Annotated in this window: 58 protein-coding genes and 1 tRNA gene (2 of these 59 only partly in view); 20 read left to right on the forward strand and 39 right to left on the reverse strand. The window is 63.0% G+C overall.

The features are described 5' to 3' along the window. The 6 genes in view from A3AU_RS0106485 to cpaB are tightly spaced (at most 36 nt apart) and all read right to left on the reverse strand, a layout consistent with a single transcriptional unit that may run on beyond the window. Positions 1-191, reverse strand: partial view of a type II secretion system F family protein gene (locus A3AU_RS0106485; RefSeq protein ID WP_027052069.1) — the 5' end (the start) only. The gene continues 775 nt to the left of window position 1, outside the view; only the first 191 of its 966 coding nucleotides appear in the window; the start codon lies at positions 189-191; the stop codon falls past the left edge of the window. Positions 192-196: 5 nt separating this feature from the next. Then, positions 197-1,618 (reverse strand): TadA family conjugal transfer-associated ATPase, encoded by a 1,422-nt coding sequence (locus A3AU_RS0106490; protein ID WP_027052070.1) that lies wholly within the window; start codon positions 1,616-1,618, stop codon positions 197-199. Then, positions 1,615-2,829: a CpaE/TadZ family protein gene (locus tag A3AU_RS0106495; RefSeq protein WP_027052071.1), complete on the reverse strand. Its 1,215-nt coding sequence runs from the start codon at positions 2,827-2,829 to the stop codon at positions 1,615-1,617. The genes A3AU_RS0106490 and A3AU_RS0106495 overlap by 4 nt, the downstream gene beginning before the upstream one ends. A gap of 36 nt (positions 2,830-2,865) precedes the next feature. Continuing rightward, the gene (locus tag A3AU_RS0106500) at positions 2,866-3,135 is read right to left on the reverse strand and encodes a hypothetical protein (RefSeq protein ID WP_027052072.1); all 270 of its coding nucleotides are present in this window, start codon (positions 3,133-3,135) and stop codon (positions 2,866-2,868) included. A gap of 4 nt (positions 3,136-3,139) precedes the next feature. Then, positions 3,140-4,585: a type II and III secretion system protein family protein gene (locus tag A3AU_RS0106505; protein WP_032916896.1), complete on the reverse strand. Its 1,446-nt coding sequence runs from the start codon at positions 4,583-4,585 to the stop codon at positions 3,140-3,142. Positions 4,586-4,614: 29 nt separating this feature from the next. Beyond that, entirely contained in the window at positions 4,615-5,541 is a 927-nt protein-coding gene (cpaB, locus tag A3AU_RS0106510; RefSeq protein WP_245235424.1) for a Flp pilus assembly protein CpaB, read from the reverse strand. 237 nt (positions 5,542-5,778) lie between these two features. On the opposite strand from cpaB, the gene parE reads away from it, so the two are divergent. After that, on the forward strand, positions 5,779-7,836 hold the full coding sequence (gene parE, locus A3AU_RS0106515; protein ID WP_027052075.1) for a DNA topoisomerase IV subunit B: 2,058 nt from the start codon (positions 5,779-5,781) through the stop codon (positions 7,834-7,836). Between the two features lie 45 nt (positions 7,837-7,881). After that, positions 7,882-9,948 (forward strand): FUSC family protein, encoded by a 2,067-nt coding sequence (locus tag A3AU_RS0106520; protein WP_027052076.1) that lies wholly within the window; start codon positions 7,882-7,884, stop codon positions 9,946-9,948. Positions 9,949-10,048: 100 nt separating this feature from the next. Here the strand turns inward: A3AU_RS0106520 and A3AU_RS0106525 are convergent, their stop codons facing one another. Further along, entirely contained in the window at positions 10,049-11,173 is a 1,125-nt protein-coding gene (locus A3AU_RS0106525; protein WP_027052077.1) for a DUF2336 domain-containing protein, read from the reverse strand. 111 nt (positions 11,174-11,284) lie between these two features. On the opposite strand from A3AU_RS0106525, the gene A3AU_RS0106530 reads away from it, so the two are divergent. Then, positions 11,285-11,779 (forward strand): MaoC family dehydratase, encoded by a 495-nt coding sequence (locus A3AU_RS0106530; RefSeq protein ID WP_470362013.1) that lies wholly within the window; start codon positions 11,285-11,287, stop codon positions 11,777-11,779. Then, complete coding sequence (locus A3AU_RS0106535; protein ID WP_027052079.1) at positions 11,779-12,660, forward strand: HpcH/HpaI aldolase/citrate lyase family protein; 882 nt, start codon at positions 11,779-11,781, stop codon at positions 12,658-12,660. Before A3AU_RS0106530 ends, A3AU_RS0106535 begins: the two co-directional genes overlap by 1 nt. A 289-nt stretch (positions 12,661-12,949) precedes the next feature. Here the strand turns inward: A3AU_RS0106535 and A3AU_RS0106540 are convergent, their stop codons facing one another. After that, positions 12,950-13,558 carry a flavin reductase family protein gene (locus tag A3AU_RS0106540; protein ID WP_027052080.1) on the reverse strand — a complete coding sequence of 203 codons (609 nt, stop codon included), beginning with the start codon at positions 13,556-13,558 and terminating at the stop codon, positions 12,950-12,952. Beyond that, complete coding sequence (locus tag A3AU_RS0106545) at positions 13,559-14,143, reverse strand: nitroreductase family protein (RefSeq protein WP_027052081.1); 585 nt, start codon at positions 14,141-14,143, stop codon at positions 13,559-13,561. A gap of 154 nt (positions 14,144-14,297) precedes the next feature. Between A3AU_RS0106545 and A3AU_RS0106550 the strand changes: the two genes are divergently transcribed. Next, on the forward strand, positions 14,298-15,260 hold the full coding sequence (locus A3AU_RS0106550; protein WP_027052082.1) for a hypothetical protein: 963 nt from the start codon (positions 14,298-14,300) through the stop codon (positions 15,258-15,260). A gap of 2 nt (positions 15,261-15,262) precedes the next feature. On the opposite strand, the gene A3AU_RS0106555 is transcribed toward A3AU_RS0106550, so the two are convergent. Next, positions 15,263-16,201, reverse strand: coding sequence for a lysophospholipid acyltransferase family protein (locus A3AU_RS0106555; RefSeq protein WP_027052083.1), 939 nt, complete (start codon positions 16,199-16,201; stop codon positions 15,263-15,265). An 83-nt stretch (positions 16,202-16,284) separates the two neighbouring features. Continuing rightward, positions 16,285-18,261: a threonine--tRNA ligase gene (gene thrS / locus A3AU_RS0106560; RefSeq protein ID WP_027052084.1), complete on the reverse strand. Its 1,977-nt coding sequence runs from the start codon at positions 18,259-18,261 to the stop codon at positions 16,285-16,287. A 204-nt stretch (positions 18,262-18,465) separates the two neighbouring features. On the opposite strand from thrS, the gene A3AU_RS0106565 reads away from it, so the two are divergent. Continuing rightward, complete coding sequence (locus A3AU_RS0106565; protein ID WP_027052085.1) at positions 18,466-19,302, forward strand: SAM-dependent methyltransferase; 837 nt, start codon at positions 18,466-18,468, stop codon at positions 19,300-19,302. 5 nt (positions 19,303-19,307) lie between these two features. Here A3AU_RS0106565 and blaOXA read toward each other — a convergent pair whose 3' ends face one another. The 3 genes from blaOXA to A3AU_RS1000000139740 form a co-directional block, all read right to left on the reverse strand. Next, entirely contained in the window at positions 19,308-20,135 is an 828-nt protein-coding gene (blaOXA, locus tag A3AU_RS0106570; protein ID WP_027052086.1) for a class D beta-lactamase, read from the reverse strand. Positions 20,136-20,286: 151 nt separating this feature from the next. After that, a complete protein-coding gene (gene yidD / locus A3AU_RS0106575) occupies positions 20,287-20,661 on the reverse strand; it encodes a membrane protein insertion efficiency factor YidD (RefSeq protein ID WP_027052087.1) in 375 nt (124 codons plus the stop codon). A gap of 84 nt (positions 20,662-20,745) precedes the next feature. Continuing rightward, on the reverse strand, positions 20,746-20,904 hold the full coding sequence (locus tag A3AU_RS1000000139740) for a hypothetical protein (protein WP_081293950.1): 159 nt from the start codon (positions 20,902-20,904) through the stop codon (positions 20,746-20,748). Between the two features lie 93 nt (positions 20,905-20,997). Between A3AU_RS1000000139740 and A3AU_RS0106585 the strand changes: the two genes are divergently transcribed. Beyond that, positions 20,998-21,915: a LysR substrate-binding domain-containing protein gene (locus tag A3AU_RS0106585; protein WP_027052089.1), complete on the forward strand. Its 918-nt coding sequence runs from the start codon at positions 20,998-21,000 to the stop codon at positions 21,913-21,915. Here A3AU_RS0106585 and A3AU_RS0106590 read toward each other — a convergent pair. Continuing rightward, positions 21,912-22,358, reverse strand: coding sequence for an iron-sulfur cluster assembly scaffold protein (locus A3AU_RS0106590; RefSeq protein WP_027052090.1), 447 nt, complete (start codon positions 22,356-22,358; stop codon positions 21,912-21,914). The two genes, A3AU_RS0106585 and A3AU_RS0106590, sit on opposite strands and share 4 nt — an antisense overlap. A gap of 240 nt (positions 22,359-22,598) precedes the next feature. Between A3AU_RS0106590 and folE the strand changes: the two genes are divergently transcribed. From folE to A3AU_RS0106605, 3 genes are all read left to right on the forward strand, one after another. Next, on the forward strand, positions 22,599-23,231 hold the full coding sequence (gene folE, locus A3AU_RS0106595) for a GTP cyclohydrolase I FolE (RefSeq protein ID WP_027052091.1): 633 nt from the start codon (positions 22,599-22,601) through the stop codon (positions 23,229-23,231). 42 nt (positions 23,232-23,273) lie between these two features. Continuing rightward, the gene (hisI, locus tag A3AU_RS0106600; RefSeq protein WP_027052092.1) at positions 23,274-23,732 is read left to right on the forward strand and encodes a phosphoribosyl-AMP cyclohydrolase; all 459 of its coding nucleotides are present in this window, start codon (positions 23,274-23,276) and stop codon (positions 23,730-23,732) included. An 81-nt stretch (positions 23,733-23,813) separates the two neighbouring features. After that, positions 23,814-24,788 carry a patatin family protein gene (locus A3AU_RS0106605; protein WP_418001062.1) on the forward strand — a complete coding sequence of 325 codons (975 nt, stop codon included), beginning with the start codon at positions 23,814-23,816 and terminating at the stop codon, positions 24,786-24,788. A gap of 7 nt (positions 24,789-24,795) precedes the next feature. Here A3AU_RS0106605 and recJ read toward each other — a convergent pair whose 3' ends face one another. The 8 genes from recJ to A3AU_RS01000000134985 all read right to left on the reverse strand — a co-directional run bounded on the left by recJ (position 24,796) and on the right by A3AU_RS01000000134985 (position 31,841). Continuing rightward, complete coding sequence (gene recJ / locus A3AU_RS0106610; RefSeq protein WP_027052094.1) at positions 24,796-26,577, reverse strand: single-stranded-DNA-specific exonuclease RecJ; 1,782 nt, start codon at positions 26,575-26,577, stop codon at positions 24,796-24,798. Between the two features lie 98 nt (positions 26,578-26,675). After that, positions 26,676-26,900: a DUF6434 domain-containing protein gene (locus A3AU_RS0106615; RefSeq protein ID WP_027052095.1), complete on the reverse strand. Its 225-nt coding sequence runs from the start codon at positions 26,898-26,900 to the stop codon at positions 26,676-26,678. A gap of 72 nt (positions 26,901-26,972) precedes the next feature. After that, entirely contained in the window at positions 26,973-27,956 is a 984-nt protein-coding gene (gene glpX, locus A3AU_RS0106620; protein ID WP_027052096.1) for a class II fructose-bisphosphatase, read from the reverse strand. 205 nt (positions 27,957-28,161) lie between these two features. Next, positions 28,162-28,329, reverse strand: a complete 168-nt coding sequence (locus A3AU_RS1000000139745; protein WP_081293949.1) for a Thivi_2564 family membrane protein — start codon at positions 28,327-28,329, stop codon at positions 28,162-28,164. A gap of 64 nt (positions 28,330-28,393) precedes the next feature. Beyond that, positions 28,394-28,753, reverse strand: a complete 360-nt coding sequence (locus tag A3AU_RS0106630; RefSeq protein WP_027052097.1) for a hypothetical protein — start codon at positions 28,751-28,753, stop codon at positions 28,394-28,396. 84 nt (positions 28,754-28,837) lie between these two features. Then, positions 28,838-30,151, reverse strand: coding sequence for a homoserine dehydrogenase (locus A3AU_RS0106635; protein ID WP_027052098.1), 1,314 nt, complete (start codon positions 30,149-30,151; stop codon positions 28,838-28,840). Between the two features lie 37 nt (positions 30,152-30,188). Then, positions 30,189-31,406 carry an LL-diaminopimelate aminotransferase gene (locus A3AU_RS0106640; protein WP_027052099.1) on the reverse strand — a complete coding sequence of 406 codons (1,218 nt, stop codon included), beginning with the start codon at positions 31,404-31,406 and terminating at the stop codon, positions 30,189-30,191. 45 nt (positions 31,407-31,451) lie between these two features. Further along, positions 31,452-31,841: a hypothetical protein gene (locus tag A3AU_RS01000000134985; protein WP_027052100.1), complete on the reverse strand. Its 390-nt coding sequence runs from the start codon at positions 31,839-31,841 to the stop codon at positions 31,452-31,454. Positions 31,842-31,939: 98 nt separating this feature from the next. Here A3AU_RS01000000134985 and phaC point away from each other — a divergent pair, with 98 nt between their 5' ends. The 4 genes from phaC to A3AU_RS0106670 all read left to right on the forward strand — a co-directional run bounded on the left by phaC (position 31,940) and on the right by A3AU_RS0106670 (position 36,684). Next, positions 31,940-33,775, forward strand: coding sequence for a class I poly(R)-hydroxyalkanoic acid synthase (phaC, locus tag A3AU_RS0106650; protein ID WP_027052101.1), 1,836 nt, complete (start codon positions 31,940-31,942; stop codon positions 33,773-33,775). Positions 33,776-33,990: 215 nt separating this feature from the next. Beyond that, entirely contained in the window at positions 33,991-35,250 is a 1,260-nt protein-coding gene (locus A3AU_RS0106655; protein WP_032916901.1) for a YcbK family protein, read from the forward strand. Between the two features lie 432 nt (positions 35,251-35,682). Beyond that, positions 35,683-35,757, forward strand: a tRNA-Glu gene (locus A3AU_RS0106660). A 390-nt stretch (positions 35,758-36,147) separates the two neighbouring features. Next, positions 36,148-36,684 (forward strand): DnaJ domain-containing protein, encoded by a 537-nt coding sequence (locus A3AU_RS0106670; protein WP_027052103.1) that lies wholly within the window; start codon positions 36,148-36,150, stop codon positions 36,682-36,684. 31 nt (positions 36,685-36,715) lie between these two features. On the opposite strand, the gene A3AU_RS0106675 is transcribed toward A3AU_RS0106670, so the two are convergent. The 3 genes from A3AU_RS0106675 to A3AU_RS0106685 all read right to left on the reverse strand — a co-directional run bounded on the left by A3AU_RS0106675 (position 36,716) and on the right by A3AU_RS0106685 (position 38,912). Beyond that, complete coding sequence (locus A3AU_RS0106675; RefSeq protein ID WP_245235425.1) at positions 36,716-37,057, reverse strand: TadE/TadG family type IV pilus assembly protein; 342 nt, start codon at positions 37,055-37,057, stop codon at positions 36,716-36,718. A gap of 178 nt (positions 37,058-37,235) precedes the next feature. Continuing rightward, on the reverse strand, positions 37,236-37,676 hold the full coding sequence (locus A3AU_RS0106680; RefSeq protein WP_027052105.1) for a TadE/TadG family type IV pilus assembly protein: 441 nt from the start codon (positions 37,674-37,676) through the stop codon (positions 37,236-37,238). A 6-nt stretch (positions 37,677-37,682) separates the two neighbouring features. Next, positions 37,683-38,912 carry a pilus assembly protein TadG-related protein gene (locus A3AU_RS0106685; protein WP_027052106.1) on the reverse strand — a complete coding sequence of 410 codons (1,230 nt, stop codon included), beginning with the start codon at positions 38,910-38,912 and terminating at the stop codon, positions 37,683-37,685. A gap of 247 nt (positions 38,913-39,159) precedes the next feature. On the opposite strand from A3AU_RS0106685, the gene A3AU_RS0106690 reads away from it, so the two are divergent. Further along, positions 39,160-39,675: a hypothetical protein gene (locus tag A3AU_RS0106690; protein ID WP_032916904.1), complete on the forward strand. Its 516-nt coding sequence runs from the start codon at positions 39,160-39,162 to the stop codon at positions 39,673-39,675. A gap of 132 nt (positions 39,676-39,807) precedes the next feature. Here the strand turns inward: A3AU_RS0106690 and A3AU_RS0106695 are convergent, their stop codons facing one another. The 4 genes from A3AU_RS0106695 to A3AU_RS0106710 all read right to left on the reverse strand — a co-directional run bounded on the left by A3AU_RS0106695 (position 39,808) and on the right by A3AU_RS0106710 (position 41,512). After that, a complete protein-coding gene (locus tag A3AU_RS0106695) occupies positions 39,808-40,191 on the reverse strand; it encodes a DUF6074 family protein (protein ID WP_245235426.1) in 384 nt (127 codons plus the stop codon). Positions 40,192-40,262: 71 nt separating this feature from the next. Then, a complete protein-coding gene (locus A3AU_RS0106700) occupies positions 40,263-40,559 on the reverse strand; it encodes a DUF982 domain-containing protein (protein ID WP_027052109.1) in 297 nt (98 codons plus the stop codon). A gap of 181 nt (positions 40,560-40,740) precedes the next feature. Next, the gene (locus A3AU_RS0106705) at positions 40,741-40,980 is read right to left on the reverse strand and encodes a hypothetical protein (protein ID WP_032916945.1); all 240 of its coding nucleotides are present in this window, start codon (positions 40,978-40,980) and stop codon (positions 40,741-40,743) included. A 109-nt stretch (positions 40,981-41,089) separates the two neighbouring features. Beyond that, positions 41,090-41,512, reverse strand: coding sequence for a hypothetical protein (locus A3AU_RS0106710; RefSeq protein WP_027052111.1), 423 nt, complete (start codon positions 41,510-41,512; stop codon positions 41,090-41,092). A gap of 213 nt (positions 41,513-41,725) precedes the next feature. Between A3AU_RS0106710 and map the strand changes: the two genes are divergently transcribed. The 4 genes from map (at position 41,726) to A3AU_RS1000000139750 (ending at position 44,725) form a co-directional block, all read left to right on the forward strand. After that, complete coding sequence (map, locus tag A3AU_RS0106715) at positions 41,726-42,553, forward strand: type I methionyl aminopeptidase (RefSeq protein WP_027052112.1); 828 nt, start codon at positions 41,726-41,728, stop codon at positions 42,551-42,553. Between the two features lie 56 nt (positions 42,554-42,609). Further along, positions 42,610-43,371 carry a RadC family protein gene (gene radC, locus A3AU_RS0106720; protein WP_027052113.1) on the forward strand — a complete coding sequence of 254 codons (762 nt, stop codon included), beginning with the start codon at positions 42,610-42,612 and terminating at the stop codon, positions 43,369-43,371. Between the two features lie 300 nt (positions 43,372-43,671). Then, the gene (locus tag A3AU_RS0106725) at positions 43,672-44,463 is read left to right on the forward strand and encodes a hypothetical protein (RefSeq protein ID WP_027052114.1); all 792 of its coding nucleotides are present in this window, start codon (positions 43,672-43,674) and stop codon (positions 44,461-44,463) included. A gap of 46 nt (positions 44,464-44,509) precedes the next feature. After that, positions 44,510-44,725 carry a hypothetical protein gene (locus A3AU_RS1000000139750; protein WP_027052115.1) on the forward strand — a complete coding sequence of 72 codons (216 nt, stop codon included), beginning with the start codon at positions 44,510-44,512 and terminating at the stop codon, positions 44,723-44,725. Between the two features lie 18 nt (positions 44,726-44,743). On the opposite strand, the gene A3AU_RS0106735 is transcribed toward A3AU_RS1000000139750, so the two are convergent. From A3AU_RS0106735 to A3AU_RS0106765, 7 genes are all read right to left on the reverse strand, one after another. Next, on the reverse strand, positions 44,744-45,622 hold the full coding sequence (locus A3AU_RS0106735) for an SMP-30/gluconolactonase/LRE family protein (RefSeq protein ID WP_027052116.1): 879 nt from the start codon (positions 45,620-45,622) through the stop codon (positions 44,744-44,746). 35 nt (positions 45,623-45,657) lie between these two features. Then, a complete protein-coding gene (gene kce, locus A3AU_RS0106740) occupies positions 45,658-46,620 on the reverse strand; it encodes a 3,5-dioxohexanoate:acetyl-CoA acetone transferase (RefSeq protein WP_027052117.1) in 963 nt (320 codons plus the stop codon). Further along, complete coding sequence (locus A3AU_RS0106745) at positions 46,617-47,564, reverse strand: 3-hydroxyacyl-CoA dehydrogenase (protein ID WP_027052118.1); 948 nt, start codon at positions 47,562-47,564, stop codon at positions 46,617-46,619. Before A3AU_RS0106745 ends, kce begins: the two co-directional genes overlap by 4 nt. A gap of 10 nt (positions 47,565-47,574) precedes the next feature. After that, entirely contained in the window at positions 47,575-48,381 is an 807-nt protein-coding gene (locus tag A3AU_RS0106750; RefSeq protein ID WP_027052119.1) for an SDR family oxidoreductase, read from the reverse strand. A 13-nt stretch (positions 48,382-48,394) separates the two neighbouring features. After that, positions 48,395-50,476, reverse strand: coding sequence for an ABC transporter permease subunit (locus A3AU_RS0106755; protein ID WP_027052120.1), 2,082 nt, complete (start codon positions 50,474-50,476; stop codon positions 48,395-48,397). Further along, a complete protein-coding gene (locus tag A3AU_RS0106760; RefSeq protein ID WP_027052121.1) occupies positions 50,473-52,005 on the reverse strand; it encodes a sugar ABC transporter ATP-binding protein in 1,533 nt (510 codons plus the stop codon). Before A3AU_RS0106760 ends, A3AU_RS0106755 begins: the two co-directional genes overlap by 4 nt. A gap of 101 nt (positions 52,006-52,106) precedes the next feature. Next, the gene (locus A3AU_RS0106765) at positions 52,107-53,234 is read right to left on the reverse strand and encodes a sugar ABC transporter substrate-binding protein (protein WP_027052122.1); all 1,128 of its coding nucleotides are present in this window, start codon (positions 53,232-53,234) and stop codon (positions 52,107-52,109) included. Between the two features lie 219 nt (positions 53,235-53,453). Here A3AU_RS0106765 and A3AU_RS0106770 point away from each other — a divergent pair, with 219 nt between their 5' ends. Beyond that, entirely contained in the window at positions 53,454-54,134 is a 681-nt protein-coding gene (locus tag A3AU_RS0106770; protein ID WP_027052123.1) for a GntR family transcriptional regulator, read from the forward strand. Between the two features lie 296 nt (positions 54,135-54,430). On the opposite strand, the gene A3AU_RS0106775 is transcribed toward A3AU_RS0106770, so the two are convergent. Continuing rightward, positions 54,431-54,955: a hypothetical protein gene (locus A3AU_RS0106775; protein ID WP_027052124.1), complete on the reverse strand. Its 525-nt coding sequence runs from the start codon at positions 54,953-54,955 to the stop codon at positions 54,431-54,433. A gap of 161 nt (positions 54,956-55,116) precedes the next feature. Further along, a protein-coding gene (gene tig / locus A3AU_RS0106780; RefSeq protein WP_027052125.1) for a trigger factor crosses the window boundary here: on the reverse strand, positions 55,117-55,483 show its 3' portion. Its footprint extends 1,112 nt past the window's final position; 367 of the gene's 1,479 nt are visible here — the last part of the coding sequence; its start codon lies off the right edge, out of view; its stop codon occupies positions 55,117-55,119.

A 55,483-nucleotide genomic window follows, 5' to 3' on the forward strand; every position in this document is an offset into this window, starting at 1 on the left:
CGCTCCTTGCGCAACTGGATCAGCACCTGCTCCTGGCTGATCTTGTTTTCCTGCAGCTTCATGCGCCGATTGATGGCCGTGCGCTTGTCGCTGCGGCCGGCGTAGAGGAGATAGCAGGCCTCGGCGATCATGATGCCGGTAAGCGCTGCTCCGGCATAGACGACATAGATCGCGCTCAGCCCGTCGAACACCTCGCTTACTCCTGCGGCCGGCCGGGTTCGAAATAGCGTCCGGGAAACTCGATGCCCATGGCGCGCAGATCCTCGAGGAAGCGCGGCCGGATGCCAGTCGCCTCGAAATAGCCCAGAATGCCGCCGTCGGCATCCATCCCGGTGCGCACGAAGCGGAATATCTCCTGCATCTGGATGACGTCGCCCTCCATGCCGGTCACCTCGGCGACGCTCGTCACCTTTCGCTTGCCGTCGGAAAGCCGGGTCAGCTGGACGATGATGTCGATGGCGCTGGAAATCTGGCTTCGGATCGACTGCACCGTCATCGGCATGCCGGTCATGCCCAACATCTGCTCGAGACGCGAAATGGCATCGCGCGGCGTGTTGGCGTGGATGGTCGCCATCGACCCTTCATGGCCGGTGTTCATCGCCTGCAGCATGTCGAAGGCCTCCTCGCCGCGGCACTCGCCGAGGATGACGCGGTCGGGGCGCATGCGCAGCGCGTTCTTGACGAGGTCGCGCTGCTTCAGTTCGCCATGGCCCTCTATGTTGGCGGGGCGCGTCTCCATGCGCGCGACATGCGGCTGCTGCAGCTGCAATTCGGCCGCGTCCTCGATGGTGATCAGCCGCTCGTCCTCGGGAATGAAGGCCGACAGCGCGTTGAGCATAGTCGTCTTGCCGGTGCCGGTGCCGCCCGAGATGATCGTCGTCTTGCGGGCGTGGACCGCCGCCGCCAGCACCTCGGCCATGTTCTGGGTGATGGCGCCGAATTCGACCAGCCTGTGCAGGCCGAGCTTGTTCTTGGAGAACTTGCGGATCGATACCAGCGGCCCGTCGACGGCCACCGGACGGATGGCCGCGTTGAAGCGCGAGCCATCCAGCATGCGAGCATCGACCATCGGCTGCGATTCGTCGACGCGGCGGCCGACCGCGGCGACGATCTTGTTGACGATTCTAAGCAGATGGGCCTCATCCTTGAACGGGATGTGGATCTGCTGCAGCTTGCCTTTCTTTTCGATGAAGCAGTTCTGGTGGCCGTTGATCAGGATGTCGTTGATGTCCGGATCCTTGAGCAACGGCTCGAGCGGACCAAGGCCGACCATTTCGTCGACGATATCGTCGACCAGCGCCTCGAGTTCGACCGTGTTGATCGCCATCCGCTCCTGGCGGGTCTTTTCGGAGACGAAATCATGCACCTGCCGGCGCATCTCCTCCTTGGGCAAACGCTCTAGCGCCACCAGGTTGATTTCTTCGAGCAGCATCCGGTGAATGCGCACGCGCGCATCGAGCACCTTGTTGGCGTTCTTGGCCGGGGCGACATCCGGCTTTGTCGGCAAGGCCTTTCGGCTGGTCGGGATGACGACCGCATGATGCGCGACCGGCGCTGAGTCCGCCGGACGTTGCGGACGCGCGTCACGGTTCTGCAGGGTTGAAAAACGGCTGGTCATCCGGCCTTCCTCTTCAAGAAGCCCTTGCCGAGACCGAACAGCGACTTCGACTTGGTGCCAGTAGCGGCCGCCTCTTCCGGAAGGATGATCTTCTTCAAATCGTTGACGACGTTGGCATTGGGGTCGATCTCGTGCAGCGGCACGCCACGGTCGACCGCCTCGCGCACCAGCCGGTAATTGTTGGAAATGCCGCCGACGAAATGCTCGCCGAGGATCTCCTGGACATCGGCCTGCTTGATACCGTTGTCGAACATCTTCTGCTCGAAACGGTTGACGATGACGTTCGGCTTCACTTCCTTGCCGGCGGTCTCATACACCGCCTGGATCAGCCTTTGCGTGTGGCGCAGGCACGGCACCGTCATCTCGGCGACGATATAGAGCTTGTTGGAGCCGAGCAGCACTGTCTCCGTCCAGGGAAACCAGGTGCGCGGCATGTCGATGACGACGTTGTCGAAATAGGCCGAGACGAGATCCAGCATGCGCACCACGACATCGGTCTTGAACGAACGCATCTCCGACGGATGCGTCGGCGCCGCCAGCACGCAAAGTCCGCTGGCATGCTTGGACAGCATCACGTCGAGCAATTGCCGATCGAGGCGTTCAGGCTGGTTCTCGATCTCGGTGATGTCGAAACGTGGCTCAAGGTCGAGATATTCGGCGCAGGCACCCTGCTGGAAATTGAGGTCGACCACGCAGGTCGACGCGCCGCGCGTCACCGAATGATGCAGTTGGAAGGCGGTCTGCAAGGCCAGCGTCGTGGTGCCGACGCCGCCGGCGGCCGGCATGAAGGTGTAGATCTGCGACTCGGTGTTTTCCTCCCGCCCCGGCCCTTGCAGAGTGCGCACCACCGACCGGACCAGGTCGGCGGTGGTGATCGGCTTGACCAGGAAGTCCGCGACCTTGAGCTGCACCAGGATGCGCACGGCGGCGGCGTTGAACTCCTGGGTGACCACGACCACAGGCGCCTTGCCCTCCAGCCGGCGCATGATGCGCTGCAGCGACTCGACCTCTTCCAGCCTCGCCGCGTCCATGTCGACGATGATCGCGCCGAAGTCGGCCTCCTGAATCTCGCCACGCAACTCGGTGACATTCTTCTCCACCGCCGAGAGCTGGATGATCTCCGATGCGGCGAATGCGGTCCGCGTGTCCTGCACGAAGGTCCTGTCCGTCGATACGAGCAGGATTTTTCGTGTCTTGATGCCGTTTGCCATTTTTATCAGCCTATGGGCTCAATCGCCCTTTGGGGGTCAGTTGCCCGTGGTCGTCTGCGATGCTTTCGAAGCTGCGGCCTGATCGGGGGTGACGGGTCCGGCATCGCTACGCTTGGCAGGCACGAGAAGCCTGGTGTTCTGGACACCGTACTTCCACGGATCGACCATCTGCATGACGGTGTTGGCGGCCTGGGCGTTGCCGGCGCCGGTCGTCGGGCCTTCGCTGCGCACATAGTCGTCACTGGTGCAGCCGGCGGCCAAGCCGGCCAAAAGCAAGGCAATGCTCGATCTCAGGATCAGACGCATGGCTTCAGTCCTTCGGCAGGTCGAGGAAATGCCCGACCGTGGTGGCGGGAGTGGCTCGTGCGGCACTGCCATCAGCCAACGCCAGCGCGCGACCGGTGTCCGATGCCTTAACTTCCTCGGTGTTGTTGAGGAAATAGTCGACGTTGCTGGCCGGCTGCGTGCCGTCAGTCGGCTCGGCCATCTTCTTCGATGGATCGACCGGCTTTACCAGATAGGGCGTGACGATGATGACCAGATCGGTTTCGCGGCGCTGATAGGATTTCGACGAGAACAACGGTCCAAGCACGGGCATCTTGCCCAGGCCGGGAATGCGCGATGTGGTGATGTCGTTTTGCGACTGCAGCAGCCCGGCGATCATGAAGCTCTGGCCATTCTTCAGGTCGACCGACGTCTTGGCGCGGCGGACGATGAAACCGGGCACGGAGATGGTACCGATGTTGTATGAGGCCGACGCATCGATCGAGGACACTTCCGGCGCAATGTCGAGGCTCACCAGCCCGTCCTTGAGCACGGTCGGCGTGAAATCGAGGCTGACGCCGTACTTCTTGTAGCTGACCGAGATCTTGCCGTTGTCCTCGGAAACCGGGATCGGAAATTCGCCGCCGGCGAGGAAGCTCGCCGTCTGGCCCGAACGGGCAATCAGGTTCGGCTCGGCCAGCCGGCGGGCGAGGCCGCGCTCTTCGAGCGCCTTGATGGCAACATCGATCGATACACCGTTCGACAACAGCCGGCCGATGATCTCGCCGGTTCCGGCAGCCGGCACGGTTCCTGGATCGATGGTGACATCGCGCCCACCGATACCGTAGGCGAAATTGGCGCTGTATTTGGCGCCGAGGTCCTGGCTTGCCTGGCGATTGATCTCGACAAAGCGGACATTGAGCTGGACCTGCTGCGACGACGAGATATTGACCGAGTTGATCACCTCCTCGTTGCCGGAAAAGCGGGTGGCGATCTTGTTCGCCTTGTCGGCGGCGACCGCGTCATCCGCCTCTCCCGACAGCACGACACGGCCATTGGCCGAGCCGACCTTGATCTTGGCGTCCGGCACGCTGGCGCGGATGGTGCTGGCCAGTTGATCCGTGTCGAGCGTCACCTCGATGTCGACCGTGCCGACCAACTGCTTCTTCTCGTCAAACAGCGCAATGCCGGTGGTGCCGAGATTGTTGCCGAGCACATAGAAGGATTTGTCGGTCAGCGGATTGACGTTGGCGATCTCCGGGTCGCCGATGACGATCTGGTAGAAGGCGGCACTGGTCACGATCGTCTTGGGCTTGCCCTTGGCGACCTTGATCGATGCATTCTTGGTCGCGGAGACATAGACGATCTCATTGTCCGCCTTGGCAGCGCCGGGCAGGACGAGCATTCCGCCCGCCGCCAGAGCAACCGCCATCGCCAGGGCGCGCAAGCAGCGCAACCGGCCCGTCATTGGATATTGGGTACGCATCAACATTGTCCCGCCCTGCCGGTCCCCACCGGGCTTTACTTCTGGTCCCGCGCGGGAACCTGATATTCCTCGGCCTTCGTGCCGCGCGTCACGATGACCGTCTTGAATTTCGGCTTCTCCGGCTCCTTCGTCATCGCATCGAAGAGCGAACCGGCTGCTGCCTGGGCCTTGCCCGCCACCGATCCACCAAAGGAAGAGATGGTGGTGACGCCGTCCTTGCCGTCACCGCCTTCGCCCGCCGAACGAAGCGACAGCGACAGCGTGCCGACGGTGCGGGCGAGCGCCACTTTCTGCGCGCCTTCGGTCGTCACCTCGATGGTCACGGAATTGGCGATCTGCGGTGTGGTCTGGCGCTCGTCGGCGCCCTGGCCGACGCTCAGCACCTTGGCGTCGGAAACCACGATCTCGGAGGTGATGGTCGAACCGGCCGCGCCTTGCGCGTTCTTGGCGACTTCCTGGATTTCGCCGGCATCGCGCGTCAGCATGACATCGACGCGGTCGCCCGGCGTGACGAAGCCGCCGACACCGGCGATTTCGTCGGTGCGGATCGTGACCGCCCGCATTCCCGGCGTCAGCATGTTGGAGAGCGTCGCGCGGCCGTTCGGTCCCGACAGCTTGGTCAGCAGTACCGGTTCGTTGACTTCGATCGGCGACAGCACGATGCGATTGCCTTCGCCGAGCAATCCTTCAATGGTGGCAAAGGCGCCCTGCGGCAGGGAATCTTGCGGCCATGGGATTTGGATCAGCTTGGCGCGGTCGAGTTCCATGCCGTAGCGCAACGGTGCGTTCGCCACCACGATGGTCTTGAATTGGATCTTGGGCGGTGCCGGAGCGGCGATCGACGCCGTCTTTTCCTCGGCATCGGGCTTGGCTTGGCTCTTGACCCAGAAATCCGCGGCAAAGATCGAGATCGCGCCGAAAACGGCGGCGATGCCGATCATCGTTATGGCCTTGCCCCTCACGCCGAAACCCCTGATGCCTGCAGTTTCTTGTTATGTTGGGCTCACGTTAGGCCGCTTTGTTAAAGAATCAGGAATGCGTAACGGCGGTATCGGACCTATTTCCGCCCGCTTGGTTATCGAATGGTTTTAGGATAAGAGGGGTCAAATCCCCGAACGTAACAGGAACCTCCGTCGCTTGGCGCCGAAAAGCGTGGCAGTATCGACGAGTGATTCGCAGCACCGGACGCTATGGCAGGCATGGACGACAACAACGATCTTTTCGGCAACATGGACAAGCAGCCGCAGCCGGTTCGCACACCGGCGCGCCCAGCGGACCCGCTGGTGCAGGCAGCGGCCAAGCGCCCGGCCGCCACCAAGGACGGCAGCGAGGGCTATAGTGCCGCCGACATCGAGGTGCTCGAAGGCCTGGAGCCGGTGCGCCGTCGGCCGGGCATGTATATTGGCGGCACCGACGACAAGGCGATGCACCATCTGTTCGCCGAGGTCATCGACAATTCGATGGATGAGGCGGTCGCCGGCCATGCCACCTTCATCGACGTCGAGCTTTCGGCCGACGGGTTTCTGACCGTTACCGACAATGGCCGCGGCATCCCGGTCGATCCGCATCCGAAATACAAGAAGCCGGCGCTCGAAGTCATCATGACGACGCTGCATTCGGGCGGCAAGTTCGACTCCAAGGTTTATGAGACCTCGGGCGGTCTGCACGGCGTCGGCGTTTCCGTGGTCAATGCGCTGTCCGACCATCTCGAGGTAGAAGTCGCGCGTGGCCGCCAGCTCTACCGTCAAAGATTCTCGCGCGGCATTCCGGTCAGCGGCCTCGAGCACCTCGGCGAGGTCCACAACCGCCGCGGCACCAGGACCCGCTTCCATCCCGACGAGCAGATTTTTGGCAAGGGCTGCGCCTTCGAGCCGGCCCGGCTCTACCGCATGACGCGCTCGAAGGCCTATCTGTTCGGCGGCGTCGAAATCCGCTGGACCTGCGATCCGTCGCTGATCAAGGAGAAGGATCCGACACCAGCCAAGGCCGAATTTCATTTCCCCGGCGGTCTCAAGGACTACCTGAAGGCATCGCTCGGCGACGACTTCCAGGTGACGCGCGAAATCTTCGCCGGAAAAAGCGAAAAGCAGGGCGGCCACGGCTCGCTCGAATGGGCCGTCACCTGGTTCGGCGGCGACGGCTTCATCAATTCCTATTGCAACACCATCCCGACAGGTGAAGGCGGCACCCACGAGGCCGGCTTCCGCAACGTGCTGACTCGGGGCTTGCGCGCCTATGCTGACCTCGTCGGCAACAAGCGCGCCTCTGTCGTCACCTCGGAAGACGTCATGATCTCGGCGGCGGGCATGCTGTCGGTGTTCATCCGCGAGCCGGAATTCGTCGGCCAGACCAAGGACAGGCTGGCGACGATCGAGGCGATCCGCATCGTCGAGACCGCGATCCGCGACCCGTTCGACCATTGGCTGGCCGACAACCCGCAGGAAGCCTCGAAGCTGCTCGAATGGGTGATCGCGCGCGCCGACGAGCGCGTGCGCCGTCGCCAGGAAAAGGAAGTGTCGCGCAAAAGCGCGGTGCGCAAATTGCGCCTGCCGGGCAAGCTCGCCGACTGCACGCAGAATGCCGCGGCCGGTGCCGAACTGTTCATCGTCGAAGGTGACTCGGCCGGCGGCTCGGCCAAGCAGGCGCGCGACCGCGCCAGCCAGGCCGTGTTGCCGCTGCGCGGCAAGATCCTCAACGTCGCCAGCGCCGGCAACGACAAGCTGGCCGCCAACCAGCAGATATCGGACCTGATCCAGGCGCTCGGCTGCGGCACGCGCTCAAAGTATCGCGACGAGGATTTGCGCTACGACCGCGTCATCATCATGACCGACGCCGACGTCGACGGCGCCCACATCGCCTCGCTGCTGATCACCTTCTTCTACCAGGAAATGCCGGCGCTGGTGCGTGGCGGCCATCTCTATCTGGCGGTACCGCCGCTTTACTCGATCCGGCAAGGCGGCAAGGTCGCGTATGCCCGTGACGACGCGCACAAGGACGAACTCCTGCGCACCGAGTTCACCGGGCGCGGCAAGGTCGAACTCGGCCGCTTCAAGGGCCTGGGCGAAATGATGGCCTCGCAGCTCAAGGAGACCACCATGGACCCGAAGAAGCGCACGCTTCTGCGGGTCGATGTGATCGATGCCGAGGCCGCGACCAAGGACGCGGTCGACGCGCTGATGGGCACCAAGCCGGAAGCCCGCTTCCGCTTCATCCAGGAACGCGCCGAATTCGCCGAAGCGGAAGTGCTGGATATCTAGGCTCCCGCTGCCCTACCTTGTCCGTGCGGATACGGAGTCGAGCATGTGATCTGGGCGCGGCTGAAAGATTATCTCGGGGCACGGTTCGCCGACCTCACTCGGCCGACGCGCTCGGACTGGATTTTCGCCCTTAGAACCGTGTCGGCCGGCCTGATCGCCCTTCTGGCTGCCTATGCGCTGAAGCTCGATCATCCGCAGTGGGCGATGATGACCGTGTTCATCGTCGCCCAGCCGGTCGCGGGCATGGTGTTGGCCAAGGGTTTCTACCGTTTGCTCGGCACGCTGGCGGGCGGGTTGGCGGCGATCGGCATCACCACAGTCTTCGGTTCCAATCCTTGGTTGTTGGTGACGGCGCTTGCCGTGTGGATCGGCATCAGCACCTTCGTCTCGTCGCTGCTGCGCAATCCCGAGGCCTATGGCGCGGCACTTGCCGGCTATACGGCGATGATCATCGGCCTGCCGGCCTTCGGGCAACCCCATCTGGTCGTCGATCTCGCTGTCGCCCGTTGCGCGGAAATCGTGCTCGGCATCATCTGCGCCGGCGTGACCAGCCGGCTCATCTTGCCCAAGCTGGCAGGCGAAGCCATCATCGAAAGGCTGAAGCGCAGCATTCTCGACCTTGCCGTCTTTGCGGGCGGTGCCTTCTCAGGCCGCGATGCAGCCGTACTGGCCGACCTCCACCGAAAATTGATCGCCGAGGCAGAGACACTCGGCGAGATGCGGGTCTATGCCAGGCTGGAGGCGCCGAGCCTGGCGACGCGCGCCCATCCTGTCCGGCGCACCATCGGCCAGTTGCTTTCAGCCCTGTCGGCGGCACGCGCGTTGCATGCACATGCCGCACCGAAAAACGCGGCGCTAATTCCCGTGCGTGCCGACCTGCAGGCTCTGGTTGGTGAACTTGTTGCCAGACCAGCGGCTCTCGACGACACGACGCCGTGGGTGGCGCGCCTCGATGCGATCGCCGCCCGGGCAAGGCAGATGCCCGACATGCCGGACGGACAGGCCGAGGAGAGACTGGGGGCCATCACGCGCCTCACCATCGCCGCCGATTTCGCGGAAGCCTTCAAACAAGTGCTGCGTGGCCTCGACGCCTTGCGGGCACCCGCGTCGCGCGCGGCGCGCGTGCGCAAGCAGCCTGCACTCATGGTGCACCGCGACTACCATGCGGCCTCGCGCAATGCCGTCCGCGCCGCTCTCGCCACGCTGCTGGTCGCGGCCTTCTGGCTGACGACGAAATGGTCGGAAGCGGCGGGTACGGTCATCCTCGTCTCGGTCGTCTCCAGCCTGTTTGCCGCCCGTCCCGACCCGGTGCAAGTGGCCTGGGGCTTCTTCAAAGGCACATTGCTGGCCCTGCCCTTTGCCTTCCTTGTCGGCCAGATCGCGCTTCCGGCCTTGCCAGGATTCGGCTGGTTCATGGTCTTTGTAGTGCCGATCCTGGTGCCCGCGGCACTGGCGATGGCCAATCCGCGCTATGTCGGCGTCGCCACGGCCTTCGCCATCAATTTCCTGGCCTTTCTGAGCCCGCATCAGGGGATGACCTATGATCCCGGGCCCTTCCTGGCGGGCTGCGCGTCGATCCTGGTCGGCATTCTCCTGGCGATCGGTGTCTTCATCGTCGTGCTTCCCTCCGATCCGTGGGTCATCGTCAACCGAATCGTGCGCGTGATGCGCGAAGATCTGGCGCGCCTTTGCCTGCACGAGCGCGTGCCCAGACGCACCGCTTTCGAGAGCCTTGCCTATGACCGCGTCAACCAGCTTATGTCGCAGACACAACGCACCGGAAAGAAGGGCGACTCTGTTCTGGACGGCAGCATAGCGGGTGTCACGATCGGTATCGAAATCCTGCGCCTGCGCCATGCGCTGCAAAGTTCAACCCTGCCGGCCGAAACGGCTCTCTCGATCTCGAATTTCCTGCGCGGGCTCGCACGCGAGCTGCTTTTCCGGCGTCCGGGCGAGTCGCGGACGTCGACAGTAACTGTCGCCAGGCAGTATGCCGGCACGATTGCCCAGCGAAGCAGCGCCGGTGAAACGCTGCCGGTAGCAGCTTCGCTGCGCATCATCGCAGCGGCGATCGAAGATTTTCCGGACTTCTTTGCGAAGGATCGAGGTTAGTGGATGTCGCCCAGAAGTGTGCAGCGGTTCTGGGACAACGACATGCATCAAAACAAAGGCTTAAAGCGCGTCGCGTGAGTCCGTTTCAGGACGACGCGCTTTAGGCAGCGGCAATCGCCAGTGCGTGCCCCCGCGCATTCTCGCGCAGTGCGTCGAGATGGATCGACTTGACCAGGGCGGCGAGATCGCCTTCGGCGGATTGGCCGCCCAACTCCTTGAGCATCAGCCAGCTGACTTCCTGCACGCCGGCGACGCGTTTGCCATTGGCGACCTCCCGCCAGATTTTCAGCGCGCGCAGGATGACCGGATGGGTGGCGGCCGCCAGCCCCGCGCTGCGGAACAATGCCTGCAAGGCCACATCGTGCCCACCGGCCAGCAGCGCCCTCACCCGCGGTTCGGACTGCTGGCCGAGCGCCACCAGCGTGGAGCCGAAGAAGTCGACCTTGCCATGCGCGATGGTGCGGATGAGGAAGCTCGCGGTGAGATCGCCACGCAGCCTGAGATGCTCGATCAGTGCTGCGTGTTCTTCCTGGCGCGTGCCCTCGATCAGCGTCACCGAGGCTTTGACGCAGGCGTCACGCATGACACGGTCGGCACGCGCGGCGCCCATCAACGCCATCACCAGCGGCGATGTCTTCAATGTCTCGCCAAGCTTGATCAGCAGCATATGCCGGCAGTCGGCAGGCAGCCTGATATCCGATATCAGCGCCTCGCGCACCAGAGGCAGATGCCCGTGGCGTTCGGCCATGCGGCGAAAACTCAGCGAGGCGATGTCGGCGCCGCAATTGCCCAGCAGCACGGCGCAGGCTTCCGCCTCGCCGATCTCGGCGATAGCCGCCGACAGCGCCATCGAGACGAATGGCCGGTCGGCGATAAGCTTCTGCGTCGCCTTCTGGCTCGCCGCCACGCGATTGATCAGGTCGGCATCGGTGAGCAGCGGCGAGCGCGCCAGCACGACGCCGGCGACCTCAGGTTGATCAGAAGCAAGCGCACTGATGATCTGCAGCGGCGCGAGGGGGCTCATCGAGAGCGCTTCCGCCATTGCCAGCCGCACCTTCGACGAGGCGTCATCGAGCAGCAGCGTCAGCGCTGCCTCCGCCGCGCAGCGATCCTCGAACGGCAATTCGGAATTCACATAGGCCCGGGCCAGTGCATTGGCCGCGGCGGCGCGCTCCGACACCCTTGCCGTGTAGATCCATTTCAGGAAATGCGAAACAACAACCATGCCCGTTCGCTTATGCCCCTCTCCGGAAGGTTTCCGGCCCCGCTGACGACGGTAGGCAGAAATGGTTTACGAACGGTTCACCATGTTCATTAACTGGCTTGCGAGCGCTGGATGCAGCGCCTATCAACCGTCAATCAGCGCAGGAGACTGAAAATGGCAGGGCTATATCTCGAGGAGTTTGTCGTCGGCCATGTCTTCCAGCATACACTGCGCAAGACAGTGACCGAGAGCGACAACATGCTGTTTTCGGCGATGACGCTGAACCCGCAACCGTTGCATATCGACTTCGATTTCGCCTCCAGGAGCGAATGGGGCAAGCCGCTGGTCAACTCGCTGTTCACGCTCGGCCTGATGATCGGCATTTCAGTCAATGACATCACCGTCGGCACGACGGTCGCCAATCTCGGCATGACGGAAACCACTTTTCCGCATCCGGTCTTCCACGGCGACACCATTCGCGTCGAGACCACGGTCATCTCGGTTCGGGAGTCCAAGTCGAAGCCTGATCGCGGCATCGTCGAATTCGAACACCGCGCCTACAACCAGAATGGCGACCTCGTTGCCAAATGTACCAGGCAAGCGATGATGCTGAAAAAGGCCGCCTGATGCGCTCGCTGCTGTTCGTTCCCGGCGATTCCGGGCGCAAGCTCGAAAAAGGATTTGGCGCCGGCGCCGATGTGGTGATCATCGACCTCGAAGATTCCGTGGCGCCGCAGAACAAGGCGACGGCGCGCGGCGTCGCGGCACGCTTCATTGCCGACCATAGGGCGCAAACCAGCTCAGCAATCTACATCAGGGTCAACGACCTCTCGACCGGGTTGACGGACGACGATCTAGCCGCGCTCGTTCCGGCAAAGCCGGACGGCATCATGCTGCCTAAATCCAACAGCGGCCAGGACGTCCAGCAACTCTCGGCAAAACTCAGGGTTCGGGAGGCCGAGAACGGTCTGCCCGACGGCGCGGTCAAGATTCTGCCCATCATCACCGAAACCCCGGCCGGTGTGCTCGCCGCCGCCACCTATGCCGGCGCGAGCGCGCGGCTCACCGGTCTCACCTGGGGCGCGGAGGACCTTTCGGCGGCGATCGGCGCGCGCGCTGCCCGCGACGAGAGCGGCCGCTACACCGACGTGTTCCGCCACGCTCGCCTGACGACCATCCTCGCCGCCGGCGCGGCCGAGGTCGCGGCGATCGACACCGTATTCCCGAATTTTCGCGACATGGCGGCCTTCGCCGCCGAATGCGCGGAGGCCGAGCGCGACGGCTTCACCGGCAAGATGGCGATCCACCCTGATCAGGTACCGGTCATCAACGCCGCCTTCACGCCCTCGGCCGAGGCCGTGAAACAGTCGGCGGCGATCGTCGCGGCGTTCGAGGCTGCCGGAAATCCCGGCGTCGTCGGAATCGACGGCAAGATGTTCGACCGTCCGCATCTGCGGCTGGCCGAACGGCTGCTGGCGCGCGCGCGCGCGGCAGGAATTTCGGCTTAGTCCCGCGCCAGCACAATGATCCGGTGTTCCGGCAGATAGGCCAGCGCTTCCGACTTCAGCGGGTTGACGGTGACGCCGCCCAGCGACCGCTGGTCGGCGTCTCCGGCGAGGATGCGCCGGTAACGACTCCCAGAAGGCTTCGAAAGCCAAGCGGCACGCCACCTTCCGGCGCGATGCAGGTCACCCCCTTAGTGCATGTTTGGATGAAGGGGAATCGCTCTGCGCGTGCTCATGGCTTACGAGTCTGCCAAGTCCCCTGGCCGCATCGAAGCGCGGCTCTGATCGTCGGTCACTCCTTGCCCCAGCGTGGCCGGCGCATCGAAAAGACCTCGTTGACGCTGGCATAGTCCATGTAGCCGAGACGAGCCACGTTGCCGGCCTTGGTGATGTCGAACAGGCCGTCTTTCAGGAAAGCATCGTCGATGTGCACGCCAACCACTTCGCCGGCGACGACGACCGCGCTCGTCGGGGTTCCGTCCAGCGCCTTCGGACGAAACACCTCCGTCACCCGGCATTCGAGCGCGGCGGGCGCCGCCGCCACGCGCGGCGGCCTGACGAGACGCGAAGGCGCCATGGCGAGATCGGCATAGACGAACTCATTGACGCCACGCGGCGCGTCGACGGACGTATAATTCATCTTCTCCGCAAGATCGCGGCCGACCAGATTGGCGACGAACTCGCCGGTCTCCTGGGCGAATGAAGCGCTGTCCTTCTCTCCCTCCGAGGAGAACCAGACGATGAAGGGCCGCGTCGAAAACGCATTGAAGAACGAGTACGGCGCTAAGTTGATCTCGCCGGCCCCGTTCAGCGTCGATATCCAGCCGATCGGACGCGGCGCCACGATCGCCTTCGACGGATCATGGGGCAACCCGTGCCCCTTGGACGGCTCGTAGAACATTCAGCTCGCCCAGGGTCCTGAGTAATCGGCATAGAGCTTTGCCGGGTCAGGCCGTGGCCGCTCCGGCGCCGGGCCGGCATAAGAGCCGATATGGACGAAACCGACGACGCGCTCCTGCGGCGCCAGTCCGAGGATCGCCCTGCCCTCCGGCACGTCTGAATACCAGTTGCTGATCATGTTGGTGCCATAGCCCAACGCATTGGCTGCGATCATCAGATTCATAGCAGCCATGCCGCCGGACAGGAACATTTCCCATTGCGGAATCTTGGGATTCTCTTTCGGCACCGACACCACGCCGATGACCAGCGGCGCGCGCGAGAAGCGGGCCAGTTCCTGGTTCCGGCGGCCCTCCGGCAGCGGCCCTTCCCGCTGTTCGGCAAGCGCCGCCAGCTTTTTGCCGATCTCGAAGCGGACGTCGCCGCGATAGAGGATGAAGCGCCAGGGTTCAAGCCGGCCATGGTCTGGCACGCGCGTGGCGGCGGCAATCATCGTGGCGATATCGGCGTCGCCTGGCGCTGGCTCCTTGAGATCCGGAATCGGCGCCGAATTTCGGCTCAGCAGGAAGTCGATGATCGGCGACGCCATGGGCGCAAGTCTCCTGAAACACTCTGTTTGAGCTGAAGCGCGCCATCGGGAATTCGGGCGGCTCGGGCAAAGGCGCGCAAACGCCGGGCTGAAGAGTCGTCGATTGGACTCTTAAGCCTTGAAATTGCCACCGCCATGGGGTTCAACGCAAGGCATGTTTGAGGGGCGACTGCGTCTTTTCCTGGTCCGGCTTTGCGCCGCGCTGTTCCTGCTGCCGGTATCACTGGCCGCCGCGCAGGAAAAAGACGGCGTCGGCGACCTGAAACTTCCCGGAATCTCGAGCTATGCGACGCCCAAGAGCGAAACCCCGCTGGCACTTGGCGGCGGTGGCGCCATCACTTTGTCGGCCCAGCTGACCGACAAGGGCACCGACATCACCCGCGGACTCGTCTGGCGTGTCTTCAAGCCCGAACCCGTCAACGGCAAATTGCCGATGGTGGCCTCCGCGCATGGCGGCAGCGCCGTTTTCCAGCTTGAGCCCGGCAGCTATCTGGTCCATGCCTCCTATGGCCGCGCCGGCGCCACCAAGCGCATCACCGTCGGCAAGGAAGCCAAGCGCGAAAGCCTCGTGCTCGATGCCGGTGGCCTGAAGCTCGACGCGGTTCTGTCCGGCGGCGTGCGCATCCCGCCGAAAAAGCTGCGCTTCTCGATCTATGAGGGCACCGCCGAGGCCAATGGCGACCGCGCGCTGATCATTCCCGATGTCGAGCCCAACAGCGTCGTGCGGCTCAACGCCGGCATCTACCATGTCGTCTCGACCTATGGCGCCGTCAACGCCGTCATCCGCTCCGATATCCGCGTCGAGGCCGGCAAGTTGACCGAAGCCACAGTCGAGCATCATGCCGCCGAGATCACGATGAAGCTGGTGCGCGAAGCCGGTGGCGAAGCCATCGCCGACACGTCCTGGTCGCTGCTCAACGAATCCGGCGATCCGATCAAGGAGACCGTGGGCGCCTTTGCCTCGATGGTGCTTGCCGAGGGCGACTACACCATCATCGCCAAGAACCGCGACCGCATCTACCAGAAGGACTTTACGGTCGTGGCCGGACAGAACCAGGAAATCGAGGTTCTTGCGACCGAAGCGGCGGCGATGGATCCCGAAGAAGGCGCGGACTAGCCCTAGGCTGCCAGCTTTGTTCGCGCCGGCAGGAATGGCATCCGGCGGCGCGGCGCTGGCGGCGCGAGATCGAACACGCCGCGATAAAGCCGGTCGAGCAATGCCTTGCGGTCGCGCAACGGCTCCAGTTCGCTCCAGCTCAGTATCTCGCCGACACGCACGTCTATCGCCTTACCTGACAACCGCGCGAACTCGTGGATGAGCATCGAAAGGCGCAGCGTCAGCGAGGCCTTGCCGACGAATTTGGCGACGCGGCCGTCGCGCTCGGCCATGTTCATCGGCCCGCTGACCAGATGGAACAGCCTACCGTTCTGCCCGGAAAAATGCATCGGAATGACGGACGCCTTGGCATCCTGGACAAGACGGGCCGGAAACATCTTCCATGGCAGGTCGCGCGCCCGGCCAAAGCCTTTCGGCGCGGTGGCGACGCCACCGGCGGGAAACACCACGATGGTGACGCCCTCCTTCAGCAGCCGCACCGCCTCATAGCGCACGGCCATGTTGTTCTTCAGTGCGTCCTTCGTCTCGGAAAAGTCGATCGGCAGCGAATAGGGCTCCATCTCGCGGATCTTGAGCAAATCCTTGTGGATCATCACCCGGAAAGGTCGCCCGAGCTGCTCCACCAAGGAGAGCACGGCAATGCCGTCGCCGATGCCGAACGGATGGTTGGCCACAATCACCAGCGGTGTGTCCGGCAATGGCGCTGGCGGCCATTGGTCGGCGGTGCGTATCCGCACGTCGATCAGGTCGAGCATGCGGCTGAACACGCGCTCGCCAGTCGGCACCACCTGGCGGCGCCAGAAATCATAGAGCGCGGCATAACGGTCGCGCCCCGACAGGCCTTCTATCGAATGGATGACCCAGCGCGTCAGCGCCGGCTGGCGCGGATTGGCATAGGAAAGCTCGGGAAACGGTTTTGCGCGCGTCTTCAGCTTGAGCATCGTTGCTCGTTACAAGGTTGGCGTGACAGGGATATGAAAATGGCGGTGGAGCGCTCCACCGCCATTCCTTGTGACCATGAGGATCAGGCGGCGCGTTTGCGCCGGCGATCGGGCGTGATCGCTTCTTCGGTCAGCCGTTCGATCGCCTCGGCAAGGCCAAGCGATTCCTGGTCGCGCGAGCCGAGCCGGCGGATGTTGACCGTCTGTTCCTCGGCCTCGCGTTTGCCGCAGACGAGGATGACCGGCACCTTGGCCAGCGAATGTTCGCGGACCTTGTAGTTGATCTTCTCGTTGCGCAGGTCGGCCTCCGCCAACAGGCCTGCGGCCTTCAGCTTTGCCACCACTTCGGTTGCATAGCCGTCCGCCTCGGAGGTGATCGTCGCCACAACCACCTGCAGCGGTGCGAACCACAGCGGGAAATGTCCGGAATAGTTCTCGATGAGGATGCCGAGGAAGCGCTCCATCGAACCGCAAATGGCACGGTGCACCATGACCGGCTGCTTCTTTTCCGAATCCGAGCCGATGTAGAAGGCGCCAAAACGTTCCGGCAGGTTGAAATCGACCTGCGTGGTGCCGCATTGCCATTCACGGCCGATGGCATCCTTCAGCACATATTCGAACTTCGGCCCGTAGAAGGCGCCCTCGCCCGGATTGATCGAGGTCTTGATCCGGTTGCCCGATCTTGTCCTGATCGTCTCCAGCACGTTGCCCATGATCGCCTCGGCGTGGTCCCAGGCCTCATCGGTGCCGACCCGCTTGTCCGGCCGCGTCGACAGCTTCACGCTGACCTCTTCAAAACCGAAATCGGCATAGGTCGAAAGGATCAGATCGTTGATGCGCAGGCATTCCGCTGCCAGCTGTTCTTCGGTGCAGAAGATGTGCGCATCATCCTGCGTGAAGCCGCGCACGCGCATCAGACCGTGCAGTGCTCCCGACGGTTCGTAGCGGTGCACATTGCCGAATTCCGCAAGCTTTACGGGCAGATCACGATAGGACTTCAACCCATGCTTGAAAATCTGCACATGTCCGGGGCAGTTCATCGGCTTCAACGCAAAGACACGGTCGTCGTCGGTGTCGTCACCGGCGACCGTCACCTTGAACATGGCGTCGCGATACCAGCCCCAGTGGCCTGACGTTTCCCACAGGCTCTTGTCGAGCACCTGAGGGGCATTGACCTCCTGGTAGCCCTGCTCGTCGAGGCGACGGCGCATGTAATTCACCAGGTTCTGGAACATCTTCCAGCCCTTGGCGTGCCAGAAGACGACGCCCGGTCCTTCTTCCTGGAAATGGAACAGGTCCATCTCCCGGCCAAGCTTGCGGTGGTCGCGCTTTTCGGCCTCCTCCAGCATCGTCTGGTAGGCTTCGAGCTGCGCCTGGTCGGCCCAGGCCGTGCCGTAGATACGCGTCAGCATCGGATTGTTCGAATCGCCACGCCAATAGGCGCCCGCCACCTTCATCAGCTTGAAGGCGTTGCCAATCTGGCCAGTCGAGGCCATGTGCGGGCCACGGCAAAGATCGAACCAGTCGCCCTGCGCGTAGATCTTGAGATCCTGGTCCTCGGGAATGGCGTCGATCAGCTCGAGCTTGTAGCGCTCGCCCTTTTCGGCGAACACCTTTTTCGCCCTGTCGCGCGACCAAACCTCCTTGGTGAACGGCTTGTTTCGCGCGATGATCTCGCGCATCTTCTTCTCGATCACCGGAAAGTCGTCGGGCGTGAACGGCTCGTTGCGGGCGAAGTCGTAATAGAACCCGTTCTCGATCACCGGTCCGATGGTCACCTGCGTTCCCGGCCACAATTCCTGCACGGCTTCCGCCAGCACGTGCGCGGTGTCGTGACGGATAAGCTCGAGAGCGCGCGCATCGTCTCGGGTGATGATCTCGACCTTGCCCGACTTGCCGAGCGGGTCCGAGAGATCGCGCACGGTGCCGTCAATGGCGTAGGCGACAGCCTTCTTGGCGAGCGACTTCGAGATCGATTCGGCAAGGCCGGCGCCGGTCATCGCCGCGTCGTAGTCGCGGACGGAGCCATCGGGAAATGTCAGGGAAACGGAATTCAGCATTGGTATCTCCTATCCAGTCCCGCAAACGAGCGCGGGTGGTCGTGGGAAAAGCCGGAGGCATCCGGCAGCGGCGAGGTTTTAGAGGCAGCATTGCGTCAGGTAAAGAGCGGCAATTGGTGCAACCGTCAGGAAATGTCACCACAGATGTCGCGGACCGATCGCAAAGGCTTGCGAAAATGCACGACATAAACTGGAATCACCAGCATGGAAGACGCAACACCCAGCCGAACCGCCCTTGGCGTCGCACGCATGAGGGCTCTGCATCAGTTTTCGCCGCAAGCAGGGCTGTTTCGCGATCCCTACGCCATCGCGATTCTGGGTGAAGCGGCTCCCGCGGCACAGGAGCTTGAGCAGGAAGATGAGCGCGGCCAGCGCATGCGCTTGTTTGTGACCGCGCGCGCCCGGTTCGCCGAGGACTGGCTGGCGGTGGCGGTGCGTAGTGGTGTCCGTCAGCTTGTCGTGCTTGGCGCCGGCCTCGATACGTTTTCGCTGCGCAATCCGTATCCGGATCTCGGCGTGTTCGAAGTCGACCACCCGGCCACGCAAGCCTGGAAACGCAAATGCGTTGCCGATAGCGGTCTTGCCGAGCCACCCGCCACCACATTCGTGCCGGTCGATTTCGAGCGGCAGAGCCTGGCCGCGGAACTGGATGCGGCCGGTTTGCGGTCGACCGAGCCAAGCTTCTTCATCTGGCTGGGGGTTGTCCCCTATCTGACCAGGGAAGCGATCTTCGGCACACTGTCCTGGATAGCGGCCATCCCCGGCTCGGAGGTCGTGTTCGACTATAGCGAGCCGGCCGAGAACCGCGATGCGGCGGGAAGGGCTGCTCTCGCCTACCATGCGGCGCGCGTCGCGTCTGTCGGCGAGCCATGGATCAGCTTCTTTGTGCCGGCAGAACTGACGAAATCCCTGACCGAACTCGGCTTCGACGAGATCGAAGATATCCAGAGCGGCGATATTGCCGCGCGCTTTTCCGGGGCACCGAAAGCAATGACGAGCAATTCCGGCGGCCACATCATCCGTGCCCGCCGAACCGCCTGACCAGATTATTTCATCAGCAGCGGCAGATCCTTCAGGAACGCTGCCCGCGTCTTGAGCCCCTTGGGCATATCGGTGCGAGTGGCGTCGACGACCAGGCGCGCAAAGACGATCTGCTGGCCGTCCTTTTTTGCCCAGCCGACGAACCAGCCCAGCGAACGCTTGTCCCTGATCTTGTCGGCGTCATTGGCCAGCCTCGTGCTGCCGGTCTTGCCTTGCACCGTCCAGCCTCCGGCCTGGAATGTCGGGATGATGGCTGACGTCATGTCGTAGGCCTTGGCCGAGACCGGCAGCTTGCGGGCAAGCAGCTTGCGCAGGAAATCGACCTGCTCCACCGGTGTGATCTTGAGCGAGGAGTTCACCCAGGAATGGGTCAGGCCATCATTCTTGCCGGGATTGCCGGAAACGTCATTGTTGCCGTAGTCGAGTTTCGAGACATAGCCGGCAAACTTTTCAGCACCGAGTCGCCGCGTGATCTCCCGCGAGAACCACAGAATCGAATCGCGCTCCCAGATCACCGGATCGACGGTCTTCTGATCCCGCTTCACCGCGTTGAACTCGGGTTTGTAATCCCAGCTCGGCGTGTGTTCGTCGCTCAGGATGCCCGCATCGTAGCCGATCAGCGAAAGCGGCACCTTGAACGTCGAGGCCGGGCTGAACCGCTGGTCGCAAGTGCCGTCCTGATAGAGCGTCGTGCCGGTCGCCGCATCGGCGATCAGCGTGCACTGCACATCCCCGAGCGGCGCCGATTGCGCGCGCATCGGGAACCCCAGCAGCCAGGCGAGCAGGAACAGGACTCCAGCCAGGATAAAGGGAAGACGGTCGATGTTACGCATTGATGCTCGCTCCAGAAAGGGTGTTCGCGAGCGGGCTTAGCGAGGTCTCTTGTCTCGATTTTGTCTCAAATGCGCAGTCTTTGTGCAGGCTTGCGTTAACCCTACCCGATCGTAAACACGATCTGCCGTCCCAAGCGCGCGACTGGTGCAGTCATGCCTTCTTTTCGGCACTCTTCTTGCCGATCCGCCAATAGCGCCACGGCATAAACCAGACATAACGATCCGACAGCGCTTCCGGCACCAGGTCGATGCCATGCGTGCCGAAGGGCCCGCAGCGCAGCACACGGAAAAACCCCATCCAGCCGCCGGCCCACAGGCCATGGCGGGCGATCGCCTCATGCGCGTATTCGGAACAGGTCGGCAGATGCCGGCAGGAATTGCCGACAAAGCCCGACAGCGTCAGCTGGTAGAGGCGCACGACCGACGTGCCGAGGAGACGGCCAGGCGTCTTGCGCCACGGGCCGGCCCAGTTGCGGCCGCGCCCCGGCGGTCTTGCAGTGTGGGCATGCCCATGCGGGTCGTGCACCGCAATCTCCATCTCGCGCTCTTGCCAGCGATAGATGTGAGCTTCGTCGGAAGAACGCAATCCCCACCCCTGTATGCCCTGCCGTCATGGCCGGAAGCGCCGTAAACGCCGCCTTTCAACCGGATGCGCCCGGCGGCTAGGGATGGCAGGCTCATCGCAACGTTCTGCATGGTGCCTTTCGTCGCGCCATTGGAACGTTGCGATCCGCATGACATCGCCGAAAATGTCCAGGAACTGGATCATGGTCGTGTCTCCTTTGACGCGATTAGACTGCCGCTGGCGTTCGCCTTCAAACGAGTATAATTTCCACTTCGGATAATCCTGGGTTATGCGAAAATGAAGCGCGCGCGCCTGCCGCTGACGGCATTGAGGAGTTTCGAGGCGGCGGGCCGGCATCTGAGCTTCAGCAAGGCCGCCGAGGAGCTTTTCGTCTCGCAGGCTGCAATTAGCCGCCAGATCCGTGAACTCGAAACCTTCCTGCGCCAGCCCTTGTTCGAACGTCACCATCGACGCGTCGAACTGACCGACGGCGGCCGCCGGCTGCTTGATCAGCTTGTAACAAGTTTCGACGCCATCGATCGGCTGCTCTGCGAATTGGCGGCAGCCCCGGGTCAGTCGGTGGTTCGCGTCAGCATCGAGCCGTCGCTTGCCTCCGTCTGGCTGGTCCCCCGGCTCAATCGGTTTCGCCAGTTACGGCCTGACATCGACGTATCACTCGAAGTCGATGTCAGGCTGATCGAATTCCGCAGTGACCAGCCCGAGCTTGCCCTGCGCTTCAGTCCCGCCGCCACCTCCTGGCCACGCAGCCAGGCGGAGCGGCTTGCCTCCACGGTCGACTCGCCGGTTCTGTCGCCGGCACTGCTCGCCTCCGGTCCCCCTCTGGAGAAGCCGATCGACCTTGCCCGCTACACGCTTTTGCATGAGGAAAATCGCCAGGGTTGGGCGCGCTGGTTCGAAGCGGCTGGCGTGCCAGCGGATGCCGTGCCCGCGCGGGGTCCGATGCTGGCGGACGCATCGCTTTCCAAGCAGGCCGCCCTGCTCGGACATGGCGTGGCGCTGGGCGATCTCCTTCAGATCGGCAACGAGGTCAAAACCGGCGCACTGATCAAGCCCTTCGACATCGATGTTGCCTCGGGCGCGTACTGGCTGGTGGCCAGGGATTTGGGCGGTCTATCGGAACCGGCATCCGCGTTCGCCGACTGGTTAAGAGGCGAATTTGCCGAAAGCAGACACGCGCTGCAGGAGCAGGCTTAAGCCGCTTGTTCGGCGCGCTTCTTCTCGATCTGGCCGATGGCGTCGACCACCGCGTCGAAAGTCAGCATGGTCGAGGCATGGCGCGCCTTGTAGTCGCGCACCGGCTCCAGATATTTGAGGTCTGCGAAGCGCCCTTCCGGCGGCTCGCCATTTTCCTTCAGCATTTTCAGCATGGTGTCGCGCACCGCGCGCAATTCCTCGGCACTCGCGCCGACGACATGCTGCGCCATGATCGAGGACGACGCCTGGCCGAGCGCGCAGGCCTTCACGTCATGGGCGAAGTCGGTGACCACGCCATCCTCCATCTTGAGATCGACGGTAACGGTCGAACCGCACAGTTTGGAATGCGCCTTCGCGGTCGCGTCGGGATGATCGAGCCGGCCGATGCGGGCGATGTTTCCGGCAAAGCCGAGAATTTTCGCGTTATAGACGTCGTTGATCATTGTTTTCCAATCCGTCGCCGCCAAGCGAACAGCGATTGCCGCTGCCGTGTCTTCCTTTCGCTCGCTACGATCTTATATAATGCTCACAGTCCGGTAACGACAAGGCGATGAGCGCCGCTGTCCTGGCCGGGGAGTTCACGCCGCTTACGGGGCTGGAAACGGGGCGAGTTTCCGACGCCGAAAGGTCGTGGTCCGTTCAACTCGTTCCTCCTTGGAGAGGAACTACGGGAGACGCCTTTTATGGATGCCGTCATCAAGAAACTCATGCCCCAGTCCGCCTATATGGAAAAGCCGGTCACCGACCGTCCGAGCGAAGCCGAGGTCGAGGCCGCCGTGCGCACGCTTTTGCGCTGGACCGGTGACAATCCGGACCGCGAAGGTCTGATCGACACGCCCAAGCGCGTGGCCAAGGCCTTCCGCGAAATGTTCGGCGGCTATGACATGTGTCCGGCCGATGAGCTCGGCCGCACCTTCGAAGAGGTCGCCGGCTACGACGATCTCGTCATCGTCAGGGACATCCAGTTCCATTCGCATTGCGAGCACCACATGGTGCCGATCATCGGCAAGGCGCATGTCGGTTATCTGCCGGACGGCAAGGTGGTCGGCCTGTCCAAGATCGCGCGCGTCGTCGATATCTTCGCGCATCGCCTGCAGACGCAGGAAGCGCTGACCGCGCAGATCGCCGGCGTCATCCAGGATGTGCTCAATCCGCGCGGCGTCGCTGTCATGATCGAGGCCGAGCATATGTGCATGGCCATGCGCGGCATTCGCAAGCAGGGTTCGACCACGCTGACCTCCACCTTCACCGGCGTCTTCAAGGACACGCCGGAGGAGCAGGTCCGTTTTGTCACCATGGTGCGTGGCGGGGCGTGAGCCCCTCGCCGGCGTCACGGTCAACAGGAAAATAGACCGGCGATGTCGGCACTGGAATTTCCCAAAGCTTCGTCAGACAAGAAGGCCCTGGAAGAAGGCGCGGTGTTGTCACCGCGCTTCGACGCCGCCGGCCTCGTCACCGTGGTCGTCACCGATGCCGAAGACGGCATGCTGCTGATGGTCGCGCATATGAATGCGCAGGCATTGGCTCTGACGCTGGAAACCGGCATCGCCCACTACTGGTCGCGCTCGCGCAACGCGCTGTGGAAAAAGGGCGAAACCTCGGGCAATTTCCAGCATGTCGTCGAGATGCGCACGGACTGCGACCAGGACGCATTGTGGCTTCGCGTGAAAGTGTTGGGCCACGACGCAACCTGTCACACCGGCCGGCGTTCCTGCTTCTATCGGACGGTGGGGCTGACCGACGGCAAGGTGACACTTGCCGACGATGGCAGCAAGCAGCTGTTCGATGCGGAAAACACGTATCGGAAGCCTTTGTGAACTATTCCATATTCACAAACCACTCACGTTCACTATTCTCAAACATCCTTCTGATACAAGGGATGTGGGACAAGGGAGATCATGATGCTCGAGTGGGCGTCATTGCGTAACAGACCAGACGTTCGAGAAGCCAACGGCCTCTCCTCGTCCGGCGGCGCACCGGAAACCAAATCTCCAGGAAAAACAGGCATTTCGCTCGCTTTGGGCGGCGGTTGCGCCCGGGGCTGGGCCCATATCGGTGTGCTGCGCGCGTTGGACGAAGCGGGCATCGAAGTCTCGATGATCGCCGGCACCTCTATCGGCGCGCTGGTCGGCGGCTGTTATCTCGCCGGCAAACTGGACGAGCTGGAAGAGTTCGCCCGCGGCCTGACCAAGCGGCGCATTTTCGGCCTGCTAGATCTCAATCTGCGCGGCAGCGGCCTGTTTGGCGGCATGAAGCTGGATGCCCGCCTGCGCGAACATGTGAACGGCGTCCGTTTCGAGGAGCTGCCCAAGCCTTTCGTCTGCGTCGCATCGGAAATCCGCACCGGCCACGAGATCTGGCTGTCGAGCGGCTCGCTGATCACAGCCATGCGCGCGTCCTACGCACTGCCTGGCGTGTTCGAGCCGGTAAACTGCAACGGCCGCGTGCTGGTCGACGGCGCACTGGTCAACCCGGTTCCTGTGTCGGTCTGCCGCGCCTACGAGCAGCCGCTCGTCGTGGCGGTCAACCTTCACTACGACCTGTTCGGCCGCGCAGCCGTGATCAAGCACAGCGCCGGCGAGCTGGTCGTCGAAAAGGACGCACCGCGCGGCGGGCGTGTTGATGCCGAGCACCAGTCGCATCAGACACGCCTCGGCATCACCGGCGTCATGGTCGAGGCCTTCAACATTATCCAGGATCGCATCTCGCGCGCCAGGCTGGCCGGCGATCCGCCCGACATGTCTCTGCAGCCCAAGCTCAGCCATATCGGCCTCACCGAATTCCATCGCGCCGACGAGGCAATCCAGCTCGGCTACCAGGCAACCATGGCGCAGATTGGTGAGCTGAGCCGGCTGCAGACCGTTCTCGCCTGATCAAACCTCAGGCCCTTGCGGCGTCGATGATGCGAAACTGCACCGTCCGGTTGCCGTTCCAGTAATTGCCCGACAGCGAGCCAGCGACATGCACGGTCTTGCCCCGGTTCTTGAACAGGAACTCGCCAAGCACCGTATCGACGGCGCGAAAGGCGATCGCCTGGATACGGCCACCACTGTCCGACTGCAATTCGCAGCGTATATGGTTTGTGCCGACCGGCCGTGCGTCGGCCAGCCGATGACGCGGCAGCACGAAAACCGGAGGGACATGGCCGGCGCCGAATGGGCCAGCCTTTTCCAAGGCGTCGAGCAGGTTGAGCGTTGCGCCCTCGGCAGCGAGCGCGCCGTCGATCGCCAGGCTTTCCTCGTCCTGTAGCCGGAAAACGTCGGCGGCCGCCCGTTCCTCGAAAAACGCCCTGAGTTCGCCGAGCTTGGCGCGCTCCACGGTTATGCCGGCCGCCATGCCATGGCCGCCGCCCTTGACGATCAGTCCGGCAGCGGCGGCCTCGCGCACCAAACGGCCGAGATCGAAGCCCGACACCGAACGGCCCGAACCGGTACCGATTCCCACGGCATTGAAGGCGATGGCGAAAGCCGGCCGCCGCGCGTGATCCTTGAGCCTCGAGGCGAGCAGGCCGACGATGCCGGGGTGCCAGCTGTTGCTTGCGGTGACGATGATCGCCGGTCCATTGCCACCGGCAAGCTCCGCATCGGCTTCGGCGCGCGCCTGGGCCAGCATCTCCTGCTCCATCTGTTGCCGTTCCTGGTTCAGCCGGTCGAGCGTCTCCGCGATGGTCCGAGCCTCGACCGGATCGTCCGTTGCAAGCAGCCGGCTGCCAAGCGCCGCATCGCCGATACGCCCGCCGGCATTGATGCGCGGACCGATCAGATAGGCGAGATGAAAGGTGCTGATCGGCTCGCCGATACGAGAAACCCGCGCCAACGCGGCCAGCCCTTCATTCTTCTGCTGGCGCGCCATTTGCAGCCCTTTGACGACGAAGGCACGATTGACGCCGGTGAGCGGCACCACGTCGCAAACGGTCGCCAATGCAGCGAGATCGAGCAGCGAAAGCAGGTCGGGCGGCGCAAAATCGCTGACGCCACGCAGGATTTTTGCGGCCTGCACCAGAGCGAGGAAGACCACGCCGGCGGCACACAGATGGCCCTGCCCGGAAAGATCGTCGTCGCGGTTTGGATTGACGACGGCAATCGCCGCCGGCAAGGCTCCGCCGACCTGGTGGTGGTCGAGCACCACGACATCGGCGCCGGCTTCATTGGCCGCATCGACGGAAACGGCGCTGTTGGTGCCGCAGTCGACGGTGACGATCAGCGTCGCGCCGCGCGACACGAGTTCGCGCATGGCATCGGGATTGGGGCCGTAGCCCTCGAAAATGCGATCCGGGATATAGATTTCCGACGGCACCGAGAAATGCGCCAGGAACCGCTTCAGCAAGGCGGACGAGGCGGCGCCGTCGACATCATAGTCGCCGAAGATCGCTACCTTTTCCCTGGCCATCACCGCGGCCGCGATGCGGGCGGCGGCCTTGTCCATGTCGGTCAGTGAGGCAGGATTGGGCAACAGGTCACGGATCGTCGGATCAAGGAAGCGCTCGGTCTCATCGGCGGTGACGCCGCGTCCGGCCAGAACGCGCGCGACGATGTCGGGCACGCCATGGCCCTGCGCGATGGCAAGCGCCGTCATGTCCTGCCGTTCGGTCAGCCGGTGCTCCCATGCGAGACCGGTCGCCGATTGCCTGACATCGAGGAAGAGGCGCCTGTCGCCCATCATGCGTTTTGCCAATTCATTGTTGGCGGCAGGATAGTGCATGTCGCCCAAAAGTATGCAGCGGTTCTGGGATAGGCACAGCCAGGAAAATTCAAGGGAAACTACGCTTTCCGACTTGCGGCCCGACGCCGGATCCATTCGTCGGCCGCATCCCCCATCGCCTTTTCCCGACCGTCCTTGAGCCAGGCCATGAAAGGCCGGTCGAACCTGAACGCATCGCCGCATTCGCGGGTGAGAAAGCGGCGGACATTCTGGGTATTGCGATAGGATTTCGTGACGGGCGTGGCACGCGAAATCGGATCCGCGTGCCAATCGAACGCTTTCATCGTCAATCCTCGCGCGGCCAGGTTCAGATGCGGCCAAGGGCTAACAACTGCGGCGCCGCTTCGCAAGGATGTCTAGAACTTATCCAGATCCTGATGCCGGGCCTTGATCTCCCGCACTGTTCGTGACGACGAGCGCAGCACGATCGTGTGCGTGGTGATCGTGGTGCGGCCGAACTTGACGCCGGCCAGCATATTGCCGTCGGTGACGCCGGTGGCCGCGAACAGCACGTCGCCGCGCGCCATATCTTCCGCATGATAGATCCGCTTTGGATCGGAAATGCCCATCTTCGCCGCGCGGGCGATCTTCTCGGGTGTGTCAAGCAGCAGTCGGCCCTGCATCTGGCCGCCAGTACAGCGCAGCGCAGCCGCGGCCAGCACGCCTTCCGGCGCGCCGCCGGTGCCGAGATAGATATCGATGCCGGTTTCTTCCGGGTCCGTGGTGTGGATGATGCCGGCCACGTCGCCGTCGCCGATCAGCCGGATCGCTGCTCCCGTGGCGCGCACGGCCTCGATCAACCTGGCATGGCGCGGACGGTCGAGGATGCAGGTGGTGATTTCGGACACGGCGACACCCTTGGCCCGGGCCAGGCTTGCGATGTTTTCGGCCGCCGGGGCATCGATATCGATGACGCCCTCGGCATAGCCCGGACCAATGGCGATTTTGTCCATGTAGACGTCGGGCGCGAACAGCAGGCTGCCCTTCTCGGCGATGGCGATGACGGCCAGTGCGTTGGGCAGGTTCTTGGCGCAGATCGTCGTGCCTTCGAGCGGATCGAGCGCGATATCGACCGCCGGACCTTTGCCGGTGCCGACCTCCTCGCCAATATAGAGCATCGGCGCCTCGTCGCGCTCGCCCTCGCCGATCACCACCGTGCCCTTGATGGCCAGGCGGTTGAGCTCCTGGCGCATGGCGTCGACCGCGACCTGGTCGGCAGCCTTCTCATCGCCGCGGCCGCGCAGCCTGGCGGCTGCCACGGCGGCCCGTTCGGTGACGCGCGCCAGTTCCATGGTGAGTATCCGGTCAAGGCCGGCGACGATGTTCTGGGCCACATTCATTTTCGGGAAATCCTCGTTCGCACACCGCCTCCCGCCGGAGGCGCGCCTGTTTTGTCAAACGAGCATGACAACGGCAAGACCCGCCGCAAGTTTTATCGAAAGACCAGCAATATCAATCGATTGAACCGTATTCCGAACAAGGTTGCGGCCCGGTCGCAAACAACCGGGCCGCCATGAAAACGCACAAATCGAGGGCTTTTTCGATCTAGAAAACCGCGAGGTATTTGAGCAGCGAAATGATGCCGATGATGATGACGATGATCTGCACGATCTGCCGCATCCTGGCGTCGAGCGGCAGGCGTTGCACCAGATAAAGAACGAGAATGATGACGAGGAATGTGATCAGGATGCCGATCAACATGGATGAAGCCAAAATGCCCTCCTTGGAAAGGATTTTCTGAACGAGTGCCGGCAATGCCGGCTCTCGGCCGAAGCGCTCAATACCAGCGGCGCGATGTGTCGTTGTTCATCGACTGGCCAACGGCAATCCCGGCCAGAAAGCCGAGCAGGCCGATCACGCCGATCACGGCCGTTGTCGTACCCGGATTTTCACGTGCGACTTCCGAAACCGCCTGGGCCTGGCTGCGCAACTGCTGTGCCGTGCGCGATGCACGCGCCGCGGCCGAGTCGTAAAAGTCCGAAGCCTGCTCGCTGGCATCATCGAGCATTTCCGCACCGCGCGCCGAAATGCTCTTGTTGATCTTGGTGATCTCCTTGCGCAGTTCGGCGATCTGCTTTTCCAGCGTCTTCTGGATATCGTCGATGTGAGGGCTGTCGGACTTGTTGGTATCGGCCATGAATCGGCTCCCTTGGTTGCTGACCAAGAGAACGGCGCCGGCGCGGATTCGTTCCGATCTCGGCTGCGCGATGGTGGGACGCAGCTACCCTGCCCGCTCGATGCGGATCACCTGCGGCTTGTCGGTCAGATGGCCGTCCCTGGTGATGCCGTCGACAGCCTTGCGCACGGCGGCCTCGGTGGTCTCGTGAGTGACGAGGATCACCGTCTTCTGCGCCGCCGCCTCGCCGCTGACCGCGTGCTGGACGATCGATTCCAGCGAGATGTCATTGTCGGCCATGCGCTTGGCGATCGCGGCGAAGACGCCGATGCGATCATGCACCGTCAGCCGGATGAAGTAGCCGCCGGCATGGCTACGCATTTGCGCCTTCTTGTAGGGCTTCAATTCCTTGGCCGGCCGGCCGAAGACCGGGCCATGCTGGAAGCCGGGCCGGCTCTTGGCGATATCGGCGACGTCGCCGATGACGGCCGAGGCGGTGGCATTGCCGCCGGCGCCGGGGCCTGAAAGCAGCAGCTCGCCGAGGATGTCGGTCTCGATCGCCACCGCATTGGTGACGCCATGCACCTGCGCGATGACGGAGGCCGTCGGCACCATGGTCGGGTGCACGCGCTGCTCGATCCCGCTTTCGGTGCGCTGGGCGACACCGAGCAGCTTGATCCGGTAGCCGAGATCGCCAGCCGCGCGGATGTCGGCCTGGGTGATGTTGGAAATGCCTTCCATGTAGATGTCGTTGGCGGCGATTTTCGTGCCGAAGGCAAGGCTGGTCAGAATCGACAGCTTGTGCGCGGTATCGTGACCCTCGATGTCGAAGGTCGGATCGGCCTCGGCGTAACCCAGCCGCTGCGCGTCCTTCAGCACGACGTCGAACGAGACGCCCTCGGCCTCCATGCGGGTCAGGATATAGTTGCAGGTGCCGTTGAGGATGCCGAACACGCGGGTGACCGAATTGCCGGCCATCGCCTCGCGCATCGTCTTGATAACGGGAATGCCGCCCGCCACCGCCGCCTCGTAGTTGAGCAGCACGCCCTTCTTCTCGGCGATCTCGGCCAACGCCACGCCATGCTTGGCGAGCAGCGCCTTGTTGGCGGTGACGACGTGGCGGCCGGCTTCGAGCGCCGCCTTCACCGACAAACGGGCCGGCCCCTCATCGCCGCCGATCAGTTCGACGAACACGTCGATATCGGCGGTCTGCGCCATCTTGACCGGATCGTCGAACCATTTTGCCGAACTGACATCGACGCCACGGTCGCGCTTCGGATCACGCGCCGAAACCGCCGACACGACGATGTCGCGCCCACATTGCCGGGTCAGTTCCGCTGCCTTGTCGTGCAACACCCGCGCCACCGATGCACCGACCGTGCCCAGTCCGGCAATTCCAACACGCAGAGCTTCAGCCATGGAAGGCGACGTCCCTCAAAATCAGATCGAATTTTGCTTACCGGTGGGCGGACAGCGGCACCACATTGTTGGGCTGCTTGGCGCTGGTCGACAGGAAGCGCTTGATGTTGCGCGCAGCCTGGCGAATCCGGTGCTCGTTCTCCACCAGCGCCACCCGCACGAAATCGTCGCCATGTTCGCCGAAGCCGACACCGGGTGCCACCGCCACGTCGGCGTGCTCGATGAGCAGCTTGGAGAATTCAAGCGAACCGAGATGCTTGAACGGTTCGGGGATCGGCGCCCAGGCGAACATCGAGGCGGCCGGGGCCGGAATGTTCCATCCGGCGCGCCCGAAGGCGTCCACCATGACGTCGCGGCGCTTGTGGTAGATATCGCGCACCTCGGCGATATCGGCGCCGTCGCCATTCAGCGCATGCGCCGCCGCCACCTGGATCGGCGTGAAGGCGCCGTAGTCGAGATAGGACTTCACCCGGGTCAGCGCCGAGATCAGCCGTTCGTTGCCCACCGCGAAGCCCATGCGCCAGCCGGGCATGGAAAAAGTCTTCGACATCGAGGTGAATTCGACGCAGACGTCGATGGCGCCCGGCACCTGCAGCACCGAAGGCGGCGGATTGCCGTCGAAATAAATCTCCGAATAGGCAAGATCGGACAGGATGATGATGTCGTTCTTCTTGGCGAAGGCCACCACGTCCTTGTAGAAATCGAGCGACGCGACCAACGCCGTCGGGTTCGACGGATAATTGAGGATCAGCGCCAGCGGCTTCGGGATCGAATGGCGAATGCCCCGCTCCACCGCCGGGATGAAACCATCATCGGGCTCGACCTGCAGCGAACGGATGACGCCACCCGACATGATGAAACCGAAGGCGTGGATCGGATAGGTCGGGTTCGGGCACAGGATGACGTCGCCCGGAGCGGTGATCGCCTGCGCCATGTTGGCGAAGCCTTCCTTAGAGCCGAGCGTGGCCACCACTTGCGTGTCAGGATTGAGCTTCACGCCGAAGCGGCGCTGATAATAAGCGGCCTGGGCGCGGCGTAGGCCTGGAATGCCGCGCGACGAGGAATAACGATGCGTGCGCGGATCGCGCACGACTTCGCACAATTTGTCGACGATGGCCTTGGGCGTCGGCAGGTCCGGATTGCCCATGCCCAGGTCGATGATGTCGGCGCCGCGTGAACGGGCGCTGGCCTTGAGCCTGTTGACCTGCTCGAACACGTAAGGCGGAAGCCGGCGAACCTTGTGAAACTCTTCCATGGCAGTTCCAGACAGCAAAAAGGGTATTGGGCGCGCGCTATATACTCATTTGCAGGTAGGGTCGAGGGCGGGATCGCATTTGCCTTCGATCTGCTTCAGCGTCTGCGGGCCGTGCTGCTTGGCCAGATCAGTGAGTGCCGCCTGACTGCCGGGTACACCACCGCGTTTGGCGCCCTGCGCGTTCTTGGCGGCCTTGAGCTCGGCGAGCTTGGCCTTGCTTTCGTCGGCGGTGAGTTGTTTGGCCGCCACTTGCGGCGGGATGTTGAGGTTCGGGAATGTGCCGGTATCCTTCGGGCCCGCATCCTCGGCCATGGGCACCGGACCGCTGGTGTTGGTGCTCGAACAGCCGGCGACAGCCAGGACGACGATCGCCGCACCGATGCGGCAAAAGCGTACGGCATCAAAAAAAACAGTCTCGCCAATATTAATCGTCATATTGTTTCCTTGGCAGCCGGGGTAGAGCGAGATTGGACCCTGTCGGATGTCCCATGTTAATATGTCAAGAAAACGCTTCGGGAGGAACCCCGCGAACCATGTCCAAAACACCCGATTCGGGCAAAGCGGAAGATGACGAGCCTTCGACCGTCGAGCAATATCTGGTGAAGGATCCGGAACGCTTCGCGTTGAATATGGCGCGCATGGTCGAGCAGGCGGGCAAGGCGGCATCCGCCTGGGCCGAACCGCGCGAAAAAGGCGAAGTGCGCGACCACGTCGCCGAACCGGTCGTCGACATGGTCAAGACCTTCTCCAAGCTTAGCGAATACTGGCTTGCCGACCCGCAGCGCGCGCTCGAAGCGCAGACGCGGCTGTTCGCCGGCTATATGACCGTGTGGGCGAATGCCATCCAGCGCGTCAGTACTAACGCCGAGGCCCCGGACGACGCAGTCAAGCCGGAGCGCGGCGATAAACGCTTCCAGGATCCGGAATGGGGCCGCAACGCCTTCTTCGATTTCCTCAAGCAGGCTTATCTCGTCACCTCGCGCTGGGCGTCTGAACTGGTCGAGCACGCCGAAGGTCTGGACGAGCACACCCGCCACAAGGCGAGCTTCTACGTCAAGCAGGTGTCCAACGCCATCTCGCCGTCGAATTTCATCCTGACCAATCCGGAGCTGTTTCGCGAAACCGTCGCTTCCAACGGCGAAAACCTGGTGCGCGGCATGAAGATGCTGGCCGAGGACATCGCCGCCGGCAAGGGCGACCTGAAACTGCGCCAAGCCGACTACTCGCCGTTCGAGATCGGCAGGAACATCGCAATGACGCCCGGCAAGGTGGTCGGCCGCAGCGATGTCGCCGAAATCATCCAGTATGATCCGGCTACCGAGACGGTGCTGAAACGCCCTCTGTTGATCTGCCCGCCCTGGATCAACAAGTTCTACATACTCGATCTCAACCCGCAGAAATCCTTCATCCGCTGGGCGATCGAGCAGGGCCACACCGTCTTCGTCATCTCCTGGATCAATCCCGACGAGCGTCACGGCGCCAAGAACTGGGAGGCCTATATCAGGGAGGGCCTGCAATATGGCCTCGACACGATCGAGAAGGCCACCGGCGAGCGCGACGTCAATGCGATCGGCTACTGCGTCGGCGGCACATTGCTGGCCGCGGCATTGGCGCTGATGGCTAGCGAAGGCGACGACCGCATCAAGTCGGCGACCTTCTTCACCACGCAGGTCGACTTCACCTATGCCGGCGACCTGAAAGTATTCGTCGACGAAGAACAGGTCGCGGCGGTGGAAAAGTCGATGAACGAAAAGGGCTATCTCGACGGCACCAAGATGGCGACAGCCTTCAACATGCTGCGTTCCGGCGACCTGATCTGGCCCTATGTCGTCAACAATTATATGCGCGGCAAGGATCCCCTGCCCTTCGACCTGCTTTACTGGAACGCCGATTCGACCCGCATGGCGGCGGCCAACCATTCTTTCTATCTGCGCAACTGCTATCTCGAGAACAACCTCTCGCGTGGCACGATGGAGCTTGCGGGCCACACCGTATCGCTCGGGGACGTCACAATTCCGATCTACAACCTCGCCTCCCGGGAAGATCACATCGCGCCGGCGCTGTCCGTCTTCCTCGGTTCGAAATATTTCGGTGGCAAGGTCGACTATGTGATGGCGGGATCCGGCCATATAGCGGGCGTCGTCAATCCGCCGGCATCCAACAAATATCAGTACTGGACCGGGGGCGTGCCGATCGGCGATTTCGGCGACTGGGTGGCCAAGGCAACCGAGCATCCCGGATCATGGTGGCCGCACTGGCAAAGCTGGATAGAGGCCAAGGACAATACCCGCGTGCCTGCCCGCAAACCCGGCAAGCATATGAAAACCTTGGGCGATGCTCCCGGCACCTATGTGAAGGTGCGTGTGTAACCGGCTGTAATGTGTGGTGAGTTGACGGCCCGGCAAAAGCGGGCGAAATGGTGTCGTCAACCATCAAGCGGCCGCAATTCGGCAATCACTGCAAAAAAACTTCCAGGCTTGCGGATTTGACACAGGTCTCGTTTCCGGATCGGAGACAAGGTGACCTCGGCGCAGACGTCTCAGGGTTGCGCCAAGGACATGCCGACCGGACATCGAGGGGGAATTTGATTTTGAAATCAGCAGGATGGAGCCTCGCAACGGGAGAACGCCGCGCCATCGTGGCCGCACTCTGCTCCGTGCTCCTGGCCTCCTGCACCTCAGCCGGCGACCCGTCAATGTCGGTCGGGATGCCGGGCTACACCACGTCTTCCTCGGACATCAATGCGGCCGCCACCGGCAAGCCGGTAGCCAGCACCGATTCGACCGCGCAGACAACAGCCACGCAAACGACCGTGATGAGCGAAGGCGATACGGCGCTGCCCGAAAAGGTCGCCTATGTACCAATGGCCAAGCCGCAAGCCGCCTTCCCGCTGACGGCGCCGGCCGGCGCTGAAACGATCGTGGGACAAACGCCGCAGGCCTTGCAGCAACCGACACAGACGGCGCAGCAGACGGACGCGGTCGCCCAGAAGATCGCCGCCGCCGATGCCTCCGTGACGGCGCAAAAGCCGGCCGCGGCACCGGAGATGAACAATCCGGTCTATGTGACCGCAGGTGAGGCGCCACAGGCCGAGGCGCCGAAGAAACGAGGTTTTCTGGCCTCGATGTTTGGCGCCACGCCAGCTTCGGCCACACCGGCTCCACTGATCAACACGCGATCGGGCGGACAGCCGGTGGTACAGGCCAAGCCCGCGCCCGAGGCGTCGGCAAAGCCGATCATCACTTTGGCCTCGGCCAACTCCGTGGCAAAGCCGATACAATTGGCCTCGACCGGTGACGAGGCCGGTCACATCACGGGCAGTGATGCCTTGCCCGGCGTGCGCCAGACCGCCCTGTTCGAGATCAAGCGCAAATCCGGCCTCGACGACGAAAGCGACGTCGACCTCAATGAAGACGAAGGACCAATCGGCGGCAGCTATCAGGTCGCGTCCGCCGCCGGCATGGCCAGGCTCGCGCCCAACGGACTGCTGAAGCAGAACGAAAGCGTCGACGTCGCCTGCCTGAAGCCGTCGCTGGTGCGCGTGCTGAAGACGATCGAAGGCCACTACGGCCGCAAGATGATGGTCACCTCGGGCTATCGCGACCCCGCCCGCAACCGCCGCGCCAACGGTGCCAAGAATTCACTGCACATGTACTGCGCCGCAGCCGACATCCAGGTTCCCGGCGTCTCCAAATGGGAACTGGCGAACTACATCAGGACCATGCCCGGACGCGGTGGCGTCGGCACCTACTGTCACACCGAATCGGTCCATGTCGACGTCGGCCCCGAGCGGGACTGGAACTGGCGCTGCCGCCGGCGCAGCGGCGGTGGCGATGACGGCTAGCGCCGTGCGCGCCTGAGCCAGCGGCGTCGAAGATCGCTTCGCCAGTCTCGTTCCGATGGAGCAATCCAAAACATTCGAGATTGGCCGAAGCGCCCCCAACCTCGTCATCCACCGGCGGAGCAGGAGCGAAGCTCCGTCGCGAAGACCCGAGGATCCATGCCGGAACCCTCGTCGAAGGGCGTAGCGGAGCCAAATTCTGCACCGCTGCTGCGTTCAGAAGTCGCGGCATGGATTCCAGCGTCTGCGCCTCGTCGCTTCGCTCCTTGCTCCGCCCTGGAATGACGAAGCGATGGGCGTTGCCGCTAAGCATGGAGCATGCGGTGGGCGGCCGCGAAAACCCCTGTTTCGGCAGCCCGCAAAAAAGTTGTCCAAGGCGGCACCTGACGGGTTGCCGGTTGTGCTCAACGTCAGTATAAGCCGCTTCGTCTGAGCGCGCCCATCGTCTAGCGGTTAGGACACCGCCCTTTCACGGCGGTAACAGGGGTTCGATTCCCCTTGGGCGTACCAGCAATTTCAAGCACTGAGTTCCATCCTCCCGAATTGCTGAGCTTCAGAGCAACCCCTTTAACCAGCTTATTAGCAAGTACTTGTATTCCTCCTGAAGCAGGATCATTATTCAGATCCTAAGGTCGCCGAAGGGGTAGAGCGCCATGGAACTAAGTTGCTATGATCCGAGCGGAAGCATTTTTGCATCACCCGCATTCGTGAACCTCACGGCTGTTTTGATAATCTTGGCTGCATTCGCGGTTGCGCGGCTGATTGCGATGTCACGCACGGATTTTTTCGACCAGCTTCAGCTCGCGCCGATCCAACCCGCCAATTAGAACTGTTGTTTCTTGCCATCAGCGGCCCTGCTCTCGACAGAGGGCGCAATAGCGATGTCGTGGGAGCCCCGTCTTGTTCGTTGACTACTACGAACTCCTGGAAATCAGCCCGAATGCCAACTCGGAAACGATAGAACGGGTATTTCGTTATTTTGCCATGCGCTACCATCCTGACAATCAGGACACCGGCGATGAATCACGCTTCAGCGAAATCCTGGAGGCCCACAATGTGCTCAAGGATCCCGCCAAACGTGCGAGCTATGACATTCAGTACAAAGACCATTTGAACCTGCGAACGGAATTGGCCGGAGAGGCCGGCAACAACACAACGATCGAACGTGACGTGGCCATTCAGGAAAAATTACTCTCGCTGCTTTACGTCAAACGCCGACAAGACGTAAACAATCCCGGCATTGGTGACACTGAAATCGAACGGTTGTCAGGCTGTCCGCGAGAGCATCTCGAGTTCCATCTCTGGTATCTGAAAGCCAAGGGTTGGATCGGAAGGATCGAGAACGGGACGTTCGCGATCACCGTGGAAGGCATCGATCGCGCCAATGCCGAACATCGTCGTGACACCACGACAAGACTACTGGACCATGCAGGCTGAAAGGCGGAAGCTCGCGTCAGGCTCGTATTGGCTAACCGCCGACCAGCGGCACGGTGACGGTGGTCGCGTAGTTGATCGGGAAGGTGTCGAGGTAAGGGAAGTCTACGACAAAGGCATAGGTGGCGGTCAAATGCGCCATGCGGAAGCCGCCGCTCGCTGGGTCGATGGTGATCGTCACGTTCACATCCTTCAAGCCCAAGGCCTGCAATTTCTGCGTGGCGATCGATTGGATGTCGGCCTGGGTCAGCGTGTTCTGAAGCTGCAGTGAACGTGACGATGTCTCCAGCGTATAACGAACGCTGGACACGGAGTTCATCGACCAGCCCAAGGCGAAGATGCCGAACAGCAATATGATGAGGAACGGCGCGATCAACGCGAACTCCAGCCCGGCCCCGCCCCATCGATCCCGCCTGAACGTGCCTGCCCCAGGGCAGTTCCAGGAAAAGCATGAAACGGTTGTCGCGGCAAAAGCGCGCAGCGCCTTCCCTTGGCACTTGCGGCCAAACATAGAGTCAGGGCGCTTCGCCGATTCCATAGATTGGTGACCTGCCCTAGCGGACACGGATCACCTCCAGATGGCCGATGACGCTGGGGGCAGCAAAGACGCCGAATGTGAAGGGCGGCGTCCAGGTGGCGGATGCCTGGATCTGAACGTAGACCGATGGCACCTTTGGCCCACTGCACAGGGTGGAAGCGTCGACCACGCTTGTCCCGCACATGTAGATTCGGCTTAGCGTGACCTGGCCGTCCACGGGCCGCTTCTCCCAGCTGGAAATGGCGACAGCCTGCGTCGCCGTATCATTGCTAGAGCCTTCCATGACCAGGTTCGCGGCGGTCTTCACGCCGGCACGCATCGACAGCGAGCTCGTCACATAGGACCAGCCATCGATGATACCGAGCAGCGCCACGCACAGGAAGGGCAGCACCATGGCGAACTCGACCGCCGCAACGCCGCGATCATCGGCAAGGATCGGGTTTGATCGGCGTTCCAAGTGAGGCTACTCGACCAGTGCCACGGACTGCGTGGCCGGAATGTCGCGCATCCCAAGGCTCGTGCAATCCTGGCTGATGGTTGAGTTGCCCGACCACTGGATCAGATCCGCGACCACCTGGGTGCAGCCGTTTTGGCCAGAGAAATTGCCGAGATAGTTGACCTGCTGCTTGGGGAAATAGAGCGCGCCGGTCAGCAGCGAGGTCGCGGTGCCGTTGAAGGTGCTCTGTCCGCCGGTGCTCGTTCGGTCACCATACATCAGCACGCCCGAATAGGTGCCGGACGTCGGCGCACTCAGGGAAACGGTTGCGTTGCCGTTCATCGAGACACGCGAAGCTCCGGCGAGGTAAATGGTGACGCCGTTGCCAGAGACGTTGGCGTTCGCATTGACTTTGAAATCGCCGCTCTGGATGACATAGACGCCAGGCTGCAGGGTGACATTGCCGCTGAGGCTCAGTCCGTTGCAGTAGGTACCGGGCCCCAACGTCGTTTTGTTGGCGTTCTGACAGGGGTTCGAAGCGGCCGGGGCCGGCAAGTCGGCAAATGGATCGGCGGCAGGCAGCGCCTGGGTTATCGGCGCCGCGCAGACGGTCGTGACGGGATTGCTGAGAGAAACACCACCCCCCGATATCAGGCAATCGGCCTGGAGGCTCGCCGAGCCCTGGAGCTTGATGGCGTCCGAGGCGATCGAATTCGCCATCACCGAGCAGCCGGTGACCTTTACGCTCGTGCTGCCGGAAAACAGCGCCGCCTGCGAGGCGGATGGATCGAGCGCCAGCATGCAGGCCTTAGAAGCGTTGGTGATGAGGGCCACCGCCCTCGCCTGCTCGGGCACCTGGCCTTGCGTGAAGATCGAGGTGAACATCCGGTCGAGCTTCTGGCCGACGATGACCTCTACCGCTTTCTTCGCCGTATTCGGCCCAGACACAGGTGGCGTGTTGACGACGATCGTGCCTGAGCCCAGCCCGTTCGCCGCCGCCGACTGCGTCGCGGCCGCGACGATCGTCGGCGTGTCGGAACCCGAGATTTTCTCCAGTGCGCCGGCATAGGCCGCCGCATCCGCCGTCGCCTGCAGCCTCAGGCTGTTGTAGTACCAGTAGGAGGTCTCCACGCCGAAACCGGCGGCGCCGACAACGATCGGCAGGCTGAGGGCGAAGATCGTGGCAACATTCGCCTTCGTACTCCGGCGTATACCGGTCGCCATGAGCCAAATTCGGGTGAAGTGATTGAAAGCCATAGTTTAAATTAGAAAGCATGCATGTATGAAGGAACGGCTAAAAAGATCCGTCCATTTTTGAGCAAGTCTCCGTCTGCTGTCATCGACAGCTGCGAGCAAGCGATCAGCTACGACTTTGGTCCGAGGTTTCGGCGACATACGTCCCATATCTCGCCTTCATCGGTCCTAGTATGTCCTTTACGGGGGAGAACGCAGGAATAATCCAGAAACTGGCCACGTTGCCTCCACGTCAGCAAGGAGGACCATCATGCCAAAATCGACTTCGACCCAGTTCCTCAGTTTCGCACTGCGTGCATCGACAGCGTTGGCGCTCACGATAGCACCCTATCAACTGAACCTTCATGTGGGGGCCAAGATTGGGCCCGCGGCAGCCTACGCCAAAGGCGAAGGCGGTGGCGGTGACGGTGGCGGCGGCGGTGGCGGAGAGGGCCATGGCGGCAGCTCGGGTTCTGGTGGCAATTCCGGCTCCGGTGGAGGAGATGACGGCGGTAATTCCGGGTCCGGCACGGGAGGTGACGATGGCAATTCCGGATCCAGCGGTCATGACGATGGGGCGGGCGACAACAATGATGCTCACGAGCATGTGAACCAGACGACCGGCGACAAGGTCGAAGTGGACGGCGACAAGGTCGAGGTCACCCATCCGGATGGAACCAAGGAGGAGGTCGAGAACGGCACGTTCGAGATGAAGGATGCAACCGGCCGCACCATCATCGAGCGCCCGGCAACGCCTGCCGACATTGCCCGCCTGCAGGGCGCATAAGCCCAGATGACTTGAGGCGGGGCTGGTTCGTCAAAGGCCCCGCCTCTTCAATGTCCCGCTTCGGGGACCAGTTCCTGCGTTCCTACCAGTTCACCCTGAAACCGATATTCCCCACATAGTGCAGTCTTTGCTTCAGGCAGAAAGAACTGGCGCCGGCTCGGTAGCCAGTCCAGCCGAAAGCTCTCTTTGTACGGCCAAGAAAAATCTCCGCACTTCGTCGCCGGCCGCCACTCTGTCCCTGCCCGACCCGACAACGAGGTCAAGCAACTCGGCGGCTTTCGCCTTCCAGAACGAGACCGCGGTCTCGCCATGCAGATTGTCTAGCTTGGCTGCCACTTCCCTGACCAAGAACAGCTGACGATCAATCGGGAATGCACGGACTTTTTCTGGCGACATCTTCCAAACCATGAACTGACGCAACGAATCAACCATTGCTGAACAAGCAATGGCGTAGCCGCCAAGGTGGAAACGGAAGCTTAACGCCGCGGCTGATGCACCGCGTGGGAGGAGATGCACGCGAGATTTTCTGGTGCATTCAAGCCAGATTGGTTGGCCGGGTCGGTTTGATCGGGACAGTAAGAAGACCCTCAGGCCTGCAACGTGCTTGCCTCGCCGCCACGCTTGCGCGGCGTCATCATGTCGCTGGCCATCAATCCGGTGACACGGCAGAACACCATGAACGCCCGGCAGGCATCCTCGGTCTTGACCACGTCCACCGTAGCGCCAAAGCAGGCATTGAAAGCTTTCTGATACACCGTTCCCTGTCGGCGTGCCGGCCAGTCCTGGAGAAAATCCAGCGCCTGCTCGACGCTGTAAATCTCCTCGACCGGCAAGCCGGGGCCTTGCGCAATGCGCACCGGCACCTCGAATTGCAATCTATCCATCAGACATCTCCCGAACCGGCGTCGCCCAAGCAACGCCGTTCGTCGTCAAAAGTTGCTTTGACCGGTTTGTGCCAGGCAAATGTGTCGTCACTGCGGAAACGGCCATTTTGCCGCAGACGAGCCAAGGAAAGTGCCGCCAGCACCAGTTGGTCCGGCAGCCCTTTCCAAGTTGGCGGGACGATTACTGATTGGCCGGATCTGTCTCCGCCTCGAAGGCCATACGCACCACCATCAGCAGAACATGGGCCGACGGCAAGGCGAACAAAGCGCCAAGGACGAGCCCTCCGGTTCGCGAGAGATAGAGCGTCTCGGCGACCGCCCAGTAGACGGTTCCGATACAGATGAACGCCTGGACGGACAGAAAGGATGCAGCCGAGGCCGCACGCGTCAGGCTTTTGAATGTCTTGATACGTTGTTGCATTGCAATGATCCGGAAATGACGCGCCGCGCCAGCCATGCGCGGCTGAAAGCCGCCGCATGGGTCGCGACGCGAATGGTTTGAACGGAGGTGAAGTGCGGTGCTGGACCGCTCAGGCCTGAGTGGACGGCGGCGCACGCGGCTGGTTGGTGCTGGCGGCAGGGGCAAAGACCGCGCCAGATCCGGCAACAACCACCGCCGGCGACCTCGGAGCGAGCCAAAGGACAACAGCTTGAGGAGCCGGCAGGGCCGGATAACCGCCGGCGAACTTGGCCAGTACCGGCCGGGCGCCGCGAACCTCCAGCGCGTGGGCCTTGTTGGTGACGCGCAGCAGCGCCGCGACCTCGCCCGACCGTTCCACGCCTACGCTGGCGCTGCTCTGGTCAGGGTCCGCGAAGGCGGGCACATCAGGCCGGCCGAGGCACAGCATCGCCAGCAGCACCAGGCCCATCAGGCATGAGCAGGCTGCCGTCAGCGGCGCTTCAAGCGATCTGGCGCGCTTGGCCGTGGGGAACGGACGCGATCTCCAAAACATCGTCCCGCCCTAGCGCACGATGGCCGGAAAGGAAAGCAAACCGTATGAAACCCGGCAAGAGATTGCCCGACGTGGCGAATATCCGGGCGGCTCTGGCGGCATCAGGCAGTTTTTCCCTGAACCTTTTGCTTGAACCTTTCGCCCCCAAGTGCCAAATCTGGTGGGATTTTCACGTCAGCACTCCTGCAGTGCCCACCCTTCTATACGGACAACATGGTCACCTATCTCGACGCCGCCACGGCTCCCCTCAGAAACACCGGTCAGATCCGCCTTTATGGCGAGGACGGTTTTGCCGGCATGCGCAAGGCATGCGACCTCACCGCGCGTTGCCTGGACGAGCTGGTGCCGATGGTCGCGCCCGGCGTCACCACGGACACCATCGACCGTTTCGTCTTCGAGTTCGGCATGGACCACGGCGCGCTGCCGGCGACCCTCAACTATCGCGGCTACACGAAATCGTCCTGCACCTCGATCAACCATGTCGTCTGTCACGGCATTCCCGACAACAAGCCGCTGAAGGATGGCGACATCGTCAACATCGACGTCACCTACATACTCGACGGCTGGCATGGCGATTCCTCGCGCATGTATCCGGTCGGCGCGATCAAGCGCGCGGCGGAACGGCTGCTCGAGGTCACCCATGAGTGCCTGATGCGCGGCATTGCCGCGGTCAGGCCCGGCGCGCGCACCGGCGCCATCGGCGCCGCCATCCAGACCTATGCCGAGGCGGAGCGCTGCTCGGTGGTGCGTGACTTCTGCGGCCATGGCGTCGGCCAGCTTTTCCATGACGCCCCGAATATCCTGCATTATGGCAGCGCCAATGAAGGCGTAGAGATGCGGCCCGGCATGATCTTCACCATCGAGCCGATGATCAACCTCGGCCGCCCCCATGTGAAAGTGCTGTCGGACGGCTGGACCGCCGTAACGCGCGACCGTTCGCTGTCGGCGCAGTACGAGCACACCGTCGGCGTGACCGACACCGGCTGCGAGATTTTCACGCTCTCGCCCAACAACCTCGACCGTCCCGGTCTGCCGGCCTGATATTTTAAGACGTCGGGCGACAGCTTGCCCGATTGATTGGCCGGATGCGGGGGCAGATGGGCAAAGCCAGCGACGACGACGAGCGGAGTTTCTTCTCCGAGGTGCCGATCCGGCCGGCGGCGAAAGCCAGGCCGGCTCCAGCCGAAAAACCTGGCTATCTCGGCCATCGCGACCGCTTGCGCGAGCGCTTTGCCTCGGCGGGTCCAGACGCCCTGCCCGACTATGAACTCCTCGAGCTCTTGCTCTTCCGGCTGATCCCGCGCGCCGACACAAAGCCAGCCGCAAAAGCCTTGCTGGCGCGCTTCGGCACATTTGCCGAAGTGCTCGGTGCGCCCGTCAATCTGCTGCGGGAGGTCAAGGGTATCGGGCCTACGGTAGCGCTCGACCTGAAAATCGTCGCGGCGACAGCGCAGCGCATGGCGCATGGCGAGGTCCATGGCCGTGAGATCCTTTCGTCCTGGACGCAGCTTCTCGCCTATTGCCGCTCGGCCATGGCCTTCGAGGCACGCGAACACTTCCGCATCTTGTTCCTCGACAAGAAGAACGCGCTGATCGCCGACGAGGTGCAGCAGACCGGCACTGTCGACCATACGCCTGTCTATCCCAGGGAAGTGGTCAAGCGGGCACTGGAACTGTCGGCCACCGCGATCATTCTGGTGCATAACCATCCCTCGGGCGACCCGACGCCTTCGCGTGCCGATATCGAGATGACGAAAGAGATCATCGAAGCAGGCAAGAGGCTGGGCATCGCCGTGCATGACCACATCATCATCGGGCGCAAGGGCTACGCCAGCATGAAGGGGCTGCTGCTGATTTAGGGCGACGGCCCGCATGCCGTCGAAGTCGTCTTCGCCGGGACGAAACCAGGCGCTCGCGTGGCCGTTGCAGTGCCGCGGATTGGCAACTAGGACCATAGTCCGGCCGACATGGGACTTCAGTACTGCAGCAGTTTCGTGGCAATTATTCTTATGCAATATCAATAGGTTATGAGGCCATCTGGTTGCCAGATCGCGTATTGAGACAGCATTTGTCTAAAGTTTACTCTGTACAGTTAGCAATTCCTCATACGACGCTTCCTTAGCTGTCGGGCGGATGGCGATTCCCCGAGGAGGTTACCCATGACAAACCGAAAAACTCTGTTCGCGGCACTTGCCGCACTGGCGCTTCTGGCGTCTCCGGCGCTCGCCGGAGCCGGCGGCAACGGGCACGGGGGCGGCGGTGGCAATGGCGGCGGTAATAGCGGCGGCAACGGCAACGGTGGTAATGGCAACGGCGGTGGCAACGGCAATGCTGGCGCCTCGCATGGCAACAGCAGCGCTTCGCATGGCAAGTCTGCGTCGGCTCCGGGACAGGTAGCCAAGGCTGAGCCGGACACAACAACCGAGACCACGGTCGACACGACTGAGGTCTCGTCCGTCTCCAAGGAAAAGAATATCCACGCCAAGCTTGGTCGGCTGAACTCGCTGCAGCGCAACATCAACGCCTATATGAACTCTAAGAGCAAGAAGTTCGCCGCCATTCAGGCGTTCGTGACACAGTCCGCGAAGGCCAAGGTCGCCCAGGCCGCGGCAGACGCGGCAGCCGCCGCAGCGGCAGCCGCCCAAACCCAGTTGGATGCCCTGAATGCGCAACTGACCGCGCTGCAGGCGGATCCGACCGCTACGCCTGAACAGATCCAGGCTGTGCAAGACCAGATCACGGCTCAGCAGGCCGTTGTCGCCGCCGACAACACGGCGGCGGCCCAGGCAGCGGCGGCTGCCGCCGCTGCGACCGTCGGCACCGATCCGGCATCGCTCGACGCAGCGCTGACGGACATGGCGAACAAGCCCGTCGATGCCGAGGTCACGGCCTGGGCTCAGGGCGTCCTCGCCGGCAAGATCGACCAGATGGCCGCCGGAATGACGCCGTAGCGCAACGCGACGCGCTTCGATCAAAGACAATGCCGCCGGGCTCGCCTTGGCGGCATTGCCGTTTCTTGGCATCGGAGAAACCGGTTGTCGTGACGTTTCGTGCCAGACCGATGTCCTGCGGCGAAAGGAAAGCGTCGCGGCTGCCGAAGCGGCCGAGGGTCAATTGTGCATGGGCTTGTTGCCGAACGAACGGGTCTCGGTGCGCGATCTCGTCGATTGCACGAAGGCGATTGCGATTGCCGTCGAGAAATGGTGCCGCTGAACTCGCAGCGGGCTGAAGTCACCCGCCAAATCGCGGCTCGGGAGCACCGGTCACGCCGAGGCCGGTGATGGCGAACAGGCTGCCGCGCAGGACACCGTCGCCGGGAAAGCGCGGCAGCGGCGGCTTGGCCATCGAGGTGACATAGAGCGTGTCGAGCTTCGGCCCGCCGAACATCACGCTGGTGATCTTCTTCACCGGCATGTCGATGATGCGGTCTATGCTGCCGTCCGGCGCATAGCGCACCAGCCGGCCGTCATAGACCAGCGCGTTCCACAGATATCCCTGCGAATCGACGGTCGAGCCATCGGCTGCACCGCCCTTGCTGGTGTCGACACGCACGAAGGTGCGGCGGTTGGTGGCGGCCCCCGTGGCGATGTCGTAGTCGTAGGCCCAGATCTCACCGGTCCAGGTGTCGGCGAAATAGAAGGTTCGGTCGTCGGGGCTCCAGCAAGGACCGTTGGAGCAGATGATGCCGGAATCGATCTTTGTCACGGAGAAATCCGGATCGAGCCGGTAGAGCCCGCCTGAGGGGCCCTCCTCCATCGTGTCCATCGAGCCGGCGAAGAAGCGCCCGCGCCGGTCGACCTTGCCGTCATTAAGCCGGTTCGCCGGCCTGTCCGGCTCCGGATCGTGTATCAGCGTCACCTCGCCGGTGGCGAAATCGAGCAGATGGAAGCCGCGCTGCAGCGACACGACCGCGCCGCTACCGTCCTTGCGCAGCGCCATCGAGCCGATCTTCATAGGCACGTCCCAGGAGCGGATTTCACGCCCGTCGGCGGTGGCGCGGAAAACACGCCCGTCGAAACTGTCGATCCAGTAGAGCCGCTCCTGTTCGACGTCCCACAGCGGGCCCTCGCCAAGCGTCGTCTTCACGTCAACCACGACTTCGATCTTCATACCATCCTCCTCTGTTTCGGTGCGGGTGCGACTGGTCAGAAGGCGACCTTGTCGCCGCCCTTCAGGGACAGGATCTCGCGCGCCTCGTCCGGCGTCGCCACCTCCATGCCAAGCCCTTCGATGATCTTGCGCGCCAGCACGACCTGCTCGGCGTTCGACTTGGCGAGCTTGCCCTTGCCGGCCCACAGGCTGTCCTCCAAGCCGACGCGGATGTTGCCGCCGAGGGCTGCCGATTGCGCGGCGATGCGCAGCTGGCTGGCGCCGGCGCCGAGCACCGACCAGCGGAACTGGTCGCCGAACAGCCGGTCGGCGGTGCGTTTCATATGGGCGACGTCCTCCGGATGGGTACCGATGCCGCCGAGCAGGCCGAAGACCGACTGCACGAAGAATGGCGGCTTCACCAGCCCGCGATCGGCGAAATGGGCGAGATTGTAGAGATGGGCGATGTCGTAGCACTCGAACTCGAAGCGCGTGCCATTGTCGTAGCAAGTCGCCAATATGTACTCGATGTCCTTGAACGAATTGCGGAAAACGAGGTCGCGCGTCGCCTCCAGATGCGGCTTTTCCCAGTCGAACTTGAAGGTCTCGTATTTGTCTGCAAGGTGATAGAGCCCGAAATTGATCGAACCCATGTTGAGCGAAGCCACTTCCGGCTTGAACTGGGCGGCCGGGCGCACGCGCTCCTCGACCTTCATGTAGGGACTGCCGCCGGTGGTGATGTTGATGGCGGCATTGGTGCCTTGCTTGACGCGCGGCAGGAAGCGGGCGAAGGCCTCCGGCGTCTGGTCGGGCTTGCCGGTCTCCGGGTCGCGCGCATGCAGATGCAGGATCGCGGCACCGGCCTCCGCCGCTGCGATCGCCTCGGAGGCGATCTGATCCGGCGTGATCGGCAGATAGGGCGACATGGTCGGCGTGTGAATGGCACCCGTCACCGCGCAGGTGATGATGACCTTGCCCTTGCCCGCCGCTGCGCCTGATTTGCGGCTGGTTTCTTTCATTGTCCGAACTCCTGATCCGATTTCTTCTTGTGCGCCGCCAGTGCCATCAGCCGGCGATCCCGCCAGACCTGCCGCTCACCCAGGCCTTCCCTGGGCAAGCGCCTGCTGCGCTCGCCCTCGACGGTTTTCATGACCTCGCCCGCCCAGTCGACCCGGCGCAGCATCTGCGGGAAGATGTTGGAATAGATGCCTTGGTAGCGATCGACGTAATCGCGCACGCCGCCGGGCGCGTTGAGGTCGATGGTCTCGAACGGTCCCATGAACGACCAGCGCAGCGCCAACCCGTCACGGATGCCGATATCGACGTCCTCGACGCTGGCGTAGCCGTCGGCGACAAGCCGGAAGGCCTCCTCCAGCAAGGCGCCTTGCAAACGGTTCATGATGAAACCGTCGAGTTCGCGCTTCATCACCAGCGGCGCGTGGCCGGCATCGATGAGAAAGGCGCGCGTCCTTTCCAGCGTCTCGGCGGATGTCCACGGCGCCGGCACCACCTCGGCCGCCGGAATGAGATAGGGCGGGTTGATGGGATGCACGACCAGGCAGCGGTGCCGCCCTTGCAGATGGTCGGTGAATTTCGACGGCAACAGCGCCGAGGTGGAACTGGCAATGACCGTTTCAGTGCCTGCAAGGCTATCGATCAGCGAAAACACCTTCCGCTTGACGTCGAGGTTTTCAGGCGTGTTCTCCTGGATATGGACCGCACCGGCCAGCGCCTCTGCCAACTCGGCGACAATGGCGATCCGGCCGAGCACGGTGTCGACGGACTGACCGCGCAGCAGGTCATTTGCGGCGAGATCGCCGAGCACGCCTTCTATGTAGTCGCGGGCGCCACCCGTTGCGGCAGGCGACGGGTCCCACATGCGCACCTCATGGCCGGCACGGGCGAAGCTGATCGCCCAGGCCCGCCCGATGAACCCGCTTCCGACAATCGCGACATTGGCCATGGATTGGTCCTCAGAGTGTTTCGACGTTGCCGTCGACGCCGAGCGACTGGCCCGAAATGTTAACGCCCGCGTCGGACAGCAGGAACGCCACCATCGAGGCCACGTCATAAGGACTGGTCATGCGGCGCAGCGAGATGTTCTGCAGATAGCGTCCGGTCATCTCCTCGTGGCTGATGCCCATCTGTTTGGCGCGTGCCGAGATGACGCCTTCGATGCGTGGTCCCTCGATGATGCCAGGCAGGATGGCGTTGACCCTGATGCCGTGCGGTCCAAGCTCCTTGGCGAGGCTCTGCGTGAAGCCGATGACGCCGAACTTGGCCGCCGAATAGGGCGTGCGGAACGCGTAGCCATGGCGGCCGGCCGCCGACGACATCGACACGATCGAGCCGCCGCCCGCCGCCTTGATCAGCGGCACGGCGCGCCGCGCGCACAGGAACTGCCCGGTCAGGCAGATGTCGATGCAGCGACGCCACTCGTCCGGCTCGATCTCGTCGACGCCGCCGGTCGGTCCGGCAATGCCGGCGTTGTTGATCAGCGCATCGAGCCCGCCAAGTTTTTTCTCGACCGCCTCGAACAGCCGGTCGACGTCATCGTCACGCGAGACATCCGCCTTGACCGCAGCTACCAGGTCTATCTTACCCGGAACCGCGGCCAGCGCCTCGTCGGATATGTCGCACACGACGATGCGGGCGCCGAGCCGCGACAGCGTGTCGGCGATGGCGAAGCCGATACCGCCGGCCCCCGCCGTCACCAGCACGCGCTGTCCCTTCAGCCCGGCCAGAAATTCGTCCGCCGATGCGGGTGCTTTTGCGCTCATCGTCCAGTCCTTTTCATTGTAGCCGCCGTTCGCGCAGCGCCATGACGGCGCCCAGAACGACCAGCCCGTAAAGAATTGCCCTTGTCGCGTAGGGCAGCGTGGTGCCGGCCAGCAGCATTTGTAGCGCCGTCAAAAGCAGCACGCCGCCGAGCATGCCGAGATAGTGGCCGCGCCCGCCGGTGATCAGCGCGCCGCCGACCACCACGACCGCGATCGACGGCAAAAGATAGTCGTCGCCCATGCCAAGGCTGGCCTGGCCGGAAAAGCCGGTCAGCATGATGCCGACAACAGCCGCACAGACAGCCGACAGCATATAGACCAGGATCAGCGTGCGCTCGACGCCGATGCCGGACAGGCGCGCCGCGCGTAGCCCGTTGCCGATGCCGTAGACCCGGCGTCCGAACGGCGTGCGTCCAAGCAGCAGCACCGCCGAGATGACGAAGACGATCATCAGCAGGACGATCGGTGTCACGACGCCGAGCCTGGCGGTCATGAACCAGCGCAGCATCGGCGAGGAAAACCCGGCCGGCGTTCCCTGCGAATAGACAAGCGCGAAGCCCTGCAGAATACCGTTGGTGGCGAGCGTCATGACGATCGGCGAGATGCCGAGATAGGCGATGCCGAAGCCGTTGGCGAAACCGATGGCGCAGGCCATCACCAGCACGACCGGCAAGGCGTAGAGGAGCGCCGCGTCGGAGCCATTGACCATGCCGGCCAGGATGATGCCGGAAATGCCGATCGTCCACGGCACGGAAAGATCGAGCCCACCGGTCAGGATGACCGTTCCCTGCCCCAGCGCCAGCACGACGAGGAAAGACGACAGCACCAGCAGCGAGTTCCAGTAACCCGGGTTGAGGATGGCGCGGCCGAGCCAGACCTGCGTGACGACCACGATGAGCAGCAGGCAGACATAGGCCGGCAGCGCATAGCGCAGCGTTTCCGCGTTGCGCAGATGGAAGGCAGGACGCGGCGATGCGGCTCTGTGTTGGCCATGCGATTGTTCGGCGATCTTGAGACGCCGGTCCACGCGCTCTAGCTGCGCGGGCAATATGCCGGCGCGCCAGGCGGTAAGCCGGGCCCGCGCGGCGCGCAGTTGCACGGCAAGCACCGATGCGTGCGAGATGGAGCCGGCAAGTGCCGCCAGCACCAGAATGGTGCCTTCGGCGATCGTCGCATAATAGGCCGACACATTGAGCACCAGCAGGATGTTCACCACCATCATCAGGATATAGGCGCCGAAGACGGTGCCCACCGGACCACCCTGCCCGCCGCCAAGGCGCGTTCCGCCGACGACGACCGCCGCGAACATCGACAAAAGCAGGGGATTGCCGACCAGCGGGTCGGCGCTTCCGGTCTGCGCGCTGATGAACACGCCGGCAAGGCCGTAGCAGCCGCCGGCGATCACGTAGACGGCAAAGCGCACCAGCACCACATTGATGCCAACGGCGGCGGCCGAATCCGGATCGCTGCCGACGGCATAGAGCGCCGTTCCGAAACGGGTTCCCTTCAGCCAGAACCAGGCGAGCAGGACCACTCCGATCACCACCAGCGGCATTGGCAGCCAGCCGGTGATCGCATCGCCGAGGTAGAAAGTGCCGAGATCGGGCGAGACGAAACCGCCGGGCTTGTCCATCACCAGCAGTGTCACGCCTTGCAGGATGAACATGGTGGAGAGCGTCACCACGATCGGCTGCATGCGCAGCACCGCGATAAAGAAACCGTTGAAGGCGCCGACCGCCATGCCGACGCCGATGCCGACGGCCGTCCACAAAACGATGCTTGCGCCTGGCGCCATCGGGTCCATGCTCGATGCCAGCACGACATTGACCAGCGAGATCACCGCGCCGGCGGACAGATCGAAGCCGCCCGACAGGATGACGATGGTCTGGCCGATCGCCGCCAGCGCCGAGGTCGCACCGCCGCTCGACAGGAACGATACATCGAAATAGGTCAGCGGCCCGGCGCTGATCCAGTCGACGATGAAAAGCAGGATCGCAAGCACGGCAGCTGCAATCAGCGCGCCGCGATTGCGCATCAGCGCGCGGCGCAGGCCGAAGCCGGCGGAAACAGGTGTGAGGCCCGCTGCGCTGTTCATGCGGCGACTTCTCCGGCATGGCCGAGCGCCGGCCGCATGATGGCGGGCTCGGTGATGGCGTCGCCTTCTAGCTCGGCCGCGATGCGCCCGTCATAGAGAACCAAGACCCGGTCGCATTGGTGGACCAGTTCGGGAATTTCGGTCGAGTGCAGCAGGATAGAGCCGCCGGCGGCGACGTAGTTTCGCATCATCACATAGAGCTCATGCTTGGTACCGACATCGATGCCGCGCGTGGGATCGAACAGAAGCAGGATGCGGCTCTGCGCGACCAGCCATTTGGCGATGGCGATCTTCTGCTGGTTGCCGCCGGAAAATGCGCCGGCTCGCGTCCACAGCGCGCGGCGGTCGACCTCGACAGTAGCGAACGCCTCCTCGACGGAGCGGGTCTCGGCCGCGGCGTCGACAAGGCCGAAGCGAGTGAAGCGCGACACCACGGGCAGCGTGGCGTTCTGGCTGCCCGACAATTTCAGGAACAGTCCTTCGGATTTGCGATCCTCCGGCACCAGCCCGATCGCTATGTTGGGCCGCATCGCATCTGTGGGCGAGCCGAGCCAGACCTTGCGGCCGTCGACGAGGACGTCGCCGCGGCTGATTTCGGCCATGCCGAAGCAGGCCAGGAACAGATCCTGCTGGCCCATGCCCTGCAGTCCGGCAATGCCGAGGATCTCGCCTTGGCGCAGGTCGAAGCTCGCGCCGTCGAGCTTGCGCCCGACCTTGAGGTCGCGCACGCCCAGCACCGGCGGCCCGAAGGCCTGGGCGCTGTCGGGCTTGGGCGGGAACGTCTGCTCGATGCTGCGGCCGATGATCTTTTCGATGACGTCGGCATCCGAGATATCGCCAACCGGTGCGGTGACGATGTGTCGGCCATTTCGCAGGATGGTCAGCGTGTCACAAAAGGCGCGTACCTCGCGCATGCGATGAGTGATGAAGACGATGGTCGTGCCAGTCGCTTTCAGCTTGGCGATGATGTCACCCAGCCAGTCGACGTCGCGGCCGGCAAGCGTCGAGGTCGGCTCGTCGAGCAAAAGGATGCGCGGCTTGCGGTAGACGGCGCGCGCGATCTCGATCTTCTGGCGCACCGAAAGTTCGAGTTCGCCGACCTCGGCATCGAGATCGACAAAAAAGCCGAGCTCGTCGATATGCCGGCGGACAGCCTTGCGCGCGGCCGTGCGGCGGATCAGGCCGGAGACGCCGACTGGGGCATAGGGCAGCAGCATGTTGTCGAGGACGGAGAGATCGCGCACCAGGGTCATCTCCTGGAACGCCGTCTGCACGCCGAGCGCATGAGCCGCGCGCGGCGCGCCATAAGCGATCTCCTTGCCGAAGACGCGGACATGGCCTTCGCTCGGCCGCACCAGCCCGGACAGCAATTTCACCAGCGTCGACTTGCCGGCGCCGTTTTCGCCCAGCAATGCATGAACGCTGCCGGCCGCGATCTTGAACGACACGCCGTCCAGCGCGACGGTCGGGCCGAACGCCTTGCCGATGCCGTCGATCTCGATGGCGGGGAGCGCGGAATGGTCTGTCATATCCTCGATCACAGGCTGAGCACTTTTGGACACCACGCATGAGGCGGATCGACGATGCACGGAAAAGGGCTCCGTGCATCGTCATGATTGCCTTGGGAGGCTCAGTTCTCCGGCTGGCCAACGAGGGCGGCGTTGAGGCCCACCTCGGGTGTCTGGTCCGAAAAGATCGACCCGAACCAGCCGGGGTTGGAGACCAGCGACGGCTTGAAGGCGTTGCAGCCGGCCTTCATCTCCGCCCAGGTGCCTTCATCGCACAGCTTGACAGTCTCGTTGGTGACGACCGGCAGCGGCAGGATCGTGGTCTTCGGCACGTCCTTGCCTTCGATCGCCTCGACCGCGAGCTTCAGCGCCAGCGCACCGGAATAAGGCGGCGAGGCGTAGGAAATACGTTGGGCGCCCGCAGGTGCATAGGGCGGTGCGGCGCCTTCGACCTTGGTTCCCTCCGGCAGCATCTGGATACGACCGCCATTGGAGCCTTCGCCGGCGCAAGGCAGGAGTTCGCTGGCCTTCTTGCCGGCCTCGAGCTGCATCGAATTGGCGGTGAAGCAGCCGACCTGCATCCACAGCCCGTTTATATCGCCCCAGCTGCGCGTGGCGAGGATCTTGGAGAGTTCGGTGCGGGCGACCGCCTGGCTCCACATGCCGACGGCCTCGCCGACAATCTTGATATCGGGATATTTGGCGAAAACTTCCTTGGCGGCCTTTGTGCGCTGATCGTCGACGGATGTGCCGGGAACACCGGTAATGGCGATGATGTTGCCCTTACCGTTCAGCTTCTTGACCAGCCATTCGGCGGTCACCCTGCCCGCCTCCAGCTGATCGATATGGACATTGTAGGCGCAAGGCTCGGTGATTTCGGCGTCGTAGGCGAAGACCTTCACCCCCTTGTCGCAGGCATTCTTCACCACCTGGTTGAGCGCGGTCGGCGAGATCGGATAGACGACGATCGCTTCGGCACCACTTTGCACCATGGCATTGATCTGCTGGATCTGGCGTTGGGCGTTGGGCCCGGCGACCTGGACCTGCAGGTCGACCTTGTCGGCAAGGCTCTTATGCGCGGCCATGGCCTTGACCATGTTTGCCGCCTCGGCCTGCCAGTCATTACCGATATAGCTCATGCTGAGAAAGATCTTGTGCTTTCCGGCTGCCTCGGCGGCCGAGATACCAAAAGCGCAAGCGGCCATGCCGGCCAGCAGCGCGAGCCGCCGGACTTTCGATCCGATACCCATGTGAATTCCTCCCGATACGAACGACCGAATGCCTCCCAAGGGCACGAGACGTGGCCCTTGCCATTCGATATCGATGACCGTATCAGCATTTGATCAAAGATCAATGATAAAATACTTGACGACAAAGCGACAGGCGCCGACGCTTGACGCGACAGCCGGAACCCTGCATTCCGGATACGGATTGACGCGCATGCCTTTGCGCGGAAAGGTTGACGGGAAATGGCCGGAGCGGCGTTCAGGAAGCCTGGTGTCGAGATCGTGCCCCTGTCCAGGGAGACCTTGCAGGACAGGGTCTATCGCCATGTCACCGAGTTGATCCTCGACGGCAGCATCGTGCCTGGCGAGATGGTGACGGTGCAAAGCCTGGCCGACGCCTTCGGGGTCAGTCCGATGCCGGTCAGGGAGGCGTTGCGACGGCTGACCGCGGCCAACGCCTTGATGGTCGTTTCAGGCCGCTCGATCGGGATTCCCGCACTCAGCCGCGCGCGCCTCGTCGATCTGAGGAACGTCCGCTTCGAGATCGAAGCGATCGCCGCCGCCTGGGCGGCCGAGCGCATCGACGATCATGGCATCGCGCAGCTCGGCCAGCATCTGGCCGCTCTCGAACAGGCCAATGCGGCAGGGGACGTAAAATCCTATCTGCGCGCCAACTACGCCTTTCACTTCTCCATCTACCGGGCGGCGGGCTCGGAAAACATCCTGAACATCATCGAGAACCTGTGGCTGCAGATCAGCCCCTATTTCAACATGCTGCATGATTCCGGAAACTATTCGACCGCCAACGAGCATCACCAGGAGATGTTCGCGGCACTGCGCAACCGCGACACCGAAGCCGTCCGCCAAGCGGTTCGCGCCGATATCGACGCCGCCTTCGACGTCCTGGTCGGCCTGCTGAAATAGGCTGCGAAGCCGGCGACAATTGGCTGGCGCCTCCGGTCACATTCTCCTCGAGCACGGTTCGGCATTCCCGCTCGACGATCATTGCGGCATGGACGAGATCCGAGCTCTGTTTCTGACCATGTAGAGGCTGAAGGTCGCCATCTATGGCTTTACCAGCCGGGCTTCGCCATCGCCCTTGGCTTCACCAAATACCTCACGGATTGGATCGTCCGCGGTGAAGAAGCCGCAAGCGCTCGAAGTCATTTCGGGAAAACGGTTCCCGGGATCATTCTTCAACCGAGCGCAACGAACTCCGATCAGGGCGGGTCCGTCCGGCAAGTCCCGGCGATCTTATCCACCGCCTCATCGAGCCCGGCAAGGTCGAAATCGGCCCGGCCGCGGCCTGATAACAACCCGAACCGCCAGGAAAGCGACAGCCGGCTTGCGGGAACAAGGCGCTTGATGCCGTCGGCGCCGTCGCGCATCAGCATTCGGCCGCGCGACCCGACCGACCAGCTCTCGTCGAACTTGCCGGCGCCATCGACAGTGACCGACATGGTGATCTTGCGGCTGGCCGAAACCCCATCATTCAATTGCAGCCATTCGGTCCAGCGGGGTTCGCCGTCTGCCCGGCAGGCAATGGTCAGCACCGGGCTGTAGCCCAAGGCGCCGCCACCCGTGATCAGTTTGTTGGTGCCATGCAGCGAAGCCGTGACGAGACCATCGTCGTCCGTGCCGAAGCGCCACTCGCCGGCAAGCGCGTCGGCTTGGGCGAGATCACAGGCGGAGGCCAGAACCAGCGCCAGGGCGACGGCACGCCCCGTTTCGAAGAATAGGCTCAACGCCCCCTCCAGGAACCACACGGTTTGCAGCTGCGCAAATAGTGATCAACGCCACGTATCGCCAAGTGCCGTTTTCCGCAAAGCGAATCGGCTGTTGCAGTTTCGCAACGAAAAAGGCCGCCTCATGGGCGGCCTTCGTCGATTCCATCAGAAGCGAGAACTTATTCGGCGTCCTTGGCGGCCTTTTTCTTCGGCGCGGCCTTTTTCTTCGGCTCTTCCGCCTCGTCCTCGCCCGCCTTGGCTTCAGCCTTCTTGGCCGCGGCCTTCTTCGCCGGCTTCGCCTTGGTCGTGGTTTCCGCTTCCTCGTCGTCGGCCATCAGCTCTTCCTTGCTGACCTTGACGTCGGTGACCGAGATCTGGCCGAGCAGATGGTCTACCACCTTCTCCTCGAACATCGGTGCGCGCAGCGCGTTCAGCGCCTCGGGGTTGTTGCGGTAAAACTCGAAAGCTTCCTGTTGCTGGTTGGCCGGGAAGCGGCGAACCTGCTCGAACAGGCCGCGCTGCAGTTCTTCGTCCGACACGGTGACA

The organism is Mesorhizobium erdmanii USDA 3471 (genome assembly GCF_000472705.1).
In the GTDB taxonomy this organism is placed as follows: Bacteria; Pseudomonadota; Alphaproteobacteria; order Rhizobiales; family Rhizobiaceae; genus Mesorhizobium; species Mesorhizobium erdmanii.

Excerpts from the sequence above, each read along its gene's own strand:
- A3AU_RS0106735 (WP_027052116.1), bottom strand. The coding sequence starts at position 45,622 with ATGAAGATCGAAGTCGTGGTTGACGTGAAGACGACGCTTGGCGAGGGC.
- A3AU_RS0106490 (WP_027052070.1), bottom strand. The coding sequence starts at position 1,618 with ATGACCAGCCGTTTTTCAACCCTGCAGAACCGTGACGCGCGTCCGCAA.
- A3AU_RS0106750 (WP_027052119.1), bottom strand. The coding sequence starts at position 48,381 with ATGAGCGCAAAAGCACCCGCATCGGCGGACGAATTTCTGGCCGGGCTG.
- A3AU_RS01000000134985 (WP_027052100.1), bottom strand. The coding sequence starts at position 31,841 with ATGACGATTAATATTGGCGAGACTGTTTTTTTTGATGCCGTACGCTTT.
- glpX (WP_027052096.1), bottom strand. The coding sequence starts at position 27,956 with ATGAATGTGGCCCAGAACATCGTCGCCGGCCTTGACCGGATACTCACC.
- parE (WP_027052075.1), top strand. The coding sequence starts at position 5,779 with ATGGACGACAACAACGATCTTTTCGGCAACATGGACAAGCAGCCGCAG.
- A3AU_RS0106555 (WP_027052083.1), bottom strand. The coding sequence starts at position 16,201 with ATGCTCAAGCTGAAGACGCGCGCAAAACCGTTTCCCGAGCTTTCCTAT.
- kce (WP_027052117.1), bottom strand. The coding sequence starts at position 46,620 with ATGAAAGAAACCAGCCGCAAATCAGGCGCAGCGGCGGGCAAGGGCAAG.
- A3AU_RS1000000139740 (WP_081293950.1), bottom strand. The coding sequence starts at position 20,904 with ATGATCCAGTTCCTGGACATTTTCGGCGATGTCATGCGGATCGCAACG.
- A3AU_RS0106710 (WP_027052111.1), bottom strand. The coding sequence starts at position 41,512 with ATGTTTTGGAGATCGCGTCCGTTCCCCACGGCCAAGCGCGCCAGATCG.
- A3AU_RS0106495 (WP_027052071.1), bottom strand. The coding sequence starts at position 2,829 with ATGGCAAACGGCATCAAGACACGAAAAATCCTGCTCGTATCGACGGAC.
- A3AU_RS0106615 (WP_027052095.1), bottom strand. The coding sequence starts at position 26,900 with ATGAAAGCGTTCGATTGGCACGCGGATCCGATTTCGCGTGCCACGCCC.
- A3AU_RS0106630 (WP_027052097.1), bottom strand. The coding sequence starts at position 28,753 with ATGGCCGATACCAACAAGTCCGACAGCCCTCACATCGACGATATCCAG.
- A3AU_RS0106550 (WP_027052082.1), top strand. The coding sequence starts at position 14,298 with ATGTTTGAGGGGCGACTGCGTCTTTTCCTGGTCCGGCTTTGCGCCGCG.
- A3AU_RS0106590 (WP_027052090.1), bottom strand. The coding sequence starts at position 22,358 with ATGATCAACGACGTCTATAACGCGAAAATTCTCGGCTTTGCCGGAAAC.
- A3AU_RS0106605 (WP_418001062.1), top strand. The coding sequence starts at position 23,814 with ATGATGCTCGAGTGGGCGTCATTGCGTAACAGACCAGACGTTCGAGAA.
- folE (WP_027052091.1), top strand. The coding sequence starts at position 22,599 with ATGGATGCCGTCATCAAGAAACTCATGCCCCAGTCCGCCTATATGGAA.
- A3AU_RS0106535 (WP_027052079.1), top strand. The coding sequence starts at position 11,779 with ATGCGCTCGCTGCTGTTCGTTCCCGGCGATTCCGGGCGCAAGCTCGAA.
- A3AU_RS0106640 (WP_027052099.1), bottom strand. The coding sequence starts at position 31,406 with ATGGAAGAGTTTCACAAGGTTCGCCGGCTTCCGCCTTACGTGTTCGAG.
- thrS (WP_027052084.1), bottom strand. The coding sequence starts at position 18,261 with ATGCTGAATTCCGTTTCCCTGACATTTCCCGATGGCTCCGTCCGCGAC.
- map (WP_027052112.1), top strand. The coding sequence starts at position 41,726 with ATGGTCACCTATCTCGACGCCGCCACGGCTCCCCTCAGAAACACCGGT.
- A3AU_RS0106500 (WP_027052072.1), bottom strand. The coding sequence starts at position 3,135 with ATGCGTCTGATCCTGAGATCGAGCATTGCCTTGCTTTTGGCCGGCTTG.
- recJ (WP_027052094.1), bottom strand. The coding sequence starts at position 26,577 with ATGATGGGCGACAGGCGCCTCTTCCTCGATGTCAGGCAATCGGCGACC.
- A3AU_RS0106525 (WP_027052077.1), bottom strand. The coding sequence starts at position 11,173 with ATGGTTGTTGTTTCGCATTTCCTGAAATGGATCTACACGGCAAGGGTG.
- A3AU_RS0106565 (WP_027052085.1), top strand. The coding sequence starts at position 18,466 with ATGGAAGACGCAACACCCAGCCGAACCGCCCTTGGCGTCGCACGCATG.
- A3AU_RS0106760 (WP_027052121.1), bottom strand. The coding sequence starts at position 52,005 with ATGACAGACCATTCCGCGCTCCCCGCCATCGAGATCGACGGCATCGGC.
- A3AU_RS0106705 (WP_032916945.1), bottom strand. The coding sequence starts at position 40,980 with ATGCAACAACGTATCAAGACATTCAAAAGCCTGACGCGTGCGGCCTCG.
- A3AU_RS0106685 (WP_027052106.1), bottom strand. The coding sequence starts at position 38,912 with ATGGCTTTCAATCACTTCACCCGAATTTGGCTCATGGCGACCGGTATA.
- blaOXA (WP_027052086.1), bottom strand. The coding sequence starts at position 20,135 with ATGCGTAACATCGACCGTCTTCCCTTTATCCTGGCTGGAGTCCTGTTC.
- A3AU_RS0106545 (WP_027052081.1), bottom strand. The coding sequence starts at position 14,143 with ATGGCGTCGCCGATCATCGACTTCCTGCTGAGCCGAAATTCGGCGCCG.
- A3AU_RS0106690 (WP_032916904.1), top strand. The coding sequence starts at position 39,160 with ATGCCAAAATCGACTTCGACCCAGTTCCTCAGTTTCGCACTGCGTGCA.
- A3AU_RS0106765 (WP_027052122.1), bottom strand. The coding sequence starts at position 53,234 with ATGGGTATCGGATCGAAAGTCCGGCGGCTCGCGCTGCTGGCCGGCATG.
- A3AU_RS0106585 (WP_027052089.1), top strand. The coding sequence starts at position 20,998 with ATGAAGCGCGCGCGCCTGCCGCTGACGGCATTGAGGAGTTTCGAGGCG.
- phaC (WP_027052101.1), top strand. The coding sequence starts at position 31,940 with ATGTCCAAAACACCCGATTCGGGCAAAGCGGAAGATGACGAGCCTTCG.
- A3AU_RS0106770 (WP_027052123.1), top strand. The coding sequence starts at position 53,454 with ATGGCCGGAGCGGCGTTCAGGAAGCCTGGTGTCGAGATCGTGCCCCTG.
- A3AU_RS0106725 (WP_027052114.1), top strand. The coding sequence starts at position 43,672 with ATGACAAACCGAAAAACTCTGTTCGCGGCACTTGCCGCACTGGCGCTT.
- A3AU_RS0106755 (WP_027052120.1), bottom strand. The coding sequence starts at position 50,476 with ATGAACAGCGCAGCGGGCCTCACACCTGTTTCCGCCGGCTTCGGCCTG.
- A3AU_RS0106540 (WP_027052080.1), bottom strand. The coding sequence starts at position 13,558 with ATGTTCTACGAGCCGTCCAAGGGGCACGGGTTGCCCCATGATCCGTCG.
- A3AU_RS0106635 (WP_027052098.1), bottom strand. The coding sequence starts at position 30,151 with ATGGCTGAAGCTCTGCGTGTTGGAATTGCCGGACTGGGCACGGTCGGT.
- A3AU_RS0106745 (WP_027052118.1), bottom strand. The coding sequence starts at position 47,564 with ATGGCCAATGTCGCGATTGTCGGAAGCGGGTTCATCGGGCGGGCCTGG.
- A3AU_RS0106505 (WP_032916896.1), bottom strand. The coding sequence starts at position 4,585 with ATGTTGATGCGTACCCAATATCCAATGACGGGCCGGTTGCGCTGCTTG.
- A3AU_RS0106700 (WP_027052109.1), bottom strand. The coding sequence starts at position 40,559 with ATGGATAGATTGCAATTCGAGGTGCCGGTGCGCATTGCGCAAGGCCCC.
- hisI (WP_027052092.1), top strand. The coding sequence starts at position 23,274 with ATGTCGGCACTGGAATTTCCCAAAGCTTCGTCAGACAAGAAGGCCCTG.
- A3AU_RS0106530 (WP_470362013.1), top strand. The coding sequence starts at position 11,285 with ATGCAGCGCCTATCAACCGTCAATCAGCGCAGGAGACTGAAAATGGCA.
- radC (WP_027052113.1), top strand. The coding sequence starts at position 42,610 with ATGGGCAAAGCCAGCGACGACGACGAGCGGAGTTTCTTCTCCGAGGTG.